This is a genomic window from Maribacter polysiphoniae, from assembly GCF_003148665.1.
Lineage (GTDB): Bacteria > Bacteroidota > Bacteroidia > Flavobacteriales > Flavobacteriaceae > Maribacter_A > Maribacter_A polysiphoniae.
Window position 1 is genome coordinate 57,672 of record NZ_QGGQ01000005.1, and the last position, 57,671, is coordinate 115,342.

At 41.4% G+C, this 57,671-nt stretch carries 60 protein-coding genes (1 of these 60 only partly in view); 37 read left to right on the plus strand and 23 right to left on the minus strand.

The annotated features are described in order from the left end of the window. The 6 genes from LX92_RS12030 to LX92_RS12055 form a co-directional block, all read right to left on the minus strand. On the minus strand, positions 1-636 hold the 5' portion of the coding sequence (locus LX92_RS12030) for an exodeoxyribonuclease III (protein ID WP_109650897.1). The gene continues 129 nt to the left of window position 1, outside the view; the window shows 636 of its 765 coding nt (coding positions 1-636); it begins with the start codon at positions 634-636; its stop codon lies beyond the left edge, outside the window. A 31-nt stretch (positions 637-667) separates the two neighbouring features. Continuing rightward, entirely contained in the window at positions 668-3,178 is a 2,511-nt protein-coding gene (locus tag LX92_RS12035; protein WP_109650899.1) for a cation-translocating P-type ATPase, read from the minus strand. 82 nt (positions 3,179-3,260) lie between these two features. After that, positions 3,261-4,943 carry an ABC1 kinase family protein gene (locus LX92_RS12040; RefSeq protein WP_109650901.1) on the minus strand — a complete coding sequence of 561 codons (1,683 nt, stop codon included), beginning with the start codon at positions 4,941-4,943 and terminating at the stop codon, positions 3,261-3,263. A gap of 2 nt (positions 4,944-4,945) precedes the next feature. Next, complete coding sequence (locus tag LX92_RS12045; protein ID WP_109650903.1) at positions 4,946-5,338, minus strand: hypothetical protein; 393 nt, start codon at positions 5,336-5,338, stop codon at positions 4,946-4,948. A 22-nt stretch (positions 5,339-5,360) separates the two neighbouring features. Beyond that, positions 5,361-7,331 (minus strand): ATP-dependent zinc metalloprotease FtsH, encoded by a 1,971-nt coding sequence (ftsH, locus tag LX92_RS12050; RefSeq protein ID WP_109650905.1) that lies wholly within the window; start codon positions 7,329-7,331, stop codon positions 5,361-5,363. After that, entirely contained in the window at positions 7,315-7,680 is a 366-nt protein-coding gene (locus LX92_RS12055) for a carboxymuconolactone decarboxylase family protein (RefSeq protein WP_211315873.1), read from the minus strand. Before LX92_RS12055 ends, ftsH begins: the two co-directional genes overlap by 17 nt. A gap of 300 nt (positions 7,681-7,980) precedes the next feature. On the opposite strand from LX92_RS12055, the gene LX92_RS12060 reads away from it, so the two are divergent. Beyond that, positions 7,981-8,913 (plus strand): hypothetical protein, encoded by a 933-nt coding sequence (locus tag LX92_RS12060; RefSeq protein ID WP_146197826.1) that lies wholly within the window; start codon positions 7,981-7,983, stop codon positions 8,911-8,913. A gap of 101 nt (positions 8,914-9,014) precedes the next feature. After that, on the plus strand, positions 9,015-9,788 hold the full coding sequence (locus LX92_RS12065) for a hypothetical protein (protein WP_109650909.1): 774 nt from the start codon (positions 9,015-9,017) through the stop codon (positions 9,786-9,788). Between the two features lie 124 nt (positions 9,789-9,912). Here LX92_RS12065 and LX92_RS12070 read toward each other — a convergent pair whose 3' ends face one another. The 8 genes from LX92_RS12070 to LX92_RS12105 all read right to left on the minus strand — a co-directional run bounded on the left by LX92_RS12070 (position 9,913) and on the right by LX92_RS12105 (position 17,396). Then, positions 9,913-10,158 (minus strand): biotin/lipoyl-containing protein, encoded by a 246-nt coding sequence (locus LX92_RS12070; protein WP_211315874.1) that lies wholly within the window; start codon positions 10,156-10,158, stop codon positions 9,913-9,915. 3 nt (positions 10,159-10,161) lie between these two features. Further along, positions 10,162-11,196, minus strand: coding sequence for an alpha-ketoacid dehydrogenase subunit beta (locus tag LX92_RS12075; RefSeq protein WP_109650911.1), 1,035 nt, complete (start codon positions 11,194-11,196; stop codon positions 10,162-10,164). A 38-nt stretch (positions 11,197-11,234) separates the two neighbouring features. Beyond that, the gene (locus tag LX92_RS12080) at positions 11,235-12,224 is read right to left on the minus strand and encodes a thiamine pyrophosphate-dependent dehydrogenase E1 component subunit alpha (RefSeq protein WP_109650913.1); all 990 of its coding nucleotides are present in this window, start codon (positions 12,222-12,224) and stop codon (positions 11,235-11,237) included. A gap of 98 nt (positions 12,225-12,322) precedes the next feature. Continuing rightward, positions 12,323-13,477, minus strand: a complete 1,155-nt coding sequence (locus tag LX92_RS12085) for a hypothetical protein (RefSeq protein WP_109650915.1) — start codon at positions 13,475-13,477, stop codon at positions 12,323-12,325. 5 nt (positions 13,478-13,482) lie between these two features. Then, on the minus strand, positions 13,483-14,181 hold the full coding sequence (locus tag LX92_RS12090; protein WP_109650917.1) for an ABC transporter ATP-binding protein: 699 nt from the start codon (positions 14,179-14,181) through the stop codon (positions 13,483-13,485). A 4-nt stretch (positions 14,182-14,185) separates the two neighbouring features. Continuing rightward, positions 14,186-15,403 carry an ABC transporter permease gene (locus LX92_RS12095; RefSeq protein WP_109650919.1) on the minus strand — a complete coding sequence of 406 codons (1,218 nt, stop codon included), beginning with the start codon at positions 15,401-15,403 and terminating at the stop codon, positions 14,186-14,188. Positions 15,404-15,405: 2 nt separating this feature from the next. Then, positions 15,406-16,629, minus strand: coding sequence for an ABC transporter permease (locus LX92_RS12100; protein ID WP_109650921.1), 1,224 nt, complete (start codon positions 16,627-16,629; stop codon positions 15,406-15,408). Then, positions 16,626-17,396 carry an outer membrane lipoprotein-sorting protein gene (locus LX92_RS12105; protein WP_109650924.1) on the minus strand — a complete coding sequence of 257 codons (771 nt, stop codon included), beginning with the start codon at positions 17,394-17,396 and terminating at the stop codon, positions 16,626-16,628. The genes LX92_RS12100 and LX92_RS12105 overlap by 4 nt, the downstream gene beginning before the upstream one ends. A 219-nt stretch (positions 17,397-17,615) precedes the next feature. On the opposite strand from LX92_RS12105, the gene LX92_RS12110 reads away from it, so the two are divergent. The 3 genes from LX92_RS12110 to LX92_RS12120 all read left to right on the plus strand — a co-directional run bounded on the left by LX92_RS12110 (position 17,616) and on the right by LX92_RS12120 (position 19,204). Next, entirely contained in the window at positions 17,616-18,491 is an 876-nt protein-coding gene (locus LX92_RS12110; RefSeq protein WP_109650926.1) for a universal stress protein, read from the plus strand. 11 nt (positions 18,492-18,502) lie between these two features. Beyond that, entirely contained in the window at positions 18,503-18,796 is a 294-nt protein-coding gene (locus LX92_RS12115; RefSeq protein ID WP_109650928.1) for a hypothetical protein, read from the plus strand. Between the two features lie 132 nt (positions 18,797-18,928). Beyond that, positions 18,929-19,204 (plus strand): hypothetical protein, encoded by a 276-nt coding sequence (locus LX92_RS12120; protein WP_109650930.1) that lies wholly within the window; start codon positions 18,929-18,931, stop codon positions 19,202-19,204. Here LX92_RS12120 and LX92_RS12125 read toward each other — a convergent pair. Next, the gene (locus LX92_RS12125; RefSeq protein ID WP_170117842.1) at positions 19,201-20,010 is read right to left on the minus strand and encodes a universal stress protein; all 810 of its coding nucleotides are present in this window, start codon (positions 20,008-20,010) and stop codon (positions 19,201-19,203) included. The genes LX92_RS12120 and LX92_RS12125 overlap by 4 nt on opposite strands. Positions 20,011-20,540: 530 nt before the next feature. On the opposite strand from LX92_RS12125, the gene LX92_RS22635 reads away from it, so the two are divergent. Further along, positions 20,541-20,807, plus strand: a complete 267-nt coding sequence (locus LX92_RS22635) for a hypothetical protein (protein ID WP_109650935.1) — start codon at positions 20,541-20,543, stop codon at positions 20,805-20,807. A 282-nt stretch (positions 20,808-21,089) separates the two neighbouring features. Here the strand turns inward: LX92_RS22635 and LX92_RS12140 are convergent, their stop codons facing one another. Beyond that, positions 21,090-22,058, minus strand: a complete 969-nt coding sequence (locus tag LX92_RS12140) for a 1-phosphofructokinase family hexose kinase (RefSeq protein ID WP_109650937.1) — start codon at positions 22,056-22,058, stop codon at positions 21,090-21,092. Between the two features lie 416 nt (positions 22,059-22,474). Between LX92_RS12140 and LX92_RS12145 the strand changes: the two genes are divergently transcribed. Further along, complete coding sequence (locus LX92_RS12145; RefSeq protein ID WP_109650939.1) at positions 22,475-23,566, plus strand: site-2 protease family protein; 1,092 nt, start codon at positions 22,475-22,477, stop codon at positions 23,564-23,566. A 136-nt stretch (positions 23,567-23,702) separates the two neighbouring features. Next, positions 23,703-23,909, plus strand: coding sequence for a dodecin family protein (locus LX92_RS12150; protein WP_109650941.1), 207 nt, complete (start codon positions 23,703-23,705; stop codon positions 23,907-23,909). 46 nt (positions 23,910-23,955) lie between these two features. On the opposite strand, the gene LX92_RS12155 is transcribed toward LX92_RS12150, so the two are convergent. From LX92_RS12155 to LX92_RS12165, 3 genes are all read right to left on the minus strand, one after another. Then, the gene (locus LX92_RS12155) at positions 23,956-24,615 is read right to left on the minus strand and encodes a phosphoribosyltransferase (RefSeq protein ID WP_109650943.1); all 660 of its coding nucleotides are present in this window, start codon (positions 24,613-24,615) and stop codon (positions 23,956-23,958) included. Next, entirely contained in the window at positions 24,608-25,279 is a 672-nt protein-coding gene (locus LX92_RS12160) for a dienelactone hydrolase family protein (RefSeq protein ID WP_109650945.1), read from the minus strand. The genes LX92_RS12155 and LX92_RS12160 overlap by 8 nt, the downstream gene beginning before the upstream one ends. Positions 25,280-25,377: 98 nt before the next feature. Beyond that, positions 25,378-26,229, minus strand: a complete 852-nt coding sequence (locus tag LX92_RS12165; protein ID WP_109650947.1) for a universal stress protein — start codon at positions 26,227-26,229, stop codon at positions 25,378-25,380. Positions 26,230-26,399: 170 nt separating this feature from the next. On the opposite strand from LX92_RS12165, the gene LX92_RS12170 reads away from it, so the two are divergent. The 7 genes from LX92_RS12170 (at position 26,400) to LX92_RS12200 (ending at position 33,364) form a co-directional block, all read left to right on the plus strand. After that, complete coding sequence (locus LX92_RS12170) at positions 26,400-26,624, plus strand: hypothetical protein (RefSeq protein WP_109650949.1); 225 nt, start codon at positions 26,400-26,402, stop codon at positions 26,622-26,624. Positions 26,625-26,627: 3 nt separating this feature from the next. After that, positions 26,628-26,993 (plus strand): arsenate reductase family protein, encoded by a 366-nt coding sequence (locus LX92_RS12175; RefSeq protein ID WP_109650951.1) that lies wholly within the window; start codon positions 26,628-26,630, stop codon positions 26,991-26,993. A gap of 142 nt (positions 26,994-27,135) precedes the next feature. Then, a complete protein-coding gene (locus LX92_RS12180; protein ID WP_109650953.1) occupies positions 27,136-27,534 on the plus strand; it encodes a tellurite resistance TerB family protein in 399 nt (132 codons plus the stop codon). A gap of 506 nt (positions 27,535-28,040) precedes the next feature. After that, positions 28,041-29,525, plus strand: coding sequence for a xylulokinase (locus LX92_RS12185; protein WP_109650955.1), 1,485 nt, complete (start codon positions 28,041-28,043; stop codon positions 29,523-29,525). A gap of 8 nt (positions 29,526-29,533) precedes the next feature. Next, positions 29,534-30,859: a xylose isomerase gene (xylA, locus tag LX92_RS12190; protein WP_109650957.1), complete on the plus strand. Its 1,326-nt coding sequence runs from the start codon at positions 29,534-29,536 to the stop codon at positions 30,857-30,859. A gap of 18 nt (positions 30,860-30,877) precedes the next feature. Beyond that, complete coding sequence (gene xylE / locus LX92_RS12195; RefSeq protein WP_109650959.1) at positions 30,878-32,296, plus strand: D-xylose transporter XylE; 1,419 nt, start codon at positions 30,878-30,880, stop codon at positions 32,294-32,296. A 36-nt stretch (positions 32,297-32,332) separates the two neighbouring features. Then, on the plus strand, positions 32,333-33,364 hold the full coding sequence (locus tag LX92_RS12200; RefSeq protein WP_109650961.1) for a LacI family DNA-binding transcriptional regulator: 1,032 nt from the start codon (positions 32,333-32,335) through the stop codon (positions 33,362-33,364). A 223-nt stretch (positions 33,365-33,587) separates the two neighbouring features. Here the strand turns inward: LX92_RS12200 and LX92_RS12205 are convergent, their stop codons facing one another. Then, complete coding sequence (locus LX92_RS12205) at positions 33,588-34,469, minus strand: nucleotidyltransferase family protein (protein WP_223308278.1); 882 nt, start codon at positions 34,467-34,469, stop codon at positions 33,588-33,590. Positions 34,470-34,746: 277 nt separating this feature from the next. On the opposite strand from LX92_RS12205, the gene hemN reads away from it, so the two are divergent. From hemN to LX92_RS12230, 5 genes are all read left to right on the plus strand, one after another. Continuing rightward, positions 34,747-36,108 (plus strand): oxygen-independent coproporphyrinogen III oxidase, encoded by a 1,362-nt coding sequence (hemN, locus tag LX92_RS12210; protein WP_109650965.1) that lies wholly within the window; start codon positions 34,747-34,749, stop codon positions 36,106-36,108. 30 nt (positions 36,109-36,138) lie between these two features. Next, positions 36,139-36,960, plus strand: coding sequence for a universal stress protein (locus LX92_RS12215; protein WP_109650967.1), 822 nt, complete (start codon positions 36,139-36,141; stop codon positions 36,958-36,960). A 225-nt stretch (positions 36,961-37,185) separates the two neighbouring features. Continuing rightward, positions 37,186-37,563, plus strand: a complete 378-nt coding sequence (locus LX92_RS12220; RefSeq protein WP_146197827.1) for a hypothetical protein — start codon at positions 37,186-37,188, stop codon at positions 37,561-37,563. Positions 37,564-37,648: 85 nt separating this feature from the next. Further along, the gene (locus tag LX92_RS12225; protein ID WP_109650971.1) at positions 37,649-39,718 is read left to right on the plus strand and encodes a TonB-copper family protein; all 2,070 of its coding nucleotides are present in this window, start codon (positions 37,649-37,651) and stop codon (positions 39,716-39,718) included. A 49-nt stretch (positions 39,719-39,767) separates the two neighbouring features. Next, positions 39,768-40,625, plus strand: coding sequence for a hypothetical protein (locus tag LX92_RS12230; RefSeq protein ID WP_109650973.1), 858 nt, complete (start codon positions 39,768-39,770; stop codon positions 40,623-40,625). Positions 40,626-40,895: 270 nt separating this feature from the next. Here the strand turns inward: LX92_RS12230 and LX92_RS12235 are convergent, their stop codons facing one another. After that, the gene (locus LX92_RS12235; protein WP_109650975.1) at positions 40,896-41,327 is read right to left on the minus strand and encodes an RrF2 family transcriptional regulator; all 432 of its coding nucleotides are present in this window, start codon (positions 41,325-41,327) and stop codon (positions 40,896-40,898) included. A 125-nt stretch (positions 41,328-41,452) separates the two neighbouring features. Between LX92_RS12235 and LX92_RS12240 the strand changes: the two genes are divergently transcribed. The 17 genes from LX92_RS12240 to LX92_RS12320 all read left to right on the plus strand — a co-directional run bounded on the left by LX92_RS12240 (position 41,453) and on the right by LX92_RS12320 (position 56,148). Next, positions 41,453-41,959 carry a c-type cytochrome gene (locus LX92_RS12240; RefSeq protein ID WP_109650977.1) on the plus strand — a complete coding sequence of 169 codons (507 nt, stop codon included), beginning with the start codon at positions 41,453-41,455 and terminating at the stop codon, positions 41,957-41,959. A gap of 11 nt (positions 41,960-41,970) precedes the next feature. After that, the gene (locus LX92_RS12245; RefSeq protein ID WP_109650979.1) at positions 41,971-42,555 is read left to right on the plus strand and encodes a fasciclin domain-containing protein; all 585 of its coding nucleotides are present in this window, start codon (positions 41,971-41,973) and stop codon (positions 42,553-42,555) included. Positions 42,556-42,585: 30 nt separating this feature from the next. Beyond that, positions 42,586-44,541: a Sec-dependent nitrous-oxide reductase gene (gene nosZ, locus LX92_RS12250; RefSeq protein WP_109650981.1), complete on the plus strand. Its 1,956-nt coding sequence runs from the start codon at positions 42,586-42,588 to the stop codon at positions 44,539-44,541. Positions 44,542-44,675: 134 nt separating this feature from the next. Next, entirely contained in the window at positions 44,676-45,296 is a 621-nt protein-coding gene (locus LX92_RS12255; protein ID WP_109650983.1) for a hypothetical protein, read from the plus strand. A gap of 31 nt (positions 45,297-45,327) precedes the next feature. Next, positions 45,328-45,765 (plus strand): nitrous oxide reductase accessory protein NosL, encoded by a 438-nt coding sequence (locus tag LX92_RS12260; RefSeq protein ID WP_109650985.1) that lies wholly within the window; start codon positions 45,328-45,330, stop codon positions 45,763-45,765. Between the two features lie 84 nt (positions 45,766-45,849). Next, positions 45,850-46,143, plus strand: a complete 294-nt coding sequence (locus LX92_RS12265; protein ID WP_109650987.1) for a cupin domain-containing protein — start codon at positions 45,850-45,852, stop codon at positions 46,141-46,143. Beyond that, complete coding sequence (locus tag LX92_RS12270; protein WP_109650989.1) at positions 46,143-47,381, plus strand: nitrous oxide reductase family maturation protein NosD; 1,239 nt, start codon at positions 46,143-46,145, stop codon at positions 47,379-47,381. Before LX92_RS12265 ends, LX92_RS12270 begins: the two co-directional genes overlap by 1 nt. Continuing rightward, positions 47,378-48,088 carry an ABC transporter ATP-binding protein gene (locus LX92_RS12275; protein WP_109650991.1) on the plus strand — a complete coding sequence of 237 codons (711 nt, stop codon included), beginning with the start codon at positions 47,378-47,380 and terminating at the stop codon, positions 48,086-48,088. Before LX92_RS12270 ends, LX92_RS12275 begins: the two co-directional genes overlap by 4 nt. After that, positions 48,081-48,863 (plus strand): ABC transporter permease, encoded by a 783-nt coding sequence (locus tag LX92_RS12280; RefSeq protein ID WP_109650993.1) that lies wholly within the window; start codon positions 48,081-48,083, stop codon positions 48,861-48,863. The genes LX92_RS12275 and LX92_RS12280 overlap by 8 nt, the downstream gene beginning before the upstream one ends. Positions 48,864-48,895: 32 nt before the next feature. Then, entirely contained in the window at positions 48,896-50,101 is a 1,206-nt protein-coding gene (locus LX92_RS12285) for a hypothetical protein (RefSeq protein WP_109650995.1), read from the plus strand. Between the two features lie 50 nt (positions 50,102-50,151). Beyond that, positions 50,152-51,240 carry a sensor histidine kinase gene (locus tag LX92_RS12290; protein WP_109650997.1) on the plus strand — a complete coding sequence of 363 codons (1,089 nt, stop codon included), beginning with the start codon at positions 50,152-50,154 and terminating at the stop codon, positions 51,238-51,240. A 2-nt stretch (positions 51,241-51,242) separates the two neighbouring features. Next, complete coding sequence (locus LX92_RS12295; protein ID WP_109650999.1) at positions 51,243-52,565, plus strand: sigma-54-dependent transcriptional regulator; 1,323 nt, start codon at positions 51,243-51,245, stop codon at positions 52,563-52,565. A 149-nt stretch (positions 52,566-52,714) separates the two neighbouring features. Beyond that, positions 52,715-52,873, plus strand: a complete 159-nt coding sequence (locus tag LX92_RS22440; RefSeq protein WP_170117843.1) for a hypothetical protein — start codon at positions 52,715-52,717, stop codon at positions 52,871-52,873. Further along, positions 52,858-53,337 carry a GreA/GreB family elongation factor gene (locus tag LX92_RS12300; RefSeq protein ID WP_109651001.1) on the plus strand — a complete coding sequence of 160 codons (480 nt, stop codon included), beginning with the start codon at positions 52,858-52,860 and terminating at the stop codon, positions 53,335-53,337. The genes LX92_RS22440 and LX92_RS12300 overlap by 16 nt, the downstream gene beginning before the upstream one ends. A 509-nt stretch (positions 53,338-53,846) precedes the next feature. Further along, the gene (locus LX92_RS12310) at positions 53,847-55,139 is read left to right on the plus strand and encodes a Glu/Leu/Phe/Val family dehydrogenase (protein WP_109651005.1); all 1,293 of its coding nucleotides are present in this window, start codon (positions 53,847-53,849) and stop codon (positions 55,137-55,139) included. A 203-nt stretch (positions 55,140-55,342) separates the two neighbouring features. Continuing rightward, positions 55,343-55,762: a GreA/GreB family elongation factor gene (locus LX92_RS12315; protein WP_109651007.1), complete on the plus strand. Its 420-nt coding sequence runs from the start codon at positions 55,343-55,345 to the stop codon at positions 55,760-55,762. Further along, the gene (locus tag LX92_RS12320) at positions 55,759-56,148 is read left to right on the plus strand and encodes a hypothetical protein (RefSeq protein ID WP_146197828.1); all 390 of its coding nucleotides are present in this window, start codon (positions 55,759-55,761) and stop codon (positions 56,146-56,148) included. The genes LX92_RS12315 and LX92_RS12320 overlap by 4 nt, the downstream gene beginning before the upstream one ends. Before the next feature lie 89 nt (positions 56,149-56,237). Here the strand turns inward: LX92_RS12320 and LX92_RS12325 are convergent, their stop codons facing one another. Both LX92_RS12325 and ric read right to left on the minus strand, forming a co-directional pair. Further along, on the minus strand, positions 56,238-56,699 hold the full coding sequence (locus LX92_RS12325; RefSeq protein WP_109651011.1) for a hemerythrin domain-containing protein: 462 nt from the start codon (positions 56,697-56,699) through the stop codon (positions 56,238-56,240). Positions 56,700-56,714: 15 nt separating this feature from the next. Continuing rightward, positions 56,715-57,446, minus strand: a complete 732-nt coding sequence (gene ric, locus LX92_RS12330) for an iron-sulfur cluster repair di-iron protein (protein WP_109651013.1) — start codon at positions 57,444-57,446, stop codon at positions 56,715-56,717. Positions 57,447-57,671 lie beyond the last annotated feature (225 nt).

Consider the following 57,671-nt stretch of genomic DNA (forward strand, 5'->3'; position numbering starts at 1 on the left):
GCGTTCCCTGGCCTTAAAGCGGTAACTCCAATACGTATAGGCAATTTCATCAGGGTGCAATTGCCTAAAGGCATCTACAAAACCGGCATTGATAAAATTATCCATACCGTCAATTTCAATCTGCGTATAACCCGCGGTTTTGTTGTAATTCGATTTGTCGTTCTTCAAATCCATGGCCTTATGGGCAACATTGAAGTCCCCACAGGCAATGACGGGTTTTTTCTTTTCCAGATTTTTAAGATAGGCGAGAAAATCAGCATCCCATTTTTTGCGGTAATCCAAGCGGTCCAATTTTTGTCCTGAATTGGGCACATACACATTCACTAAATAAAAGTCCTCATATTCCGCACATTGTATTCTGCCTTCGGCATCGTGTTCGGCAATTCCCATATCAAGGAAAACAGCAATGGGTTCACGTTTGCTTAATATTGCAGTGCCCGAGTATCCCTTTTTTTCAGCGGAATTGTATGTTCCATGATACCCTTCCATAGATAGCAGGGCTTTTTTTGTTTCGTCGTCTTGGGCCTTTGTTTCCTGAAGACAGAGAATGTCAGGATTGATTTTTTCAATGGATTCAAAGAAATCCTTTTTGACTACGGCGCGTACTCCGTTCACGTTCCATGAGATGATGTTCATTGTCTTGGGTTTGTTGTATCAAATATAAGATTTATATATCGTGGGCACCAGTACTTCGCTTATACAGTTTAATAAACTCGTACCAGATTACCGATAAAAACCCTACACCCGAACTTAAAAATATTTGGTTTGCATTCAAGGAGGAAAATTCAAAAAACCGGGTTAGGGGAGGTATGAAAAGGAGCATGACAGTTACGGCAATCGTGACCATGATGATCATAGGAACCAGTGGGTTCCTGTATTTTAGGGTTGTAAGGATGGAATAGTAAAATGATCGATTGACAAGGGTCAATACAATATTGGCCGAGATCAAGGAGACGAATACCATGGTCCTGGTTGTGGCTTCGTCAAAACCGGAATGTATGGCAAGCTGATAGGTAGCCAATGCACCTACGGTAATCATTAAACCTTGCAGAACGCTTGTGGCCAGTTCTACCGAATTAAAAAAAGTAGCCGTAAACGGCCGGGGTTTTTCAATCATGGTGTTTTTTTCCATGGGTTCATTTTCATAAATGATACTACAGGTAGGGCCCATGATCAATTCTAGGAAAATGATATGTACGGGGGTGAATATGTTGGGGAAGGTCCAGCCTAAAACCAAAGGAAAGAACACTGTCAATATTATCGGGATATGAATGGAGATAATGTACTGAATGGCTTTTTTTAGGTTGGTATAAATACGTCTGCCCATGGCTATGGCATCCAACATTCGGGATAGGTCGTCCTCGAGCAGGATCACCGAAGCTGCTTCTTTGGCGGTTTCCGTACCTTTTTTACCCATGGCTACCCCGATATGTGCGGCTTTTAGCGCTGGGGCATCGTTAACGCCATCCCCTGTCATGGCCACAATTTCCCCATTGGCTTTAAGGGCATTGATGATTTTCAACTTGGCTTCAGGGAACATCCGTGTAAATATGTGGTTGGTGTCTACCTGCGCTCGAAGTTGGGTGTCGCTCAAGTGCATTAGGTCCATACCCGAAATACTTTTTCCAGATTCCTTAAACCCGATTTCCTTGGCTATGGCAGCCGTGGTAAGCGCATTGTCCCCTGTTACGATCTTGACTTTTATTCCGGCGGAATCGAAACCTTGTAGCACTGATTCAATATTTTTTTTGGGAGGATCGTAAAAGGCAACGATTCCCTTGAATTCAAAATGAAGATCTTGTTGTTTTCTAGGAAAGGAATTACCAACGAATTTCGATGTGCCCACACCCAAGATTCGAAATCCTTCCTTGGCAAGTTCGTTAATGGCGGCATTGATATGTTGTATCTGGTTCTCGGAAAGTTTGGAAACCGCGATCAAAGCCTCGGCGGCACCTTTGGCCGCAATGATCCGGTCACCATCCTTATTTTCGAAAACATGTGTCATCATAGGTGGTTTGCCACCCAAGGGGTATTCGTGGACCATGCTATATCCTGGGCGATCATCTTTCGCAGCGATTTTTTTGTACTCTTCATGAAGGGCAATCTCCATGGCATCGAAGGGTATGGGCTCACTCGCCCACATGGCTGTTGTTACAAGGTCCCTCTCGGCCGAATCCAAAGGCCCTTTGATATCGGTTATCGACTTTGAGGATAATGTCCATAGTTTGGTCAAAGCCATTTTATTCTCGGTAAGGGTTCCCGTTTTGTCGGAACAGATAACGGTAGCACTCCCTAAAGTCTCGACAGTTTTCATTTGCTTTACGATAACGCCCAATTTCATTAACCGATATGAACCCAAGGCCATAAATGTGGTAAAGGCTACAGGGATCTCTTCAGGTAAGATCGACATGGCCAAAGTGAGTGCCTTCAGCAAGCTGTCCAATATATCCCGGGAATTGTAAAAATTGATACCCCATACGATGACAAAAACAAGGGCACCGACAATGACCATTTTTTTGACAAAGTTGTTGATTTGGCGTTCAAGGGGGGTCTTTTCTTCCTGTATGCTTTCTAAACTTTTACCTATTTTCCCCAATTCGGTTTTATTGCCAATTGCCGTAACCGTGGCAATAGCAAGTCCGCTTGCAACCGTAGTGCCCTTGTAAATAGCGTTGTTGTTTTTTTCGGAATCCTTATAGATCGATAGGGACTCCCCGGTAAGCAGTGATTCATTGACCGAAAAATCATTGGAATGAACTATGGTGGCATCAGCGGTAATGGTGGTTCCCTCTTCGACCATCAGGCTATCGCCGACAACAACATCCTCACTTTTGATCTCAATCACCTTCCCATTGCGAATGACCTTGCACTTGGGTTGGGCATATGATTTTAATTTCTCTAGGGCATTGCGACTTCGCCCATCCTGGTATAAGGAAATTGCCGATACCAAGACAATGGCAGAGGCAAGGAAAATACCGTCCCCGAAATCCCCCGATACAAAATAGATTACGGATGCCACCAATAACAAGAGGACCATAGGTTCTTTGGCCAAACTCTGTAAGGCTTTTAGAACACCAACCTCTTTCTTTCCTTCCAAGGTATTTTTTCCATAAGTGGTCCTCGCCCGGAGTACTTCCTCGGTAGTCAATCCTTTAATATCGAAATGATCTATTGACATATGGACTTTTTGATTTGGTTGGTTATTGGTTAAACAAAGTACGATTAGTAGCTATGATTTTATAAAAAAAGAGGCCTCATTATTAGAACTGTTTATTTTTAAAAATGGATAGGATTACGACAAAACCTAGAATTGCCGATAGTGTAAAGCCTATGGCGCCCAATAAGGGAATGCCTTTGATCAAAGGGGGCATTTGGGCCAAAACCAAAATGGAACTACCAATGGATAGGGCTGCGATGATCACGGCAATCACCAATCGGTTGATGGCCTTGTTCGATGCTGCCTGGAATTCCTTAAGCCCCTTGTGCTCATGAATTACCACGAGTTTGCCCTCCTTTATTTTTTTAAGGATACTGTTAAGATCTTCAGGAAAGTTATCGAGAAGGGTATTGTAGTCCTTTAATCGGGACATGTTTTTTTGAAACAAACGTTTTAAACTATACCTTTTGCGGGTCAATTTGGCCATATAGGGTTTCAAATTATCCGTTATATTGAATTCGGGATCGAGTTTGAGTCCAACCCCTTCCATAATGATCAGTGCACGGATCAATAGGTACAGCTCGTGTGGGAGGATGATGTTGTTTTGGTATAGGATGGCTTTGAATTGGGTGAGCGTAGTACCCAATTTGATATTCCGTATGGAAGTATCGCTAATGCCTTGAACCAAGGCGTGTAAGTCTTGTTCCAATTTTTGATAATCGGGAATCTCGGATTTTACGGCTATGTTTTCCAAAACAGGAATCAATTTTTTGATATCCTTTTTTGTAAAGGCGAACAAAAGGTCCCCCAATTGTTCTTTTTGGTTAGGTATAAGGTTGCCCATCATCCCGAAATCGAGAAAGCATATACGATCTTGCTCCGGTAGTATGAATATGTTTCCAGGATGTGGGTCGGCATGAAAGAAACCGTGATCCAGGACCTGTTCCAAATAAAGGTCGACGCCCACTTGGCCCACAGCCTTGCAATCGATGCCCAATGCCGTCAATGATTCTATTTCGGAAATTTTGATGCCATCGATAAACTCCATACAGATGAGGCTGTCCGTTGAATATTTACGGTATACTTTGGGAACATACATGACTTCGTTGTCGGTAAAATTCTTGGCAAAGCGTTCCATGTTGTCCATTTCACGTAAAAAATGAAGCTCCTCATGAATGCTTTTTTCAAAGGCCGCTACAATTTGCATGGGTTGAAAGGCTTTTGCCTGGGCACTATGTTTCTCGAGACTTTTTGCCACCTGCTTCATTACATCGATATCCGCATTGATGGTTTCCATGATATTCGGGCGTTGGATCTTAAGGGCCACCCATGCGCCGTTTAACAATTGGGCCTTGTGTACTTGTGCCAAAGAGGCGGCCGCAATGGGTTCTGTATCGATGAAAAGAAAACAGTCGTTCGCTTTGATGTTGAGTTCCTGTTCTATGGTATTGACAACATCAAAATTCTTTAACTTGGGAACATGGTCCTGTAATTTTTCAAGTTCCTTGATTAACGCAGGGGGTAGCATATCTTCCCGATTGCTGAAAATTTGGCCAAGTTTAATGTAGGTGGGTCCCAATTCCTCCAAAACCATACGTATTCGCTCATAGGTGGAAAAGGCTATGGCTTTGTCATGATCGGAGTGTTTCCTTACATCCCAGGTTGGAATCAGGTTTTTGATTCTACTTTGGGCCATAACGTGGTCAAAGCCATATTTGGCCAAGGTGTTAAGAAGCTTCTTATACCTTTTAAGTTTACGGGTTCTAGAGGGGATTGCATCGGGCATTATTACATGTACTTGGATAAAAACCGGAAGAAATCTTTTTTCAAATCGGCATATATCTGTCTTTGTTTTTCCATTTTCAACCTGAATTCGTCATGTTTTTTGGCCAAGACGACATCCAGGGATTCTTTTCCTGGTAGGCTATGGCCGGCAATGCTCGCTTCGTGTTCCTCAATAGCCTCCTCAAGGTCATCGATGACCGCACCGTGCAATACGAATTCATTTTGAAAATGATCCAATTCCTTAAGTACCTCATCGGTTGTCCAACGGGTTACCAATTCACTTAGTCTGTTGGTGAAGGATTTTAATTCATCTTCCCAAAAAGCCAATTCCGATTTCCAATTTTCATGTTCAAAGTGTAGATTCTCATTGTACACTATTTCTTTGATCTTTTCCATTAGGATTATTTTTATGATTTATTCAATTAATTATGATAGGTGCCGTTTTGGGAAGTGGGTCCGGTTTTTGCACCTTTCTTTTCCCTAATATTTTCTCAAGGTCTTCGAAGTCGGCAACTTCCTGTTTGAGGAGCAATTGTGCCAGTTTTAGCAATTCGTCTTTGTGTTCGATCAGAATATTTTTGGTTCTTTCATAGGCGGAATACACTAATTCCTGAACTTCCTTATCAATCAATTCTGCCATATGCTCACTATAGGGTTTACCCAGCATATGTTCGTTCTGTCCTGAAGAATCATAAAAACTGAGCGGACCTATCTCCTTATCCAACCCGTAATAGGAAACCATGGTGTATGCCTGTTTGGTAACCTTTTCAAGGTCATCCAAAGCGCCGGACGAAATCTCATTGAATATGACCTCCTCTGCGGCGCGCCCTCCCAATGAGGCACACATTTGATCTATAAATTGCGACTTGGTCACAATCTGTCGTTCTTCGGGAAGGTACCAGGCAGCACCCAACGATTTCCCCCTTGGGATAATAGAGACCTTTACTAAGGAGGCTACATTTTTTAGGTACCAACTTACCACGGCATGTCCAGCCTCATGGTGGGCTACAATCTCTTTTTCCTCGGGGGAAATAATCTTACTCTTTCGTTCCATTCCTCCAATGACACGGTCGCGTGCTTCCATAAAATCTTCCTGTCCAACCACGGTTTTTTTATTACGTGCGGCGATGAGCGCGGCTTCATTACAGATATTGGCAATATCGGCACCGGAAAATCCGGGACTTAATTTGGCCAACTCATCCACATTGATATTCGGGGAGAGTTTTAGGGGGCGCAGGTGAACCCCGAATATTTCTTTCCGTTCTTCTTTGCTGGGTAGTTCCAAATAAATATGGCGGTCAAACCTTCCGGGACGTAAAAGGGCTTTGTCAAGGACATCCGGGCGGTTGGTGGCCGCCAATACGATTACCCCAGTGTTGGGGCCAAAGCCATCCAATTCGGTTAACAATTGGTTTAACGTGCTTTCCCTTTCATCATTGGCCTGAAATGCGTTGACCTTCCCACGTGAACGGCCTACAGCATCTATCTCATCGATGAAGATGATACTGGGTGATTTTTCCTTGGCACGTTTAAACAGGTCACGAACCCGTGATGCACCTACACCTACGAACATTTCCACGAACTCTGAACCGGACATGGAGAAAAAGGGTACTTGGGCCTCACCGGCTACGGCTTTGGCCATAAGTGTCTTACCCGTTCCTGGGGGACCGATAAGCATAACCCCCTTAGGGATTTTGGCGCCCAATTTCGTATATCTTTCCGGGTTCTTCAGAAAATCGACAACCTCCATTACCTCGGCCTTTGCTTCTTTGAGTCCGGCAATATCCTTGAAGCTGACAGGACTTTTGGAATCCTTCTCAGCGAGGATGGCCGTGGACTTGCCAAAATTGAAAAGGGGATTGTGCCCTTTTCCGCCGCCACCCAATTTACCTAGGATGAATAACCAGAATATAATAATGAGTCCAAAAGGTAATAGCCATGAAAGAATACTGGCCCAACTCGTACGGTTTTGGTATTGTATATCGATTTTATTGGTTGGTGAGACCGCGTCCTGTGCGACTTGCAACTTAGCCTCAAAGCTATCGACCGACCCAATGGTCATACGGTATAGTGGGATGTCTGCCGTTTGGAGCCACTTTTCCTTTGCATCCTTGTTTTTCGTGTTGTTTATGGGCTCTTTTTTGACATAGAACTCTGCAAATTCCTTGTTGACAACGACGATTTTTTGAATTTTATTTTGGGCAATAAGGGAATCTTGAACAAAGGACCAACTTATTTCCTTGGTGCTGTTCACTGGATTCGAAAAAAAGGAGAATATCAATAAAAAGGCAAACAAGAGTAGATAGAACCAATTGAAACCTGTGCCCGGAAGGGGTGGCTTTTGATCCGCGCTACTCTTTTGCGTTTTTTGGTCAGTGGACTGCTTCATTTTGTTCAAAAATTCCGAATTGGTTCAGGGCTTCCATGGCTTCGCAACCATAGACCACGGATGGTCCGCCACCCATGAGAATGGCCACACCTATAGTTTCCTTTATTTCCTCAGTATTTGCACCGGCTTCTAAAGAATCGTGTACATGGCAGGCAATACAGCCTTCACATCGAATGGTTATCGCAATACCCAATGCAATCAATTCCTTGGTCTTTGTAGAAAGGGCACCTTCTGAAATACTGGCTTTATGCAGTTCGGAGAATCCTTTCATGGTTTCGGGTATTTCAACGCCCAATTCGTTCATTTTTCGACTTAAATCATTGAATTTTTTAGAATAGTCATGTAACATTTTCTACAGCTTTTAAGATTGTTTTTTTTATTAAACCCCTTTGGTTTTAACTATATCAAAGCTAGTGGACTAGGATGGGAAATCGAATGATTTACATCATGTTGGTACATGGTTTGTTTTGGTTTATTAGGGTAGAATATAAATTTTGCGATCTATGCCCGTAACTTTGTGGTGATGATGGGTTATTGGGGTAAACCGGATGTATGACATAAGGTTGCCAATCGGTTATTGTTTGATAAAATACCACGGTAATGCAAATTTGACTACTATTGGAAAGGAGAATACAAAATGAACGCTTTAATGGCTCAAATTTTTAGTGGATCTTGGTTGACCCTATTTGGAAGATTGTTTTTATATGGCTTTTTGGTCCCTTTTATTTTGGGGATTGAAACAGGGTGTAGTTCCTCAAAAGCGCTAAAGAATGGGCCTTATGTAACTGGTGACGACCAAATATACGGGCCGACGGTGGAAGAAACAAGGACAGATAGCTTGGGGCTCGATGACCATTTATCGATTTTAAGCAAGGGGCCTACGGAAATCACCACTATTGACAAAGAGGCTGATTCGTTGTTAAAGATCGTGCCCATCGATGATGGGCAAGAAGTTTGGTCGCCTGAGGTGTTGACCGATACATCCGAATTGCCCGATGGTTTGGGAACTAAAAGTCCGGTTGCCGATAAGATTGTTGAAAACTATAGGAATGCTAAAAACAAGGAACCCGGAGGTCATTGTTTGGCAGTAAGTAAAAGGCGCTTTATGAATGCCTATAAGGCGGTTTATGGCCATTCGGTATATAATGACCTACCTGATAATATGGCGACAAAATATTATTCAGCACGTGAGGTTTTCGATAACCTTTATGTCTCGGCCTCTGGCGTACATAGAGGATGGCGAAGCTTGCCGAGGAAATATAGGGGCAAGGGTAATGCGGGTGCAATCGCATATGCGGGGATGGGAACCTTGGTCGGTAGGGATGGAATTTGGGGAGGGGAACTCAGACCAGGAGCACCCGTACAGGTTTGGAGGTTCAAGGAGGACTATAAGGATGTTGTAAAAGGGGTGGATAAAAAGGATTTTGATCCCTATGGACATTCATTTATTTTTATGGGGTATGTACGTAATGAAAAGAATGAGATTGTTGGCATTCGCATAGCCGACCAAGGTTTTCAAAGCTATAGGCCCCTTATACCACGTGATTATGAGGTTTGGTGGGCTGTTAACCTCACTATTTGACTTTGTGTATTGCAAAAGATCCACAAAAGTTTAACATTCTACATAAAATGCAATTCAAATCTATTCGTTACATTCTTAATACATTGATTTAAAAGAACATAATGATATTTTTTCCCCTGTTAATGCTTTTTACACTTCATAATGACCTGTTTTTAAAAGTTGAGCCCTTACGCGAGGATGTTTTTACAAACAAGATATGGCTTGATCCAATAGGAACCCAAGGGGAGAACGAGGGAGCCATACATGATTGGGCTGTTAACCCGGATACCCTTTCCTATGACGATGCCAAAACCAACATTGGGGAGCTACGAAAAAACTTGGGAGAACGTTTTCGACAGGGACAAATTTCGATGGAAGGGATAAAGAACGAATTCACTACGCACTTGGTTGATGGTTTAATTCCACATTGGTACGGTACCCCATGGAGTTTTGGGGGGCATACGGCCATACCCAATCAAGGGAAAATAGCTTGCGGTTATTTTATTTCTACCACATTGCGCGATATGGGACTAAAGCTGAATCGTTATAAATTGGCCCAAAAATCACCTTTGGACGAGGCAATGGCCCTAAGTTGTGGGTCGGAAATCTACAGTGTGGAACAAGAGGACCATGATATGGCTTTCGAGGAAATTGACAGCCTTACCCAAGAGGGACTTTATTTTATTGGTTTCGATACAGGGCATGTAGGGTACCTACTAAAAAGGAAAGGTGAATTGTTCCTGATCCATTCCAATTACCTCATCCCGATATCGGTTTGTATTGAAAGTCTTAAAGATGCACGGGTTTTTAAAAAATTCACCAAATTCCATTTGGTCGATATTTCTCATAATGAAATCCTTATACAACGATGGTTGAATAACACCCAGGTCCTATAAACCTATTGACTGGTTTAATAAGCGATATCATACCATCTTAGCATACAATAAACAAACCTAAAAGCGAAACCCACAACCAATGGTATGGGCCCCGCCTTGTTTTAAAGAAATAAAAAACGATATTTTAAGCTACTTGGGCCAAGGCGATAACGTCGCCTGTTTTGGCCGTTTCCCCACGATGTACTTTTATTTCCTTGAGAATTCCCGAGAAAGGTGCAGGTACCTCAAAGGTTACCTTTTCGGTCTGCACCTCCAAGAGGGTCTCGTCCTTTTCGAAAGCGTCACCAATTTCCTTATACCAAAGTACAACGGAGCTTTCCGCGTCTTCCCCCAATTCTTTTGGGAGTACGATTTCATTCATTTTTTCCATAATTCAAACTGTAATCATGTTTTCCACCGCGTTAATGATATCCTGTGCATCAGGTATTACATATTTTTCCAATACCCTGCTATAGGGAATAGGAACATCCGGGATGGCCAAACGGACTATAGGGGACTTCAGATGATGGAAGCCTTCAGAGGCCATGATTGCACTTATTTCGGCGGTAATTCCATACGATAGGTAATCCTCGTCGACGACGACCAAACGATTGGTTTTGGCAACGGATTTCAATAGGGTTTCCTTATCGATGGGTTTTATGGATCGTAAGTCGATAACCTCTGCATCAATACCTCTTTCTGCCAACTTTCCTGCGGCATTAAGAGCCTCAATGGTCATCATCTGCACTCCAACAATGGTGACATCCTTACCTTCACGTACCACTTTGGCCTTATTTAAGGGAATGGTATAGGCATCTTCAGGAACGGGTCCTAACGAGGCCTGCAATTGATCCATCCAACCTAAACCTTGAAGTGTTTTATGAAACATGAACACAACGGGATTGTCATCACGTATGGCTGCAATCAACATTCCTTTGATATCTTCAGGGAAGGTAGGTGCCACAACTTTCATGCCTGGCAAATGCCCAAAACTGGCATATAAGGTCTGGGAGTGTTGTGCGGCATCACTATAGCCACCACCAACACCGGTCAATAGTACAATGGGTAACTTTACGTTGCCCCCACTCATATAATGTATTTTGGCCATGTGGTTATAGATTTGATCCATGACCACACCATGAAAATCGACGAACATCAATTCTACCACAGGTCGTAATCCTGCAGCGGCAGCACCAATGGCGGCACCGATGAACCCTGTTTCGGAAATAGGGGTGTCCATGATACGTTCTGGCCCAAACTTGTCGTATAAACCGGTGGTGGAACCGAATATTCCCCCATATTTTCCGACATCCTCACCCATGACAATGATATTTTTGTCCCTCACCAATTCTTGTTCCAAAGCCTGTACCATGGCTTTGCTACCGGTCAATTTTCTTATTTTATCCTTTTTTGCTTTTATAGTTTCCATTTTTCAATCTTTTGTGGTTTTGGCTTTAGCCTTGAATGTTAACAGAAAACATCTTCCAATGCTTCATTAGGTTCAGGGTATTCGCTGTGTATGGCGAATTCATATGCATCATCCACGACTTCATAAACTTTATTTTCCAAAGCGCTGATTTCTGCCGGGGTAGCCAAATTTTCTTTCAATAAATGGTTTTTTAATCGCTCTATAGGGTCTTTGCCCCGTAGGGTTGGGACTTCCTCCTTATTTCGATATAATTCGGGATCCCCTTGGAAATGGCCTAAAAAGCGGTAGGTCTCAATCTCAATGATAGAGGGCCCCCCTCCATTTCGAGCCCTATCAACAGCTTCCTTACTTACCTTGTACATTTCCACAGGGTCATTGTCCTTTACCAAGTATCCTTTTATACCATAGGCTTTCGCCCTTATGTCATTTGAAGGTACACTGGTCGAATTTTTCTTCGCGACCGAGATACCCCATGAATTATCTTCGACGACCAAAATAAAAGGTAGGTTCCAAAGGGCTGCTAGGTTCAGTGATTCGTGGAAAGCCCCGGAATTGGCAGCTCCCTCACCAATGAATGCGACTGCCACCCAATCTTCCCCTTTTTTCTTGTTGGCCAAAGCAGCACCCACGGCATGCGGAATTCCTGCCCCAACAATACCCCCACAGGAAAATTTCACGGTAGGGTCGAATAAATGCATATGTCCGCCCTTTCCTTTTCCCAATCCGGTTTTCTTGCCGAAAATTTCAGCAGTCATTTTTTTAAGGTCCACACCTTTGGCAATTGCCTGATGGTGTGGTCGGTGGGTAGCCGTAACCGTATCATCCTTTGTTAAATGCACGATCATTGCCGCTGCAGCAGGCTCTTGTCCGTTTGAAAGGTGCATTTCCCCGGGCACAGGGCCTGCACCAATATTGAAGATGGGTTGCTTGCCTTCCAAATAGGCCTTTTCCATACGTTCTTCAAAATATCGGGAAGTCTTCATAGTCCGATATATCTGAAGAAGGTCGTTCTTGTTATTATTTTTCATGACTATAAAATTTTAAAAATAAATGTAGATTCCTTTTGGATAAATTGGAATGATCTAGGTCATGCAATATGGTTGTAAGGAGTACCCTAAGGAATGGCCTAAAAACTCCAGCGTAATCGCACAAAAAGATTGTTTCCAAGAATTCGGGGGTCCTCCAATTCAAAAAAGGATTGTCCGGTGAAGTTAAGCTCCCAATTGGTAGCCAAGGAGTACGTTAAGCTGGGCATTGTGATGAGCGAATGTTGGGTGGGGGAATAGATTGTACTTAAGGCTCCGGAAAAAATGGGTGAAAACTCCTTGGATAGCTGAAGGAAACCGGAATATTCAAAAGGCATTAAATTTTTTGCGGAGATGCTGGTGAAAATTAAATTTTCCAAGCCTCCCGGCACATCATTGGTGGCACTGTTGTATAACAAGGAGCCATTGATGTAGACACCTTTTTTAAAACCGTAATCTACCGAGAGGGACGCACTGACCACGTTTTCGGAGCCGATAAAGTCTTTATAAGGTAGGAAATAGGAAACTTCCCCTTTGAACCCGACATTCTTGATATTACCGGCCCATCCCGTGCCAATGACCCAATCATTGTGATATATGCCGGAAAGCAATTGAATGTCATAGGACCACTTATTAAAATTATACATAACGGCGATTATATGGTCGTCCGCTTGATAACCCTTCTTGGCTGCCAATTCAATTTTACTGAAACCGTCCAGGAAATATTGAATGCGGATGGCATCGCTTCCTGGACGCTCCTCGTAGTCAAAATCGAGGAAATTATAGGTGTTGAAAATATCGTTTGGGTTCCATGCTAAATTTATTCCCCAATTAACACGTTGCCTTCCTAGGGTGATGTCCCAATCCCCCTTACTATAATTGATCAACGCCCGATCTATGGTGGTGTTGAAAACAACGGTACTGTTGTCCAATACATTCCAGGAAAGATCGACCCATCCATTGTCCTGTAAGATCACTTTTGAGAATCCGGGATTGTTTTTAATCCGATCTCCGTAATAAATGCGGTTTCTAAATTCCAATCTGGCGGTTATGGTTTTTGAGGGGATGTACTTGAAATTGAGTCTGTTGTGTAGAAAGGTGGTCCATTGTACTTCCCCGATATTGTCGATAAAGCCAAATTCATGCAGATTCTTGACATAGCCTGCCAAGAAGAGTTTTTGCTCTTTTTCCTGCCCTACCAAGACTATGGCACTTAGTAGGTGTATGATTAGCAGTATCTTTGAAAATAAGCGCATTATGTTTATTTGGGGGTCTGTTGTACATCAGATTCCACTTTGCCATCGACAAGTGTAATTACCCTTCGGGCTTTTTGGATTACCCGTATATCGTGGGTGGAGAACAAAAAGGTGGTTTTCTCCTCTTTGTTGAGTTTGGCCATTATATCCAACAGATTTGCAGTTGATTTTGAATCCAAATTGGCTGTTGGTTCGTCGGCGAGTACGATCTTTGGTTTGGAGGCCAAAGCCCTGGCAACGGCAACCCGCTGTTGTTGTCCACCGGAAAGTTCACCTGGCCTACTATTGAGTTTGTCCTCAAGACCCACTTGATGCAGCAGGTTTAAAACGCGTTTCTCCCTTTCTTCTTTCGGTATTTTTTGGAGTTGAAGTACAAAACCGACATTTTCTTTTGCTGTCAGAACAGGGATTAGGTTATAGGATTGAAAAACAAATCCGATGTTGTGCAGCCTAAAATCTATCAATTTGTTTTCAGGTAGTTTTGTGATTTCAACTTGGTCGAGGACTACGGATCCCGATGTTGGTTCATCCAAACCGCCAATCATATTGAGTAGGGTCGATTTACCCGAACCCGAAGGACCGACCAAGGCAACAAATTCACCTTCCTCTATGTGGATATGAACATCCTGTACCGCTTTTACCGGTACGGTATCGGCGTTGTAGGTCTTACTCAGGTTATGTGCGTCAATAATTGTTTTTGCCATAATATTATATTTTTCTGATGGCCTCCGAAGGATTTAAACGCAATGCTTTCAATGCAGGGTATATGGCCGATAACAGTGAAGTGATAAGGCACATAAATGCAATGATGAAATAATTTTGGTTATCCAGGGCGGGATAGATCATTGAACTGAATCCATACGATGACAATCCTTCCGAAAACATTGATATGTCTATTCCGATGTTCCCAAATACGGAAACCGTAACCCATCCCAACAATAAACCCAAGGGAGAACCGACCAATGTCAAATAAAAAGTCTCAAGCATAATCATTATAAATATTTTACGCTTATTGAGTCCGATTGCCATTAGCATTCCAAGTTCGCGAATACGTTCCAATACCGACATGAGCATGGTGTTTATGATACCAAATGTCAAAGCCAAGAGGATAATGCCGGTCAATATATAGGTGTATAGATTAAAAGATTCTATGATCATTCCCAATTCGGGGGATAGTTCTTTCCAATCCTCAACCTTCCCATCGGGAACCAAATCGGCACTGTATTTCTTTACGGCATCCAATTGTGATTCATCTTTTAATAAAATGGCGATTTCATTACTTTCGGTCGGTTTTAATTCCAACAACTTCCTGAGTTGGGTTTTTAGGACATATACATTCACTTCGTCCAATGAAATATTTTTCGACCTATAAACCCCAGCCACCCGAAAGGCACCCGAAACTATTTCCGACTTGACATTCGTAAAGGTCAGTACCACCTTGCTTTTGGGTTTTATCTTTAGTTTTTTGGCAAGTTTTTCCCCGATAAGTATTGCATTTTCCTTTCCTGCAGATAGATACGCCCCTTTTTTTACATTGTTGTCCAATCCAATCTGTTTTACTTCCGCTAGGGGGTCGATCCCATATATTTTCACCCCACTTGCCGTTGTAGGGGAGCTTATCATTCCGTTCGAAATAATACGATTGCTCACAGAGGCGATTCTATCATCGGCTTGAAGCTGGGTCATGATGGTATCGGTAGGCGATAGGGTGTATTTAGAGTCATTTTCCACATTGAATTTGGGATTGTGGATTTGGATATGCGACAACTGTTTAAATATGGTTTCGTTGATGTTATTCTGATAGAGGCCCCATGAAAATGACAAAATGAAAATACCGGCCCAAACCCCAATGACGATAGAGCTGATCACCACTAAACTGCGTGATTTATTCCGCCAAATATTCCGCCAAGCTATTTGAAACATCATAACTAACTATTTATAGCGTCAATAGGTTTTAATTTCATCACCGTATAACCGGGGTAAAAGGCCAATACGATGGCCAAGATCAAAACGATTAGGGTTTGAACAACAAATATGTTCGCACTGTTCGAAAAATACATAATCGATTCTATACCATAATTTTCATAGATTTCTTTTAATTCACCCGTAAAATGAATAGGGTTTTTGTTGAACCATGTTACGACCAGCATTCCGCCCAAAACCCCTGTAAGACAGCCAATGAGTGCAATCATGATAGATTCCAACATTAGGATGAGGGCCAATAAATGCTTTTTCATTCCAATGGCGATCAAAATCCCCAATTCGTGTTTTCTTTCGAAAATCATCATGAGTAAGGTTCCAAACAGGCCAAATGAGATAAGAAAATAGAGTACACCGATGATGATATATTGCCCAGTACTATCAGCTTCTATGAATTGGTCCATTTCCGGGATCATTTCCTTCCAGGTCATTACCTCATATCTATCCGAATCCAGTAATCCCTGTAGGGATACCTTCAATTTTTCAAGGTTGGTGTTCTTGTCGGTCAAGATGGAGATCGCAGTCAATCGATTTTCTGCCCCGTACATATATTGGGCCTGTCTTAAAGGGATATAGACAATATTGTTGTTTAAGTCGGGGGAACCTAATTTTATGATTCCTTTTACCTTGAATTTGGCGGCAGCACTGCTTGCATGATATCCTTGGCCCAAGAGAACCAAGGAGTCGTTTACGCTTAATTTTAATTGTGCCGCCAGTCCTTCCCCTAGGACTATGGCATTTTCATTTTCCGATTCCAGATATGTGCCCTTACTGATTTTTTGGTCTAGGTTATTGACTTCTTTTTCTTTGATCGGATCAATGCCCAAAACAAGGACACCTTTGGTTTTTTCCGAATAAGAAGCCAAGGCAAATGTGTTCAACCGGGGCATTATGTTTTTGACCTTCGGATTCTTAAGGAGCTTTTGATTGAGTTCCCCATTCTCTTCAAAAGTGTTGTCGATGGACTGTTCGTCCCAGTAGCCATATTGGTGGATTTGCAAGTAACCAGAGGAATAACCCACAATGTTATGAATCATGTTTTCATACACACCGTCGGTCATAGAACGCGTTGTGACAGCCAACAAAACGGCAAAAAAAACCGATGTTGTCGTAATGATCGTTCTACGTTTATTGCGCCATATATTCAGCCAAGCCAATTTTAAGAGCATCATTCCAATTGTTTCATATTTCTGGTGGTGAAGAAATCATCACTTATCGCTTTATCAAATTCAATGTCATTGTAAATGATGACCGTACTGTTTCCTTCCTTGTCGATCGGTATCATTTCAATCTTTGAGGTAATCTTTCTGCCGCCCAATACTTTAATCTCCGAGGCCTTCATGATGTTCATCATTTCCCCGTCTTCGTCGTAGAACTCTGCCTTCAATTGGAGGAAATCCTGTTTGTCGATCCACACAATCACTTTTTCCCAGACAATGGCGGCCGAAGGTTTGGGTATCATTTCAATCTTATAACAATCTTTTCCATCAATGGTTTCGGAACCTAGGTGCTTGTGGTCGTAGTCCGCTACGGAAGATGCCTCTTTCACAAGGTCGTCATTGGTGAAATCCGTTCCCATCCAGCTTTGAGACATCATTGAGGGAGGAAGTTTGATCGTTCGTTCTATAGCGGGTATCCAATTCCAGACTTCTTTCATTCGCTTTAAAAAAGCAATGCCTTTCTCCTTGGCCGGTGAGGTGAGTAAAATCATGGAATATTCATCGCCTTTAGTCCATGTTTTCATGTTCATCTCCCTGTGCCATGTGGGTCTTATGATTTGTATACTGATATCTGTTATGGAGGTCCTTCCTCGCATGTTTTCATCGGCTTTTTGAACAATCGCTTTTGCGGATAGGTCTAGGTTTTGTGCCATGCCTTCGTGAATTGTCAATAGCATTAAGATCAGGATAGAATGAAATGCGATTTTGGTGATTTTCATAGCGTCCTAGGTTTGATCATACACAGTAAGGGTTGTGTAAAAGGAATTGGATGATGTATCCTCTTTGTTTAGAGGGTGTTATAAAGGTATAAATTTATGAAGTTCCCTTTACGTTTTAAATGACCTTAGTCATGTTCCAAAGATTGAGGTAATGATTTTAGTCATTGACCAAAAGGGAGTATTGCTGTAGCTTTAGGTTGAACCAAAACATCGTTTACTTTGAAAACAATCCTATATGTTACCGATTATTCGTTGAATTCTGTGGCCGCATTGAAATATGCACACAAGATGGCGACCCATATGGGAACCCGCTTAGTGGTAACCCATGTATTTGATTATCCTACAGTTTTGGGTACAGCGGGTTTGGATGAGCCTTTTCCCCATTTAGAGGATAATGCCTTTAGGATACACCGGGCCAAATTGGAAAAATTCTGTGGGGAACATTTAGGGAGCGGTTATGAAAACCCAAACCTTCAGATAGAGCCGGCAGAAAATACATCGGTCGTTAAGGGAATTATCGCTGTTGCCACCGAATGGCATGCCTATTTGATTGTTACAGGTATGAAGGGGGGCAGTGCATTTCGTGAAATACTTATGGGGAGTACCACAAAACTTCTTATAGAGAAAGGACCTTGTCCCATTCTGTCCATTCCGGCAGGTACAAGTTATAGGTTGCCCAAAACCATTGTTTACGCCACTGATTTTGAGGAGGAAGATGTATTCGCCATTCGCAAGCTAGCAGAGATGGCCGAACAATTCGAGGCTGAAATCAAGGTTGTACATATTTCATCCAAGGAGGAATATAAGGGTGAAATGCAAATGCAATGGTTCAAAGAGATGCTTTTGCAGAAGGTAATCTATGAACATATCGACTTTGAATTGCTTTTTTCAAAGGATGTCTTTGAAACACTTCGATTATATATTGGCAAGTCGAATGCAGATCTAATCGTGATGTTGGAAAGGGAAAAGGCAGGTTTCATCAATAAATGGTTCCATCAGGATTTGGTTAAAAAAATGGAATCATATGGTAAAGTCCCCCTCTTAAGTATGAGGGGAAGCCACCATCAGCTCTTTTATTTTAAAAAAGCACTTTAAATCCTATTGATATGGCGAAGAAAATTTATAGCATATTGTTACTGGTTTCATTTGGATTAGGATACTACCTGTATAGTGTAAGGGAATCACATTCCAATGTTTTTTTGATTGTCACCTCTGGGGTGGTATTTACCTTGTTAAGTATGGGTATTCATGGTTTGGTGGCGCATTCGCTTAACCCAAATGTAAAGGGGGGTATTATTCTGTATCCGATTCTAATGGGTGTACTTTGGGCATTCCTCTTCTTTTTATTTGTTTTTTTCGTACTTCCGCTCTTTTGTCCCGATTTCATGTTGAAACTGTAAGGGTTCAAACAGGTTGTTTTTTTGTCCTCTTTTTATTTGAATGTGGAATGGAATATGCCCTAAACTGACCTACATCATTTTCAGGCAGACCTTCTTACCTTATTTTGAGGAATAACCTAAAAAAGTCAAAAAATGAAAGCTGTGGTAAATATTAAAAACCTTCACTGCGATGAAGGTAAAAGGGTGATCTTAAGAAACCTTAGTAGGATAATGGATGTTCGTGTCATCGATATTGATGTGGCAAATGGTATCTTACATTTCTTATACATCAATCCGGTTGCCTTAATAAAAGTAAAACAGGAGTTGTCCCGATTAGGGTATCCCATACAAAAGCGTAGCATAGAAACGTATCCTCCCAACATGTTTGGTTCGGAAGGGATTTCCTCCTTAACCCTACAAGAGGCTTAGGTTAGTTGTGGAAGGACCAACAGGGGCAATTCGGTATTGAAAGCCATTTTCCGAAGCACCGGTTCCCGTAGTAGGGCATCAAAGAAATCGTGTTTGGACTTTAAGAGTACCGCCATGCCGATTTGTGGATTCTCTTTTTTCAATGTGAACAGGGAAGAAGTGACCGATATGTCCATTTGAGCCTCCATAAAATTTGTTCTTATTCCCTTTAAATGCAATCTCAGTTCCTCTTTATTCTGCTTTTGGTCTTTACTCAAGGTTTTTTTTGAAAAGACATGGGTGACCAAGACTTTAGAATCCCATAATTTGGCCAACCGGATCAGTGGTGATAGTTCATCGTTACTGAACCGGTGTTTGTAGTTATTGGCCAGGACAATTTCTTTTGGCGCAGTAAAAACATAATCTGAAGGGATTGCGACAATAGGGCAGGTATTCAGATGTCGTATTACCCTTACGGTATTGCTGCCCATAAAAACATTGAACATTGAGGAAGCCCCTTTGGTACCCATGAAAATATAGTCGATTGCGTTGTCTGTCATGGCAATGTTCAGGGCGTTCACTATGGAATCTATTACAAAAACAGGCTTAAAATGATGTTTGGGGTTTTGCTCTTTTTGAAGTATGGATTCGGTCAAATTTTTTAGTTCGATTTCCAAATCGGCCTTGCTTTTAGATCCGGAGGGGGCATCATGGTAGGCATGGAGAATATAGAACGTACATTCTTCCTTTTCAAATAGTCTTATGGCGTAGTCAATGGCCCTTTGGGCATTGTTCGAGAAATCGGTGGGTAATAGAATTGCAAACATTTTTGTGCCTTTTAGTACCTCAAATGTACTCCGCATACCATCGAATAAGTATGATGAATGTCAGTTTAAAAAAGGGATTGTTTTGAAGGATCGGCCATGCTGGTTGAAAACCGACGGTAGTTTTTGTTTTTGGTGGGTTTGGTTGAATCTTTTCGGAAGGGGTTCATTACTGTTGGACGTAAAAAAGGACTGACATATGTAAAATACACCAGTCCTTTTTCGGGTATCACGCTAATTTTGGCCTATCGCCAAACTGAAACATAGAACATTCCCCAAGGAGTCATAACCTTGGGACTTGATGTGATACCATGTATGACCGCTAAGGCATTACTGCTTAGAAGTCCATGCATTATTTTCAAAGAAAAAAAAACAGGAAACCTGGGTTTCCTGTTTTCCATAAACACAGGGATTTCATCAATCTTGTTTCTCAATCTGTTGAATCATAGTATCGCTAATACGATTCAAGCAACCGATCAACATCTTAACTTCATCCTGGTCCTTATTATGATCATCACTGCATTGTTGCTATCATGACAATCAATTTTATTAAAGAATCCGGAATACCCAAATATCCCGGATTCTTTGAAGATGTTCTCGCTACCAATTTTCGACTCTGCCGTGCCTTGTCCAAATCCATTATCGATTTTTTCAAGGTTAAAAAGTCAGATCGGTATTCTAAAACTTCTTCTTTTTCTACGGATTTCGGTATCCCCACGACCCAAAACCCAAGAATTCATTTTTTCAAGGAACTTGATTATAGTTTCAAAGATAAAGTACATTCCAAGGGGTTGCAATGACCTGTATCAGTTTCGTCAATTTTAATAGGAAAAGAAACCGGAACATCGGAATGTCCCGGTTTCCAAGAAGTGGATTTCCAATCTGATGTACGCTTACACTGACCTTAATTCAAATTTATCACTAAACCCCTACTAAGATTCAAATGGCCTAACAGATTTGTACACCTCTTCTTTTTCATAGGGTCCTGCTTTTTTCCCCTAAAAGACCCATTTCCTTTTCAAAGAACTTACTATTTTAATCTTGGGGCTAAAGTAGTCTGACTATTCGGGCTTTAAAATGACCTAGATCAGTTTGGGGGTTTTTTTCCTTTCTTTTCTGGTGTTTCCCAAAACCCATTCGTATAGTTTGTCAGCATCCTCCTTATTACAAAGTTGTGTTCCTGTGTGTAGGGTTGCCGCTGTACCACAGGCGACACCATATTTTATGGCCTCGCCTAACGATTTTTCATTTGACAGGCTGTGGACAATACCTGCGACCATACTGTCCCCAGCACCAATGGCACTTTCTTGGTGCACCGTTGGGGCAGGTATATGCTCCAATTTGTTGCCGTGGGCCCAAAGCGCTCCTTTCGCGCCCAATGAGATGACCAATACCTTGCATTTGTATGTTTCCAAAAACTTTTTGGCTAAGGTGTCGAGTTGAAGTACCGAGATGGAAGGAACCCCCATTATGGTGCTGAACTCGCCTAAATTGGGTTTCATAAGGTATATATTCGCTTTCATGCTGGGTAGTAAGGCTACACCTGATGTGTCCAATATGAATTTTGCATTTTTTTTATCCGCGATTTTGGATATTTCCACATAGAAATCCACGGGGACATCCTGAGGTAGTTTTCCGCTAACAACCATAAAGTCATCGAATTGTAAATTTTCTTCCAAGAAGGTCAATATGGCTAATAGTTCTTCATTCTTAACCTTGGGCCCGGGTACCCCAAATCGATATTGAAGTTGGGTATTCGTATCGGTAACCGATAGGTTTTCACGGGTCCAACCTTCGATGGAAATGACTTCCTGCTCTATTCCTTCCTCGGCAACCAAGTGTTGTAAATGGGCTCCGGTAGGTCCTCCTGCCAGATACATACACAGTGAGTCGCCCCCTAGTTTTTTTAGGGCACGCGACACATTAATGCCGCCACCCCCTGCAAAATAGGCGGGAGTCGCACATCTCAATTTTTTATTGGGGACTATTCCTGCCACAGAAGTGTCCTTGTCTACAACAGGATTCATGGTAAGTGTGATTATCTTTTTCATTTGATATATATTAGGAACTCCTTTTCAATGTGGTTACTAGATAGCCATGAATGGCATGGGTATCCTAGTACGCGATGATTTCTGTTTTATTAATGGCCAAAGTTCTTCGTCTTTCACTGGTTTAACAATGATACAGATCAGTTAGGCGCCACTACCCAAACAAAGGTTTCAAATGATTTGTATTTGGGTTATGGCACCTCCTGATTCATATCATTTCAAAATTTTAGTGATCATAATACCTTAACCCGAAACAAATCATTGACATAGGTAAGTGGCTTTCACAAATGCACTTGGTGGCCACATTGATTCCATAAAGGATGGCAGATGTTTTTTTAAAGGGGGATATCGGTTGGGAGAAGTGCATTACGTATGATTTTGAGGTATTGGCAAACGGGATTCGATAAATAAGTAGAACGATGAAAGGATCATTACAGATAGGGAAGGTATCCGGTATAAGGATTATGGTACACTGGACATTTTTGTTCATCTTGGTTTGGGTGGTGTTTTTGGAATTGGAAAGAGGGGGTACTCTGGAAACGGTCTTGTTTAATCTGGCCTTTATTTTGGTGATTTTTTTCTGTGTGGTACTACACGAATTGGGTCACGGTTTGATGGCAAAGCGTTTTGGTATAAGGACAAAGAAGATAACCCTGTTGCCCATTGGGGGTATTGCCAGTTTGGAAGAGGTGCCCGAAAACCCGAAACAGGAACTTATGGTTTCCCTTGCCGGTCCCTTGGTGAATTTACTGATAGCGGTGGTTTTGTATTTTGCCATTCCCGTACAAGGTTTTTTGGAATTGCATATAGCGGAGTTGCTCGACGCATTGAGCAAACTAACGTTGAGTAATTTTCTCTTTTATACCTTTTTAGCGAATTTGAGTCTTTTGGTCTTTAACCTTATTCCAGCCTTTCCCATGGATGGGGGCCGTGTGCTACGGGCATTGCTGGCCATGAGGACCGATAGGGTAAGGGCAACCCAGATTGCAGCGAATATAGGTCAGGCCATAGCCGTTGTTTTTCTATTGCTGGGTATGTTGTTCAATCCGTTTTTGATAATTATAGCCCTATTCATTTTTTTAGGGGCATATGGTGAGAATAAGATGGTGCAGCAATTGACACTATTGAAAGGACATACCGTAAAAGAGGCGATGTTGACCCAGATAACCTTGTTAAAGCCTGATGATACCATGGAGAAGGTCGTAGATCTTATTCTTTCCGGGACAGAAAGGGATTTTATCGTAGAGGAGCATAATATACCCGTGGGAATATTGACAAATGCCGATATTATCAAAAATTCCAAAAACAGAAAAGAGCAGGTTGGGGCGATCATGAATACTTCCTTTAAGACCATCAAATGGGATGCACAGCTTAAGGATGTATTGCGTACGGTTGAACTAAAGAAAGCCTATTTTTTCCCCGTATTGAATAATGAGGGGCAACTCGTTGGTGCCATTGATATGGTGAACATCAATGAATTTATCCTTTTACAATCTAAATTGGATTATTGATGAGGTAAAACGAATCGTTGGGTTTTTTAAAGAATCCGTTTCTTGCCACAATGGCCCAATAGTGATACAGATCATTTCATGGGATATCTTTCCGAGGTACATTGCTTCCTGTATTAATCATAAAACATAATGTATCATGGCAGTATTAAAAGTTATCGAAATCCTGGGAAATTCAACAGTCAGTTTTGAAGATGCTGTACGCAATGTTGTCGAAGAGGCTTCAACTACGGTTAAGGACATTAGATCGGTCTATATCCAAGATATGCAAGTTACCGTCAAGGACAATCAGATTGCGGAATACAGGGTAAACACCAAAGTCAGTTTTGGTATTATGCAGGATTGAGGTCGCACCTAGAAATCGCGGTATTTTCAAAGGCATGTTTCAAATTTTAAATGTGCCTTTTTGTATTGGGTTTGATTTCTCTTGAAGTATTGGCTTGCTCCAGCCATTGTATGGCCTCTTCATCCGATACTTGTGGGAAATCCTCATAAAACTGGCCTACAGCCCTGAAATTTATTGGTGTTAGCAAGCAAATGACCTTATCGATATTAGGGTTGGTTTTTAACAGCTGTATTCCCGAACTGGGTGCTACGGGTATGGCGACGATGATTTTGGCCGGACATTGTTTTTTTACCATGGCTATGGTCGCTAAAAGGGTGTTGCCTGTGGCTATGCCATCATCTACAATGATAACGGTCTTGTTCTTTAGATTCCCAGGGGGTCTATGTTTGTGGTATCGTTCGTGTCTTGCCTTAAGGATTTTTCGAATTCGGGTCGTTTCCGCATCGATGTATTCCTGGGGTATGGTAACGGTATCTAAGAAAAAGGTGTCATCAAGACCCACGGCACCTATGGCATATTCCTTTTGAAACGGATGGCCTATTTTTTTGGTCAATACGATGTCTAGAGGTGCATTTAAGGTGTTTGCCACAATAGCTGCTACAGGAAGCCCGCCACGGGGAATGGCCAATACGACCAATGACTTATGCTTATACGGCAATAATTCCTTGGCCAATTGGCTCCCTGCTTCCATTCTATTTTTAAACATGGCCTCCAATTTTTTCCGGCACTAGATTTTCTTTGAACCAATTAGAGGTTATATGGGCGACTTCCTGCAATTTGCCAGCTTCCTCAAATAAATGGGAGGCATTCGGGATTATTTTAAGGTTTCGCGTACAGTTCAATTTTTGATAGGCCCTTTCGTTTTGTTTGATTACCTCAACATCTAAACCTCCAACAATCAATAAGGTGGGTGCGTTTACCATCGTTAAATCCTGTAAAGCCATATCGGGTCTTCCGCCCCGTGATACCACGGCTTTTATTTGGTCACCTAGAATTGCGGCAGAACGTAAGGCTGATGCAGCTCCAGTACTGGCTCCAAAATATCCAATGGGTAAGTGTTTGGTTTCCTCCTGTTGTTGTATCCATTTGGTAACATTGATAAGGCGCGTGGTAAGAAGGTCAATGTTTAAACGGTTTTCGGCATTGTTGGCTTCTTCCTCGGTCAATTGATCAAAGAGTAAGGTTGCCAAACCTTTTTGCTGCAGTAATACGGCAACGAAATTGTTTCGGGGACTATGGTGGCTACTTCCGCTACCGTGTGAGAAAATTACGAGGCCAATTGCTTTTTCGGGAACGACCAGTTTCCCCTCCAATTCAACATCTGCCAACTTAATGGTGATTGATTTGTTGATTCTTGATGATTCTGACATTATTTAAAAATTTATTGCCTTGCCCATATCGGATTTATGTGAATCGATGTTAAAAGAGGTACCGGTCAGAAAATCTTTTGGTGCAAAGTTTTATAAGGTTAGTTTTTGATATTTTTTTTATGGTAACTGAGAAGGGGGATATGGCTTTCAGACTTCATCCGTTTAACCAGATCCCTATGTTTAAGATCCTTGATAAGGCTATGGCCTTCACGTTCAAGCATGGCCACCATATCCGGGGCTACTTCGTCAATGTACGACTGTAAGGTTTCAAATACATCCTTACCATATCTAAGGTCAAAGTGAATGTTCTCATAAATGACCTTATGGTGTAACATGTCTTTAAACCATTTTAATTGGTCCTCGCTGGTTGTCCTGTCCTTGGATGAAATATGTACTAAGTGCAATTCAATATCCAAGGGTTCGGCCAATTGGATCATTTTTTCAACGGTGAAAATATCCGCACCTTCAAAATCGGTGGCATACACCATTTTTTTTATGCCTTGGAAATCCACATCATTGGGGACTGCCAATATAGGGCAAGGGGCATTATCGATTAATGCTGCGGTAGTACTGCCTAGAAATGCCTCCTTTAAACGACTCCCCCCTTTGGCGCCAACAACAATAAGGTCGGCTTTGACTTCCAAAGCATTTTTAATGATGATTTCACCTATGGGTTTTCCTTCGTCTATTTGGTACGTAATGTCAAGGTCCTCGGGAGGTTCCTTTAAATGTTCAGCACAGAAAGCCAATAACTTTTCACGATGTTCGGCAAAAGCCCTTACTTCCATACGGGAATAAGTGTTTGAAACCGTGCTGGCGAACGTCATCGGTAATTCAAAGACGTGAAGAACAACAAGTTTGGCATGCAGTTCCTGGCTAAGGGCATGGGCAAAAAGTAAAGCGGCCACTGAGTTTTGAGAGAAATCAGTAGCGTATAAAAAAGTCTTCATCTTTTGGTTTTTTAATGCTCTAAAGGTAATGTTGGCCGAAGGCCCATGAAATGATGTGCGTCAGTCAATAAATAGGTAAGGGATGATGTAGGTCATTTTGATTATGACGGGTGCTGGTTATTTTTGTTTGTTAGAGGGATGGATGCCTAAGAAGGAATAAAGACAGAAACATGAACAATACAAATGACATACTTACGAAAATTGTACAATTGACTACAGAGATTGAAACTGATTATCCTGAGTTGTATCGTCTTTTGGAAGAGAATCCAATGACTTTGCCATCAGAGCCTCATCCTGAAGTAGACAAAAATGAGCTTGAGGACTATTTACAAAGTTTACAGCAATTACTTGGCAATCATTTGAGGACACACAGGAAGGTTCACGGAATACTATAGAAAATGGGAGAAATCGCTACATCGGAAAGACAGATTACCCTATACTGCAATTCCAATTCCAGCAGGGCAAGGCAGACCTTGGCCTTTGCCAAAGCAGAAGGGGTACCCGTATTGGTGGTTGATATGCTTAAAACCAAGATAACTGGAACACAAATCGTTGAATTGGCCGACAGGTTAGGCGTAGATATCAAGGATTTGGTCAACCAAGACCATCCTTCGTATACTATAAAATTCGAACATCACGATTTATCATCCGAGGACTGGATAAAAATGATTCAGAACAACCCCGGGATTATGAAACAGCCGATTGCATTACGGGGTGACATTACGATTTTGGTGGAGACCCCATCCGATATCATTAAAATTTAACTTGTCCGGTTAATGGGGGCAAAGACCCTTATGGGCTATGACTTTTTATTTCAGAATACTTCACCACTGATTTAAGTCATTGTTGGAATAAATATTTACACCTAGTTTACCCAATAATACCCATACTATAAAATCGCATGGAATGTCTATTTTAGAAGCCTATGAATCCGGGGAACATATAAGTAATGTCGCGCACTTTGCGACCATGGTGAAGTTGGCCAATATAGATGGACCCATCAATTCGGATGAGGAAATTGTTTTAAAGCGTTTGGCCTTTAAACTTGATGTTTCAGAAGAGGAGGTTAAGGCTGTCCTAAAATATCCGGGAAATTATCCATTGATTCCACCTTACACACTTGAAGACCGCATTGAACGGTTGAATGATCTCTTTGAAATCATTAATGCAGACCACATTATTGATGTACAAGAGCGTAAAATGATTTATAAATATGCCATTGGCTTAGGCTTTTCTTCGGAGCATGCCAATAGGGAAATTGAAAATTATATCCTATGTTTTGGTGGGGGAGGTAAGGGCTATTAAAACGAAAACATTCCAAAGCCTAAAAAGTAAGATGCGATTACCCCATTTTATATAGCCATATTATCTTATGTTCTTGAGTAATGGAGGCAATTTACCCAGTACAATGGGGAGTCTTGTAAAGAAGGATGCTAAGGGTACTTTAGTATAGTTGAATCAATTCAGATACTAAAATTTTCGTATAGGACTTTACGTAATTCAAATATTTTGCAATCAATAAGGGGTATAATCGTAATTATTGGCCTTTCTTTTTTGAAAAACCTCACAATCAGTATTAAAATTGAATTATTTACGAAATCGCTTTCGAAAATTTTAGTAAATATGGATTGTTCTTGAAACCACCATAAAACCGTGCTTTTTCGTGTCGTTTGATCACTAGGTGTGAATTTAGGTAAATGGTGCTTTTGCCGACCTACGCCCGTAGGTTTCGTTTCAAAGGAACTTTATAATACATTTGAGTATGGTGTAACCCTTTTGGCACCCTTCTAAACATAAAACTCAAGAAAACTATGTATTATTTAGGATTGGATATTGGTAGTTCTTCAATAAAGGCAGCGTTGGTTGACATGGCCACAGGAAAGAGTGTCGGGGTAGTGCAAGAGCCTGAAACGGAAATGGGGATGTTGGCCGTTAAAAATGGATGGGCCGAGCAACACCCTGATGATTGGTGGAAACATGTTTGTGCTGCCATTTCAAAACTCGAAACCAATTATAATATTCCGAAATCAGAAATAAAGGGTATTGGTATTTCATACCAGATGCACGGACTTGTTTTGGTCGATAAGGACGGTAATGCTTTAAGACCATCGATTATTTGGTGCGATAGCAGGGCCGTTGAAATCGGGAATAGTGCATTCGAGGAAATAGGGGAGGAAAAATGCAATGGGCATCTATTGAACTCTCCATCCAATTTTACAGCTTCAAAATTAAAATGGGTCAAGGATAATGAGCCCGAAATCTATAAGAAGGTATATAAGTTCATGCTTCCTGGTGATTATATTGCCTACAGGTTATCCAATGAAATGACTACGACCATCTCCGGTCTGTCAGAAGGTATTTTCTGGGATTTCAAGAATGACGAGATCGCCGATTTTCTTCTGGATCATTACGGTATTGAAAAATCAATGGTCCCCGATATTGTCGAGACTTTTGGTTTACAATGTAGTGTAAGCGCTGAAGGGGGGAAGGAAAGTGGGATAGCTGCAGGTACACCCATCTATTATAGGGCAGGGGACCAGCCCAACAATGCCCTTTCGCTAAACGTGTTCAATCCTGGGGAAGTTGCCGGTACAGGGGGTACATCGGGGGTTTTCTACGCGGTGACCGATAGCCTCTCTGTGAAGGAAAGTTCCCGTGTGAATAATTTTGCCCATGTAAATTATAAAAAAGGGGCACCACCACGTATAGGAAAGTTATTGTGTATTAACGGTGCTGGAATACAGTATCGTTGGATTTTGAATAATCTGGATGTTGAAAGTTATGCCGAAATGAACGATTTGGCCTCGGAAATCCCTGTGGGGTCCGATGGGGTTTGTATGATTCCTTTTGGAAATGGGGCCGAGCGCATGTTGAATAACAAGGAAGTCGGATCAAGGCTCGTGAATATAAATCTTAACAATCATGGTAAGGGCCATATTTGTAGGGCGGCACTTGAAGGAATCGCTTTTTCATTCGTTTACGGCATGGAAATTCTAAAATCGGATGGAATCAAGATCAATGTATTGCGGGTTGGTAATGATAATTTATTCCGTTCGGAAATATTTTCGAATACCATAGCCACTTTACTTGAACAGGATATCGAGATTTACAATACCACTGGAGCAATAGGAGCTGCAAGGGCGGCCGGTTTGCACGATAGTGATTTCGAAAAATTCGGGTCGTATATCATGGAAAATGATTATGTAAAGACCTTTAAGCCCGATAAGGACAAATCGTCCTATGTCGAGGCATATCAAAATTGGAAAGAAGAACTGGAATTAATAATACATAAATAAAAGATATCATGGCATTGATAGGAAACAAGGAATACTTTAAAGGAATCGGGGAAATCAAATTCGAAGGAAAGGAATCTGATAATCCCTTGGCATTTAAATACTATAACCCTGAACAGGTAGTTGCAGGTAAGACCATGCGCGAACATTTTAAATTTGCGATTGCTTATTGGCATACCTTCTGTGGGCAAGGTTCGGATCCTTTTGGTCCTGGAACGCAGAATTTTGAATGGGACAAAGCTTCAGACCCATTACAGGCAGCAAGGGATAAGGCGGATGCAGCCTTCGAATTCATTACTAAAATGGGTTTTGATTACTTCTGTTTCCACGATTATGATTTGGTGCAGGAGGGGGCAACTTTTGCCGAGTCAGAAAAGCGATTGGCCACAATAACGGAATATCTTAAGGAAAAGAAAGCCGCTTCAGGGGTGAAATTGCTATGGGGAACAGCCAACTGTTTTTCCAATCCAAGGTACATGAACGGTGCCGCTACCAATCCGGATTTCGATGTGGTCTCAAGAGCTGGGGGACAAATTAAACTAGCCTTGGATGCTACCATGGCCTTAGACGGTGAAAATTATGTTTTTTGGGGAGGTCGAGAAGGCTATATGTCATTGTTGAATACCGATATGGGTCGCGAATTGGATCATATGGGACAATTCTTGGCCATGGCAAGGGATTATGCCCGTAGCCAAGGTTTTAAAGGGAATTTCTTTATTGAGCCTAAACCTATGGAGCCTATGAAACATCAATATGATTTCGATTCGGCTACCGCTATAGGCTTCCTTAAGCAATATGGATTGGATAAGGATTTCAAAATCAACATCGAAGTGAACCATGCGACATTGGCTCAGCACACTTTCCAACATGAGATTGCAGTTGCTGCAAAAGCAGGAATGTTAGGTAGTTTGGATGCCAACCGTGGCGATTATCAAAACGGATGGGATACAGACCAATTCCCCAATAATATCCTTGAAACAACAGAAGCCATGTTGGTTTTCTTGGAAGCCGGTGGTCTACAGGGTGGAGGTGTTAACTTCGATGCCAAGATAAGAAGGAATTCTACCGATTTGGATGATGTGTTCCATGCACACATCGGTGGTGCTGATACCTTCGCAAGGGCACTTTTGACCGCGGATAAGATTATTACCTCTTCCGATTATAAAAAATTACGTAAGGAAAGATATGGTTCTTTTGATGCCGGAAAGGGTAAGGATTTTGAAAATGGGAAGTTGAGTTTGACAGATCTTTATGAATTGGCGAAGAACAATGGCGAGCTTCAGCTTAAAAGTGGTAAGCAGGAATTGTTCGAGAACATCATCAATCAGTATATATAATTTATAAAAGGAAATCCAATGAAGGAATCAATAAATACCCTGTATCTATTAAGGTTAACAGTGGTAGCAACACTGGGAGGTTTGTTATTCGGTTATGATACCGCTGTAATTTCAGGAACGGTGAGTTCATTGGATAGCTTTTTTGTAATGCCTTTTGGGTTGGATGAAATGAACGCAAATGCCCGATTGGGACTTGTGGTCTCCAGTGCCCTTATAGGTTGTGTGATCGGAGGTGTCTTTGGGGGCGTGGTTAGTAAACGACTGGGACGCAGGAACGGACTCGTTTTGGCGGCGTTTTTGTTTTTGTTGTCAGCCTTGGGGTCGGCAATGCCCGAATTGTTTTTAAAACCCATCGGGGAAGCGGACCATACCTTCATTTATATCTTTATTCTTTATAGGATTATAGGAGGCATTGGGGTAGGATTGGCCTCAATGCTCTCTCCTTTATATATTGCGGAAATAGCACCCGCCAAAAGTAGGGGCAAGTTGGTTTCGATGAACCAATTTGCCATTATTTTTGGTATGTTGGTTGTTTATTTCGTGAATTATTATATCTCCCTCCAAGGCGATGACACTTGGTTGAATACCGTAGGTTGGCGTTGGATGTTCGCTTCGGAAGTGATCCCGGCCTCCTTGTTTTTCATCATGTTGTTTTTTGTGCCCGATACTCCCAGGTCCTTGGTTTTGAAGTCGAAGCCTGAGAAGGCACTTGCCGTATTGACCAAAGTGAACAATGAGGAAAATGCCAAAAAGATCCTGCATGAGATCCAGAATACGGTAACAAGTCATTCGGGAAATCTTTTTTCGTTTGGCATAACCGTTGTGGTCATCGGGGTGTTGCTTTCGGTGTTCCAACAATTCGTGGGCATTAATGTGGTATTGTATTATGCTCCTGAAATATTTAAGAGTATGGGGTCGGGAACGGATGTGGCCCTTTTGCAAACCATTATTGTAGGAGCGGTAAACCTGATTTTTACGGTCTTGGCCATTTTGACGGTTGATAAGTTTGGAAGAAAGCCTTTGATGATCATCGGGGCTTTGGGTATGGCTTTGTCAATGTTTGCCTTGGGAACCACTTTCTTTATGGAATCTGTGGGTATAGGCGCACTTGTCTTCATGCTGTGCTATGTCGCCAGTTTCGCAATGAGTTGGGGTCCTGTTACATGGGTGTTGTTATCGGAGATATTTCCAAATAAAATCCGGGGAAAGGCCATGGCATTTGCAGTAGCGGCCCAGTGGATATCAAATTATCTGGTTTCATGGACTTTTCCAATGATGGACAAGAATAGCTATTTATTGGAAAAATTCAATCATGGTTTCTCTTATTGGGTATATGGTGCCATGGGATTATTGGCCATGTTCCTGGTATGGAAGTTTGTGCCGGAAACCAAAGGAAAGACCTTGGAAGAAATGGAGAAAATGTGGCATAAAGATTAAATTGTTTTATATTGACTGGTTCAAAGATCATGGTGTATGATAAAATTAACCCTAAAAGATATTGCCAACCATTTTTCGGTTTCAATTTCCACGGTCTCAAAAGCGCTGCACGACAGTCATGAAATTAGTGATAAGTTAAAAAACAGGATTCAGGAATTCGCCAAGGAGAACCATTATAGGCCAAATAAGGTAGCCTTGAATTTGGTGAATCGAAGTACGAAATCCATTGGGGTGGTAATCCCCGATATCCTTAATTATTTTTTCATCCAGGTGTTGTACGGTGTTGAAAAGGTGGCCAATGAAAGGGGATATAGCATTATTAGCTGTGTTACCGACCATTCCCTTAAAAAAGAGACCATGACCTTGGAGATGTTGAGTAGTGGTTCGGTCGACGGACTCATTATTTCATCGGTTGCTTCGGAAAGACAAACAAGCAAGCATATAGAGAATGTCAAGAGTATTGTCGATTATCAAATACCCTTGGTGATGTTCGATCGGGTTATAGACGCCATCGAATGTGATAAGGTGATTGTTGATGATTTTGAGGCAGGGTATAAGGCGACCAAGTACTTATTGGAAACGGGATGTAAGACCATTGCGATAATTACCCCAATCAACAAGACCAAAATAGGTAGGTTGCGAATAGGGGGCTATAAAAGGGCCTTAAAAGAAAGGGATATTCCCTTTGATGATAAATTGATAACCCCAATTGGAGCCAAGGATGATCTTGACTTTATTTTGTCATTTATATTGAACGATAAAAATATTGATGGTATTCTGGTTTTGGATGAGATTACCACGGTAAAGACCATGGCTATAATAAAAGCCCGGGGATACCATGTGCCCAATGATATTGCCATTATAGGATTTACAAACGGTCAGCTATCAAAATATGTTACCCCTGCATTGACTATGGTGAGCCAGCATGGTACATATATCGGTGAAACCTGCGCCCATCGATTGATCGATCGGATAGAAGGACTGAGTTCACCGGGGGGGTTCGAGACCAAGGTGGTAAAAACAAGTTTGATAGTGCGGGAATCCACACGAAAAATTCCTTTGGGTTAAATCAATTTTCCATTCACGGTTCGCTGCATAAAATCCATTTACGTTCTTAAAAACTTGATGGTTAATGCGTTGAAATATGAATTGCGGTTCGATGTGGCTCAGCACCATATACGTGTCATTGATAAAGCCAATACGCAAAGGGGAAATCTGGAATGTTCTATCAGGGATAAAACATTCCAGAATGTGGTTTAAATAATCACTCGAGTATTCTCCTATAAATAATTTAGTTCCATAGGGGAGCTTTGTAGTCCCCCCGCTCACTCATTTCTTGAAGAAGGACCATCGCTTTTTCTTTGTCGCTGGCATAGGTAACGCCAAACCATTCACCTCCAGAGGGAATTACCTTGACGCCTATTTTCTTGTTTTCCAGCATTTCCTGGATAACAAAAGGTAAGTAAATTTCCCCATTTTTGATATTCGAATCGTTTTTAAGGAAGGTTTTGAAGTCATCCTCGATACTCTTGAAGATGGAAGGGTTACAAACCCAAAAGTTCATACTGGCAAGTTCGTTCCCTGTGAATTCCAATCCGGAATCAAGGTCTTTAATGGTTTTCGATTGTTGTTCGATCTTGGTGCGCTCATTTACAGATAACAGGTTGTTGGCGTCATCCGTGGTACAGACTCCTCGCGAAACCGAACCATGTTCCGATAGGGTATCCTTAAGGGTATAGCCTACAAGGGCATAGTCGGTAGTGTTGTTCTTTATGAAATCGGCAGATTTTTTGTATGCTGAATTACCGTAATAATCATCTGCGTTGATCACAACGAAAGGGTTGTCAATGACCTTACGGGCCGACCATACGGCATGGGCCGTTCCCCAAGGTTTTTCACGTTCCCCACTAAAGGAGCTGCCTTCGGGCAAATCGCTTAGTTCTTGGGCAACTACGTCCAATTTTATGTGCTTTGGCAATCTTGATGAAAGATGATCGGTCAAGAATTCGACATTGGTTTGTTGTGTAATGACCACAATATGGTCAAAGCCATTTTCGATAGCATCGTATATGCTAAATTCCATCAGGAACTCCCCGTTGGGTCCCAATGCATCGAATTGTTTTAATTTTCCGTATCTGCTTCCTCGGCCTGCGGCCATTAATAATAATGTCATGTGTTTGATTTTATTGGCGTAAAAATAAACCTTTTGATTACAAAGTTTGTCCAATTTTCGATATACACCCGATTAATTGGTTTTAGATCGACAAGGTTAAGTACCTCCGATACGTCTATTTTGGAATTATGTGGAGGGTAGGGAAAATGTATGAATAATGTTGCCATTGTAAAAAAAAGGATTGACTTGGTTGCGGATTCCTTGCTGTCCCAATCTGATAATTGTCATATTCTTTTACAGCTTTCCATTGTATATTTGTATAACGCAAAATATATCCATGAGCCAACTGATACAGAAATATAATATTCCAGGTCCACGCTATACAAGTTACCCAACAGTGCCATACTGGAATCAGGATACATTTTCTGGTGAAGAATGGAAAAGCACTTTAAAAAAGAGTTTTGACGAGAGCAATGAAAAGGAAGGGATTAGTCTCTATATACATCTGCCCTATTGTGAAAGTCTGTGCACATTTTGTGGTTGTCATAAACGCATCACCAAAAGGCACGATGTGGAATCACCTTATATAAATTCTGTTTTAAAGGAATGGAAGTTGTATTGTGATCTCCTTGGTTCAAAACCGATCGTCAAAGAGATGCATTTGGGTGGTGGTACCCCAACATTCTTCTCTCCAGAAAATTTACAACGGTTGATCAATGGTATTTTTAAACTTGCGCTAAAGGCACCAGATCATGAATTCAGCTTTGAAGGCCATCCGAACAATACCACCAAGGAACATTTACAGGCCTTGTACGATGTTGGTTTCCGTAGGGTGAGTTATGGGGTGCAGGATTACAATGAAAAGGTGCAACGGGCGATTCATCGGATCCAACCTTTCGAAAACGTTAAGCATGTTACCGAAGCCGCTCGGGAAATAGGGTATACATCGGTAAGTCATGATCTTATTTTCGGATTGCCGCATCAAACCCTGGAGCATGTTGAGGAGTCTATTTTAAAAACCAAGTCGTTACGACCCGATAGGTTGGCATTTTATAGTTATGCCCATGTGCCTTGGTTAAAGGGTAACGGGCAAAGAGGGTTTAAAGATGGGGACCTGCCCAGTGCAGAAGCCAAAAGGTCACAATATGAGGAAGGAAAAAAACTTTTGACCAAGGTCGGTTATGAAGAAATAGGAATGGATCACTTTGCTTTGAAAAGTGATAGTTTGCACCAGTCTATGGTGTCGGGTAAACTGCATCGGAATTTTATGGGGTACACCGCATCCAAAACACAGGTTATGATTGGGTTGGGAGCCTCTAGTATTAGCGATAGTTGGTATAGTTTTGCCCAAAATGTGAAAAGCCTGGAAGAATACAGGCATTTGGTCGACAATGATGTCATCCCAATTTACAGGGGACATATACTAACTGTGGAAGACATGATCATTAGAAAGCACATCTTGAATCTAATGTGCCGATTTAAAACTTCATGGGGGACAGATGAAACCTACTTTCCTGAGATTTCAATGGTTAAGGATAGACTTTTTGAAATGGAACAGGACGGTTTGGTGGCGTTTGGAATAGATGGATTGAGGGTTACAACGGAAGGCCAGCCTTTTATTCGTAATATTTGTATGGCCTTTGACGTTCTATTACATAGAAAAGAACCTGAGACCAGATTATTTTCTATGACAATCTAAATATTTGAACTTAGTTTTAATACCTACATTATGAAAAAAATAGTAGTACCCGTAGATTTTTCGGAACAGTCAGGATATGCTTTAAGAGTGGCCGCCTCCTTGGCAAAAAAGCATAAAGCTGAGATTTTGGCACTCCATATGTTGGAATTGAACCAAGCGATGGTTACTTCCTCAGAGGGTTTTAATCCCGAACAAACGGTGTTTCTCATAAAATTGGCCGAAAAACGGTTTAAGGAGTTTTTGGACAAGCCCTATCTTAGTGGTGTTGAGATAACACCCATTGTAAAACATTTTAAGGTTTTCAGTGAGGTCAATGATGTGGCTTCTAAAAATAACGCTGACTTGATTGTAATGGGTTCCCATGGTACTGACGGTTTAAAAGAGATTTTTGTGGGCTCCAACGCAGAACGCGTTGTCCGTAATTCCGATATCCCCGTACTTGTTATTAAAAAGGAACATATAAACTTTAAAGCGGAAAAATTCTTGTTCGCCAGTGGTTTCAAGGAAGAAAGCGTCGAGGCCTTTCAAAAGGCAAAACAATTTGCAGGCATGCTTTCTGCGGAGTTGAAATTGGTTTATATCAATACCCCAGGGGATGATTTTCTGAGTACGAATGATGCCCATGATAGGATTTCCCAGTTTTTAAGCAAGGCGGGTGTAGATACCAAAGTCGATATTTATAATGACTATAGTGTGGAAAATGGTATATTGAATTACGGTGATAAAATCGGTGCCGATATTATAGGTATTCCTACACATGGAAGAAAAGGACTTTCGCATTTCTTTATGGGAAGCATCGGTGAGGATCTTGCGAACCATTCCAATGTTCCCGTTGTAACATTTAAGATATAGTAGATAGTTTTATAGCGAATTTATATGCAAAGGGAAAACCTAAAAATGGGTTTTCCCTTTTTTTGTGCCCTATCCCCGCGCATCATCGAAGATGCACGGCCACTATGGGCCTAATCCATTCACTTAAAAATGCCTTAAACGTGAAATAAAATAAAAAGACATTAATATCCTTTATTATGACTTTTGTCATATATGAAAGTGGCAGACTTTTTTATATTTGCCCCAATGAAAGCCTATGTGATTCTTTTTGTCGCACTCTTAATGCTGGTCAAGCCGCTTTGGCCCGTTGCCGAGTATGTCATGAATTACAACTATATAGCGAATGTCCTTTGTGAAAACAAAGCAAGGCCCCAACTGCATTGCGATGGTAAATGCTACTTGGCCAAACAGTTGGCGAAAGAGATGGATCAGAACGAGGAGAATCCGTTCGGGGAAAAGAAATCGAATAACGAAGTGCTTTCGCCCCTATTTTTTCAATCGTTTTTAAAGGTTGATTTGGGGGTGGTTTTTACGACAGCAAAGCAGGATAATTTTAAAATAGGGCATACATTTTTGGCCCAATTGTATACTTCAGATATTTCCGAGCCCCCAGAGCAAGCTTAACGCCATTGACTGTGCCAGTGTTTTAGGAAGTTGTTTTCCTACGATAGGCACCCTTCAACCTATACGTTAAGTAAAAATATATCCAATGCAAATTGAAATTGGTGTCGTGCCGCAATATACTATTGGGGTTAGGCCCGAACGTTTTATATGCTTTTTGGGGATTCTATGCTGTTTGCTGTTTGTAGGCCAGACCCATGCCCAAGAAAAGAAAGTTGAACCGGGCATTGATAGTATTCTGCCCGTAAATTTGGAAGAAGTCATTATTGTGGCTTCTTATAACAGTACCTTGGAACATAGGTCGCAGCATAAACCGCTCTCAACCCTTGACGAGTATTTGGAGTCTTCGAGAAAGGTGAATATGATCAAGCGTGGGGCTTATGCCTGGGAACCCGTTTTGAACGATATGTCCTCAGAGCGACTTTCGGTGACCATCGATGGTATGCGGATTTTCGGGGCATGTACCGATAAGATGGATCCAGTGACTTCCTATGTTGATGTTTCCAATCTTAAGGAAGTCCATGTTTCAGGGGGTCAACAAGGTGCCGAACAAGGTTCTGTCATCGGGGGTTCGATTGATCTAAAGTTGGAAAAGAGCGATTTTGTTGAAAAAGGATGGTCTGGTTCTATAGAGACAGGAGGGGAGACATCCAATGCCGCGCGGATTTTTGGGGGCGAACTCAATTATTCGGATGCCAAATTCTATGTGGACACTGATGCCATTTACCGTAAAGCGGATAATTATTCGTCGGGTGGGGGTGATGAAGTTGCATTTTCACAATATGAAAAATACAACCTCTCGACCAATGCGGGATATCGGGTCAGTGAAGGAAAGAAGCTCTCGGCCTCATTTATTTTTGACGAAGCCCGTGATGTGGGCTATCCGGCCTTGCCTATGGATGTTTCATTGGCACGGGCGTATATTGCTTCGGTCAGTTGGTCGCAGAAATCATTCTTGAAGCATTTTACCGACTGGGAGACCAAATTGTACGCCAATAAGGTTACCCATGTCATGGATGATTCCAAAAGGCCGGATGTGCCTATCCGGATGGATATGCCGGGATGGAGTGATACCTATGGGCTTTATACCCAAGCGAATCTAAACCACGAATCCCATCGCCTCTTGCTGAAATGGGATGGGTATTACAACCGATCCTTGGCGGAAATGACGATGTACCCCCAAAACCCTGATGAGAATTCCATGTTCATGCTTACTTGGCCCGATGTACGCACATTCAATTCGGGTTTTTATGCCGAGGATATGATCCAATTTAAGACGGGTTATTTGAAACTTTCCACGCGCTTGGCAATAAATATGGGCAATGTAGCCGATGAATTCGGGTTGAACAGCCTAAGGATCTTCTATCCCGATATGCCACAACGTAAGAATCGTTTCTTGAAAAGTGTCTCTGCACAATACTATAAAGACCTGGATAAGTTTCATGTCAATACAGGGCTTTCTTATGGGGATAGGGCGCCATCGGTTTCTGAAGGTTATGGATTTTACCTCTTCAATAGTTTTGATAACCACGATTATATAGGTGACCCCGAACTGTCCAATGAGAAGGCCCTTGAAGCCAATGCCAAGGTTTCGTTTAAAGGGGATAGGTTGAGCACAAGTATCGAAGGCAACTATTTTTTCATGCAGGATTACATATTGGGGGAGGTAGACCCCACATTAAGTGTAATGACCATTGGTGCCGAGGGGGTAAAGATCTATAGGAATCTTGATCATGCCCATTTGTACAATATTTCATGGGAAAATGAATATGCTATCACGTCGGCATTAAAATGGACAGGAGTGTTGTCTTATCATAGGGGGATTGACAACGACAACCGTAATCTGCCGTTCATAAGTCCATTGGCCTACAATTCCGGACTCCAGTATGCACAACACGGGTATACGGGGTCAATAACGATGAAAGGGGCCGCGAGTCAGGAGAATTTTAATCCCGATTTTGGGGAGGATAAGACCGATGCATATATGGTTTTTTCCCTTTCCATGGGAAAAAAATTTACGATCGATTCCAATGCACTGTATGTAAAATTGGGCGTGGAGAATATTTTTGATGAATATTATTCAACGTATACCGACTGGAAGAATATCCCCCGTATGGGACGTAATTTTTTTATGACCGTATCCTATGCGATCAACTAATGCGATTATAATCAATAACACATTTATTACAAAAACCAAATAAAGAAAAATGAAGACAATTAAATTATTATTTGCCGCACTTATATGTACCGCAGGTTTTGTTTCCTGTAGTGATAACAATAACGATGATGACGTCATCATAGAGGAAAACCCATTGGAAGGGTACAATATGTTGGCCAAGTTGACGGCCAACACCCATTCCATTGAAATCTATTCGGAGCAGGATCAATTCACCATTGGGTACAACGAGTTGTTTTTTAGGATTAAGGATGATGGGGCAGACACGTATGTTTCGAATGCGGAAGTTTCATGGATGCCCGTTATGCATATGACTGAAATGCAGCATTCCTGCCCTAAATCCAGTGTCGGTGTTACTGATGATGCATCGGTGTATTCGGGTTATGTTATATTCCAAATGCCGGGTAATGATACTGAGTATTGGGAAATGACCTTCGATTACAACATTGATGGTACATCGTACAGCGTTACTGAGAAAATCAATGTACTTGCACCTGCCGATGATAAAAGACGCGTAACGGTCTTTACAGGAAGTGACGATGTTCGTTATGTTTTGGCCATGATGCCTTTGGATCCCCAGGTAGCCGTCAATGATTTTTCGGCCATGTTGTTCAAGATGGAAAGTATGATGAGTTTCCCCAATGTTGGGGATTATTCCATAACGATCGATCCTAGAATGCCAAGTATGGGCAACCATAGTTCGCCCAACAATGTCGATCTATCGTATGATGCCTCATCTAAAATGTATAACGGGAAATTGTCGTTGACCATGACGGGTTATTGGAAAATCAATTTAAAGGTGATGGATGGGAACGATACGTTGCTTAAAGGTGAGGATATTACCGATGAAAATGAGGCCAGTAGTTTGTTTTTTGAAATTGAATTTTAATATATAACAATCCAAATAGGGGTTGTTTTAGGAGGGGAGTCGATCGGACTTCCCTCTTTTTTTGTCCCCAAAAAGAGCCTTATAGTTCCATGACGTATTTTATTGTGGTTTATTTGAAACTAAAATCACCCATAGACCATGGTACCTGTGCATAGGGTTCCCTCAAGAAATGGCTTACCGGTTTGCTTTTCCGAAAGGTTGGTCAAACGAATTGAATAGCAGAAAGTTATGTCTTTTTTTTATTGGAAAATGAATGATAATAATGTATCTTCATAAGGGTAAAAATGATTTTTCGGCTTTTATGTCATTCGCTAAATCGATTATGGTCTTATGTTCTAGATTGTCCATAAGGTTTTTTCGGTAAGATGCGGCAAAATCATGTAGGGGGCAAGGTCGGTCGCTGTGGCAATTTTCAATACTCAATAAGCATGAATTGAGTCTATTGTCACCATCGATGACGGTTATGATGTTGATCAGGGGGGTTTTTAAATTCTGGTCGTTCAGATAAAAACCACCATTGGGCCCACGGGTAGAGGAAACGATATTGTGCCGGGATAGGTCTTGGAGCAATTTGGAAATATAAGCTTGGGGTACATTAATGGGTTCACTAATGTTCTTGGCCATTATTTTGTTTGATTCGCTGGCGTTTACCGCCAAATAGAGTACTGCTTTTATAGCGTACTTGGAAGAATTGGATAACATAGAACGTATGGTATTTAGGACAACAAAAATAAAAAGATATTTTTATCCGAAATATGACTAATGTCATTTTTTGGGTAAACCAATAAGAATAATTTTACCACATAATTGTAACTAATACAAAAACTATGAGAGTACCAATTAAAAGCGCAATCTTTCTGATGTCATTACTAATGCTTAGCTGTGGTGGCAAAGAAGAAAAGAAAAAAGACGGTTTTAGTGTAAGACCACAAAAGTCAACTACGGAAAAGACAGTTGAAACCCCAGCGGCCCCTAGCGACAAAGCATCTGAACGCGTAGATATGACTACGAAGGGTGTTGGTCCTATTAAATCGGTAACCTTGAATGAAACCATTGATGATGCAATGGCGGCGAAAGGCAAGGAAGTGTATGAGCAAATGTGCTTGGCCTGCCATAGGATCGGAAAAAAATTCATTGGCCCACCACCCAACGGTGTATTGGAAAGAAGAACTCCGGAATGGGTAATGAATATGATACTCAATCCACAGGAAATGGTCAAGGAAGACCCTTTGGCTAAGGACTTGTTGACCGAATTCAATGGGTCACCTATGTCCAATCAAGGGCTTACGGAAGAACAGGCTCGGGCTATTCTCGAGTACTTCAGAACACTATAAACCAAACCAATATGCAAACAACAACCAAATTTAGATTATTGATCGGTTCTTTTTTAATGCTGATGCTTTTTGTCGGATGTAAAAATGAAGCGAAAACGGAGGCTGCCCAGGCTTCTTCTACAGATACTTCTGAAGAAGTAGTGAAACAAGGACAGGCCTTTATTGAAGACGATGGGTCAACACCCAATGTATTGCAGATTGCTATCGGATCGCCAGATCATACCACATTGGTAGCTGCGGTACAAGCGGCCGGACTAGAGAACGCTTTGGTAAATGCAGGGCCATTAATGGTTTTCGCTCCTACCAATGCTGCTTTTGATGCCTTGCCAGAAGGCACGGTTGAAAACTTGTTGAAACCGGAAAACAAGGATGCCTTGGCAAATATCCTGAAGCATCATGTTACTGCGGGCAACTACTCCAAGGATTTTTTAAAGAAGTTTAAGAAATTGGGGCAAGCCAATGACCAGAATACAACTATTGAGGTAAAGGGTGATGATGTTTATGTAGGTGGAGCCAAAATCATTGCAAGTATAAAAGCGGGTAATGGTATCGTACATGTAGTCGATAAGGTCATATTGCCTCCAACCCAAGAATAATCAACTCTAATCAACACTAATACAATTACAATGAAAAAAATCAAATATTCAATGCTGGCCTTTTTAGGTCTGGTGATGGTCTTTACCAGTTGCAATGATTCAGGTAAGAAATCCAGTGGGGCACTTGCCTCCAACAATGCCGAAAAGGTATATGTGGCACCTGGGGAGCAAGATGAGTTTTATGCATTTATGTCTGGTGGTTATAGCGGTAACCTTACGGTTTACGGACTTCCTTCCGGAAGGATGTTTAAGGAGATTCCTGTTTTTTCACAATTCCCTACCTCTGGGTATGGTTATTCCGAAGAAACAAAACCGATGTTGAATACTTCTTTTGGTTTTGTACCATGGGATGATTCCCACCACCCTGATATTTCACAAACCAATGGTGAATTGGATGGTAGATGGATATTCATCAACGGTAACAACACCCCAAGGATAGCGCGTATAAGTTTGACAACTTTCGAGACAGAGGAAATTATTGAGGTGCCCAACAGTGCCGGTAACCATAGTTCTTCTTTCATTACCGAAAATACCGAGTATGTTGTGGCAGGAACCCGTTTTTCTGTTCCGGTTCCCCAAAGGGATATGCCTATCAATGAATACAAAGGTAATTTTAAAGGGGCCCTTTCTTTTATAAGTGTGGATCCTGAAGATGGTAGAATGGATCTTAAGTTTCAAATCATGATGCCTGGGTTCAATTATGATCTTTCACATCCAGGAAGGGGTAAATCACACGGTTGGTTCTTCTTTACTACGTATAATACTGAGGAAGCGAATTCATTGTTGGAGGTGAACGCCTCACAGAATGATAAGGATTTTATCGCTGCGATCAATTGGAAGAAAATCGAGGAATATGTCAACAATGGTGGTGGTACTATAATGCCTGCCAATTATGCACATAATGTTTATAGGGATGAGAATCATACAGCCACTTCAACCATGAAGAAAGAGGTGTTGACCGTGGATCCTACCAAAGTTCCCGGAGCTGTTTATTTCTTGCCTACCCCAAAATCCCCTCACGGTTGTGATGTTGATCCAACCGGGAATTATATTATCGGTAACGGAAAGCTTTCCGCTGACCTTACAGTACACTCTTTTGATAAGATGTTGGCTGCTATTGAAGGCAAAAAATTTGATGGTGAGGCCTATGGCATTCCAATCCTTAAATTTGAGGATGTATTGGCCGGTACGGTGAAAAGTGGAGGCCTCGGCCCCCTACATACCGAATTTGACGGTGAGGGCAATGCCTATACTACCTTCTTTATTTCTTCGGAAGTGGTGATGTGGAAATTGGGTACTTGGGAAGTAATCGATAGAAAACCAACTTATTACTCTGTAGGTCACTTAATGATTCCAGGTGGTAACTCCAGAAAGCCTTTTGGTAAGTATGTGGTGGCTATGAACAAGATCACCAAGGATAGATACCTTCCAACAGGTCCGGAACTGGAGCACTCTGCACAGTTATATGATATTTCCGGCGATAAAATGGAGCTTATCTATGATTTTCCAACTCACGGTGAACCCCATTACGCTGCGGGTATTCCTGCGGAACTCATAGCGCCTAAATCCCAAAAAATCTACAAATTGGCAGAAAATGAACATCCATATGCGGTAACTACCCCTGATGGTGCCAAAGTTGTGCGTGAAGGTAAGGAAGTGCATGTGTATATGAGTATGATTCGAAGCCACTTTACCCCAGATAATATCGAAGGTATCAAGGTAGGTGATAAGGTCTATTTCCATATTACGAACCATGAGCAAGATTTTGATGTACCACATGGTTTTGCGATGATCGGAGCCAACAATTCCGAGCTGTTGATCATGCCGGGACAGACCAAGTCATTGGTCTGGGAGCCTAAGCAAGAAGGGGTATGGCCATTCTATTGCACCGATTTCTGTTCGGCCTTGCACCAAGAAATGCAAGGGTATGTTCGGGTGTCGCCTGCAAATTCAAATATTGACCTTTCATGGTCTTTAGGGGAGTAATTTATTTCTGAACATTTATTTATTTTAATTCAATAAAAAAAGCGGGCTGTGTCTCTGACCTGCCCGCTTTTTTCAATTCATCAGCAACCTTTCAAAGCCAAACGCAATTCGTAAACCATCAAAAAGTATAAGTGATGAAAAAAGCAAGTGTTTTAATGATTATTGGCCCATTATTACTTTTGGGATTGTATTTTTTCCCATTATGGAATATTATGTTAGGTGCGCCCCAATATCCAGATCCTTTGGGAATGAATATACATATTACCGGAATAAAGGGAGTGTCTGAATTCGATCTTCAGAATATCGACGGACTCAACCACTATATCGGTATGAAAGTCATTCCAAAGCCGGAAGATATGTGGGAGTTCACCGTTTTTCCCTACGTAATTGGCGGGATGGTCTTATTAGGCGTTATTATTGGCCTATTAGGCTATATGAACAAAGTAAGCTATAAATGGTTTTTAGGCTGGTTTGTACTTATGAGTATTTTGGGCGTTTTGGGAATGTACGATTTTAATGCCTGGCTGCTTGATTATGGGTCAAATCTAGATCCACATGCCATTATTAAAGTGGTCAACCCCGATGGAACACCCATGACATATAAGCCACCATTGTTGGGGTATCAAAAAATGTTGAATTTTGACGTTACCTCGCTACCGCATGTAGGGGCTTATATGATGTTCGTGGGTATGATGTTGACGGTTGTGGCATTCTTTGTCGGCAAGAAGGAAGCGGGTAAGATTAAGAACACCTAAGAAACCATAAATCCTATAAAAGTTAATACCGATGATAAGTAGATACATTTTGTTGACGGTGGTACTATTGACCATGGTATCCTGTGAGGTTAGTCCAAAACCAATTAATTATGGTTCAGATGGTTGTCATTTCTGTTCAATGACGATTGTCGATAAGCAGCATGCGGCTGAAATAGTGACGAAGAAAGGCAAGGCCTTTAAGTTCGATGCGGTAGAGTGCATGATGAATCATTTGAAAGATGTCGATATAACGACCATTGAACTATTTTTGGTCAATGATTTTCATGCTCCTGGTACGTTGATCGACGCTAAGGATGCAACCTTTTTGATTAGCAAGAGCATCCCTAGCCCCATGGGCGAATACCTATCCGCTTTTTATTCCAAAGAGCAGGCAGAACTGGTCGAGGCTGAAAATGAAGGGGAATTGTATACCTGGGATGGGTTGAAATCAAGGTTTAAAGTAAATTAAGATACCCAAATACATGGGGGATAAAAGGGCGTATGATGTCGCTTGATTTTTATTTCCCATTATTCAATAAAAAGATGATATACCATGTATGAAGTAAGTAACCAAGTAGTAGAACAGGGTTTTGATAAGTTCCAATTGCAAAAGTTGGTAAAGACCCCTAATTACGAAATACTCAATATCAGTTTGGAAAAAGGAGAGGTTTTCCCGGAACATACTTCACCCAAACACGCTCATTTAGTGGTGTTGGAAGGAGAGGTGATCTTTCATATCAATGGGGAGAACCACAATTTAAGGGAACAACAGTATTTTAATTTTCCAAAAGAAGAGAAACATTGGGTGGAAGCGGTTGTAAATTCTAAATTTTTGGTGGTTCGATAATGGGAAATAGCGCGAGACATTTATTTATCCTACTATTTCTAATCGGGAATTCCCTTTGGGCCAAAACCATACCCGTTTGTTCCGATTGTGAAGTGAAATCGATAAAGGAGGGGATAACGAAAGCCGCCGATTTTGATACCCTTCTAATCAAAAAGGGTACGTACAGGGAATTTAATATCCTTGTCGACAAACCCCTGACCTTATTGGGTGAGAACTTTCCTGTAATCGATGGGGAAGACCAGGGCGAGATCATACGGGTCGTTTCCGATAATGTTACCATTGACGGACTTTTCATTATCAATGTCGGTACGAGTTACACAAGTGATTATGCTGCCATACGGGTTGTTAAAAGCGAAAACTTCCTTATACAGAACGTGGTGTTGGAGAAACTTTTTTTTGGCATCTATCTTGAAAAATCAAATAACGGTAAAGTGTATCATAATAAGATTATCGGGGATGCCGTAGATGAGTATAATTCCGGCAACGGTATTCAATTGTGGTATTCACACCATGTTGAGGTTGATCGTAATATTGTGCAAGGGGTAAGGGATGGTATTTATTTGGAGTTTTCAGACCACATTACCATCAATGACAATGAGAGTACCAATAACCTTAGGTATGGCCTGCATTTTATGTTTTCAGATGATGATGTTTATACGAATAATACTTTCGAAAAAAATGGCGCGGGTGTAGCGGTCATGTTTTCCAAGCGCATTCGAATGGAAGACAACATCTTTCGACAAAATTGGGGTACTGCGGCCTTTGGTATGTTACTCAAGGAAATAAACGATGCAGAGATTATCGGAAACACTTTTGAAGAGAACACAATAGGGATCAATATTGAAGGTTCAAACCGTATTGTCTATAAGAATAACGATTTCATCAATAACGGCTGGGCCGTAAAGGTTCTTGGGGCTTGTTATACCAATTCTTTCGAGCATAATAATTTCCTTTACAATTCCTTTGATATCTCCTATAACAGTAAATTAAACGACAATAAGTTCGAGAATAATTATTGGAGTAATTATACGGGATATGATCTGGATAAAGACGGAATAGGGGATGTGCCCTACCGTCCCGTGAAATTGTTTTCATACATTGTGAATCGAACACCGGAAACAATTGTGTTATTGCGCAGTCTGTTTATGGATATCATCGATTTTTCAGAAAAAGTATCCCCGGTATTTACACCCGATAATCTTTTGGATGCCCTACCATTAATGAAAAAAGCAGAATGATACAGATAGAGAATCTACATAAGAAATTTGGAAAGAACCAAGTGCTTTCCCATTTGGACTTGCATATTGATGAAGGGGGTATTTTTGCCGTGTTGGGTCCAAATGGCTCTGGTAAAACTACCTTGATCAAGAGTATTCTGGGAATGGTTGTTCCTAATAAGGGCAGTCTTTCGGTCTTGGGGTCATCCGTCAGGAAAAACTGGAAATACCGTCAGGAAATCGATTATTTACCACAAATCGCCAATTTTCCGGGTAACCTTAAGGTGAAGGAGTTGATTCGTATGATCAAAGATCTACGTCAAAAGCCAAGTAAGGAACAAGAGCTGATAACCCTTTTTGGCCTTGAACCCTTTTTGGACAAGAAATTGGCAACGCTTTCGGGAGGTACCAAACAAAAAGTCAATATCGTATTGACCTTTATGTTCGATAGTCCCTTGATCATCCTTGATGAACCGACCACAGGATTGGATCCCGCATCTTTGATCAAGTTAAAGGAATTGATCTTGCAGGAAAAGAACAAAGGGAAAACCATCTTGATCACAACCCATATTATGCAATTTGTCGAAGAAATGGCAGACAAGATCGTCTACCTCTTAGAGGGTAATATCTACTTTAAAGGAACTATTGATGATTTGATGGCCAAGACTGAACAAAATGATTTTGAACATGCCATAGCGGCAATATCAACCCATACTACAAATGCTTAAGATACTTAAATATAGTTTTTACGATTTAATGCGAAGTCGATGGAGTTATGTGTACTTCCTTTTTTACTTGGCATTGGGTTTTGTTCTCCTTTTTTTGAACCAGGATCTTTCGAAGGCGGTCATCACCCTAATGAATGTGATTATTGTTCTTGTACCCTTGATCAGTACGATTTTCGGGGTTATGTATTTTTATAACTCCAAGGAATTTACAGAACTGCTGTTGGCACAACCCTTAAAACGAACCTCCATATTCTTGGGGCAGTATTTAGGTGTTGCGGGTTCCTTGACACTGAGTCTTGTTTTGGGACTGGGAGTTCCTTTTGTGCTCTACGGATTGTTCCGTAGCGATGCCATTTGGGACTTTTCATTACTCTTGATAACTGGGGCATTCTTGACCATGATATTTACGGCATTGGCATTTAATATAGCCCTGTCCAATGAAAATAAAATCAAGGGTTTCGGTTATGCCGTTCTCATGTGGTTGTTCTTGGCCGTTATCTATGATGGGTTGTTTTTGTTATCATTGATAATCTTTGAGGAATACCCGTTGGATTCCTTTTCTTTGGTGGCTACCACCTTCAACCCGATCGATTTATCACGGACCCTGATTTTGTTGAAATTGGATATTTCGGCATTGTTGGGGTATACGGGAGCCGTGTTCAAATCCTATTTCGGTACCAATTTAGGGTTATTCGTTTCCTTGGGTATGCTGGTGTTATGGACAATTCTTCCCGTTTGGCGATTGGCTTATAAATCGAAGAGAAAGGATTTTTAAACTACATTCGCTTCAAAGAAGTTGTTTGCAAAATGAATCTTAAGAGGCATATAAACGTAGCGCTGGGTTATTTTATAATAGCAGCTTTTTTTGGGGTGGTATTACGGTCTTTCCACTCTTTTGAAATTCCCATCAATTATAAGTTCGTTGTGCACGGACATTCGCATATTGCCCTGATGGGCTGGGTCTATATGGGTTTGACGACCCTGATTTATAAGTTGTTCTTGGCCAATAAGGCCCTTGAAGTAAAATATCGGCGTATCTTTTGGTTTACCCAATTGACCTTGGTAGGTATGTTGGTGACATTCCCTTTTCAGGGATATGCCCTTTTCTCCATTGTTTTTTCAACCTTGTTCCTATTGGCCTCGTATTGGTTTGTATGGTTTTTTTTAAAACATATCCCTGCGGAATACATACATACAAATTCATATCAGTGTATAAAGCTTGCCCTATGGTACATGGTATTGTCCAGTATAGGACCTTGGTGTTTGGGTATAATAATGAATACCTTGGGTGCAGGGTCTATTTGGTATCGATTGTCGATATATTTTTACCTGCATTTTCAATATAATGGTTGGATGGTTCTTGCCCTTTTGGGATTGTTCATTTATGTGATCGAAGGAAAAGGGATAAAGGTGCCCCGGAAAACCTTTAGACAGTTTTTTTGGATGATCAACTTGGGTATCCTGGCCTCGTTCTTTCTCTCCACCTTGTGGACGAAGCCCAGCATGTTCCTATACGTTCTGGGAGGTATGGGTGCCGTGCTTCAAATTGGGGCTTTGGCCGTTCTTTTTGTATTTAGTAGGAAGGTTATGGGAGCTCTGACAAAAATCTTCAATCCATTGCAAAATAAAGTATTGATTACCATTGGAGTGCTTTTGGCCCTCAAAATGTTCCTGCAATGGGTATCGGCATTTCCATATTTTGCACGTTTGGCGGCATCGATTACCGATTTTACCATAGGGTATCTGCATTTGACATTTTTAGGTGTGGTGTCGATGGGCTTATTCCTGTTCCTTGATTATTTTAGGTTGTTGAAATTATCGGTAGGCGCTTTTGTCCTGTTTTTTATTGGATTTGTTCTTACTGAAGGGTTGATTTTCTATAAGGGTATCGCCTCTTGGTTGGGTTTTGGTATTTTTAAGGGGTATTATGGAAGTTTGGCCCTTGCGAGTTTACTGGTTTTTGTAAGTTTGGTTACCTTGCTTGTACGAAAAGGGCAAGGGGAATTGGAATGATCTATTGAAGTTTCCAAACCCCATCATTACTAACGATTATTTTAGTACGGATGAATTCAACCGAGGCTATATTAAAAGAACGGATCAAGGAGCTTACATGTCTTCATGAAGTAACCTCGATCATTGTTAATTCGGATTACGATCAACTCCATATCTCACTCGAGGCCATTGCTTACTGCCTAAAAAAAGCCTGGCAATTCGATAAGGATGCGGAAGTCGAGATAAAGAGTGGTATATACCGGGTAAAGACAAAGGGATTCAGCCCCTTAATGGCTACCATAAAATCTGAAATCAAGGTCTTTAATAAGGTTGATGGCCATATTCTAGTTGGATATCCGGAGTATAAATATTCAAAATCCGATTTTCTGGAGGAGGAAGAGGTACTGTTGGATAATATTAGTCTGGCAGTGTCTAACCTATTGGAGCGAAAACAGATAAAGGATAGTGAGGAGAAGGTAAAGCGGCAGATGGAACGGACCGATAGGTTGCACATTTTGGGTGAGATTACCGCCGGTATTGCCCATGAGCTCAACACACCCTTGGCCAATATCTTGGGGTTCACCGAATTGCTAAAGGAAAGGATATCGGACAAGGAAGCCTCTCGGGACTTGCAGAAGATTGTTGACAATACCATCTTTAGTCGCGAGATCGTAAAGAAATTGATGTTCTTCGCCTGCGAGATGCCACAAGAAATGGATGTAATTCAGCTAAACCCGATTATTGATAACGTTTTACAGCTATTACGGCCTTCCTTAAAAGCAAAGAAAATACAATTGGTAAAGTCTTTAGATACTGCGGATATTCAACTAAGGGCCGATACGGTACAATTGACCCAAGTACTTTTTAACCTTATTATGAATGCGGTATATTACTCTCCGGAGGGAGGGAAAATTACCGTTGAGGTGGAAGGAAACACAAAAAACAACAAAATCCATATTAAGGACGAAGGTCCAGGTATTGATCCTGGGATAGGGGATAAGATCTTTGAACCTTTTTTCACCACGAAACCGATTGGTGATGGTTCTGGTTTGGGGCTAAGTGTGGTACATGGTATTATCAGTAGTCACAAGGGAAGTATCACCCATAGGCAAAATCAACCCAAGGGTACTATATTCACCGTCAACTTTCCTAAATTGTAACTATGCTACACAAGGAGAATATTTTATTGGTCGATGATGATATCGATATTTTGGAGCTATTACAGCGCCATCTACAATCCATGGATTATCATACCTATAAGGCTGTATCTGTAAAGGAGGCTTTGTATATTTTGAAAGATTCCTATATTGATTTGTTGATTACCGATATTCAGATGCCTGGGGTTGATGGCTTGGAGTTGTTGAAATTTGCCGATGAACATTATCCGGAAATGCCGAAATTGGTCATTACGGGGTATCCTTCCGTTTCTGGTGCTTTGGAGGTCATTAAAGCAGGCGCTACCGATTATTTGACCAAACCCTTTACCAAGGAGGAGCTCCGAAAAGCGGTGTTAAAGGCTTTTGAACAAGGCTCTAGGCGAAAAGATTCCAAGAAGACCATCAGTGCCAACCAAGATGGCTTGTACCCCGATATGGTGGGCAAATCCGAAACATACGGGAAAGTTACGGATATTATAGAAAGGGTAAAGGACAATAAGGCTACGGTTCTGATCAAAGGGGAGAGTGGAACAGGAAAGGAATTGGTGGCAAGGGCTATCCATTATTCGGGTAAGTTCTCCCGGGCTCCTTTTATAGCGGTCAATTGTGGTGCGATTCCGGAAAATTTGCAGGAGTCGGAATTCTTCGGCTATGTTAAGGGGGCCTTCACAGGGGCCAATGAAAACCGGGACGGATTCTTTCAGGCAGCCCAAGGGGGTACCTTGTTTTTGGACGAAATCGGAACGGCATCACTAGCGGTTCAAAGTAAATTATTACGGGCATTACAGGAAAAGGAAGTTTCTAAAGTAGGCGCCAGGAAAACAGAAAAGGTAGATATCCGTGTGATAGCCGCTACCAACTCCAATCTGCAGGAAGAAATTGAAAACAAGAGGTTCCGGGAAGATCTGTACTATCGATTGACCGTGGTTGAGATTGATGTGCCGCCATTGCGGAAAAGAAAATCGGACATACCGCTTTTGGTCGGGAAATTTATAAGAAAATATGGCATCGAATACAAAGACCGGTTGTTGCGGATTTCACCAGATGCCCTTCAAATATTGAAAAGATACCCTTGGCCAGGCAATGTACGTGAACTTGAGAATGTCATTCAACGGGCCATCATTATGAGCGATGGTACTATAGATGTCGGTGACTTGCCAGATAAGTTGAAATTTCAAATTGACTTTCCCGATTCCAATTTCCGTTCCCTTCATGAGATGGAGAAAGAGTATGTTCAAAAAGTGCTCAACCATACCCAGGGAAACAAGACTAAGGCGGCCGAAATTCTTCAGATCGATCGCAAGACCTTGCGTGAGAAATTGAAATAACGTACTGGGTAAAAATTCCCCATCAGGGGTAAAACTCCCCGATTGTTTTTTGGGACCCTATTTTATTTGTCTTTATAAGTCACATATATTCAGCAGGTTATGCTTAAGTCGGTCATCTGTTCATTCCTTGGGCATACCTTTTGCCCAATATGGGAAAACGGAAATCGATGATGACCCAATTCTTTGTACAGGCTATTCGAAGGACAAGGGCCCATCTATTACAAAAGGGGAAATGGAAAGCCGTAAATGGTACTTCGGTCAGTATGGACCGTGGGAACAATAAAGGGGGAATATGGAAGAAAAAATGAAATATGGAAGTCTGGTTTTTGAGAAGAAGGATTTTGTGATGATAAAGCGCTATGTGCAGTTGAATCACTATATCGAGGATTATGCCCATAAAGATGCATTGGAGGCTTTAGAGGAGAATATGTCAGACGCCCGGATATATGATTTGGAAGATATTCCGGAAGATGTTGTCAGGCTGTATTCGATTGTTACCGTGCGCAGCGAATTGGGGTGGTGTAAAACCTTCCAGTTGGTACTGCCCTCCGAAAAGGATATTGAAAAGGATAAATTATCCGTACAAAGTACGTTGGGTGCCTCTGTAATAGGTTTGTCAGAAGGAGATTGTATCAATTATGGTCTGCCTTCCAATATTATCAAACTTAAAATAAAGAGGGTACAACAAAGCCCTAAACATTTTAAAGTGAATATTTCGGAAGAAGTATTCATGAACGTACTGCCTAAATATCCAAAGAATCAGTTCATATAGATTGGTATGGTAGTTCAAATTGCGAAAAATGTCTTGCTGGTAACAAAATAGTCGTTACTGGGGTAAAAAATTAAATAGGGTACAATGCAGTTCAGGGTCAAACATAATGAAGGTCGCCAATTCTTAGGTAACCACAGGTTTATATCCAAGGACTTGGAAATTAATGCACAGTCATGTTGACGATGTTCAAAATAGTTAGTTTGGTGGTGTTATCTATCCGGCTTTCCCGAAAGTGAATTTGTTTGGTTTTTATAGGGAGAGTCGGTTAGGTATTTCTGATATTAATAGGAGTTATAAATAGAATATAGATGCGACAAAAATATAATAGAAGTATTTGCTCTACATGTCGGTTTATATCCTTTTGTGAATTGACAACGGACAAAAGTAATATTACCTCGTGTAGTGATTATGAGCATTATTTGGATGAAGGAATAGCTTATGGTAAGCATAATAATGTTAATTTTAAAAGGAGTAAAAACCAAAGACAATTAGTTTTAAATAATAAGTAGATGATAACAAAAACGCCAAAGAATAAAAGGCAACAAAAACAGGGTATGTTGGACAACGTTATGCGACAGTTCAACCATGCCGCCGATATTATCGGCCTAAACGCCAATATCCGTAAAATATTGGAAGTGACCAATAACGAATTGGTCGTGCATTTTCCGGTCCGAATGGATAATGGGGAAGTAGAGGTTTTCACTGGGTATAGGGTGCAGCATAATAACGCGTTGGGTCCCTACAAAGGAGGATTGAGATATCACCCTACGGTTGATATTGATGCCGCCAGGGCTTTGGCCATGTGGATGACCTGGAAAACTTCTTTGGCAGGTCTGCCTTACGGTGGGGCCAAAGGGGGAATTCAATTGCTTCCTTCTAAATATAGCCAATCAGAACTGGAACGGATTACCCGTAGGTTTACTTATGCCTTGGGTGATAATATTGGGCCGGAGTTGGATATTCCTGCACCCGATGTAAATACGAATCCACAGGTAATGGCTTGGATATTGGATACGTATATGTCTACCAAATCGCCCAACGAGCGATCTAAGAACATGCATGTCGTTACCGGAAAACCTTTAGGTGTTGGAGGTTCAGAGGGAAGGGATAGGGCCACAGGATATGGTGTTTTCCTAAGTATCAGGTTTTGGGCCGAAAACAAGAAAGTCGACCTTAAAGGCAAGAAATTCATCGTACAGGGTTTTGGTAACGTAGGGTATTGGACTGCTTATTTTCTTGAAAAGGAAGGAGCGATATTGACCGCTGTCCAAGATGCTTTTGGTAGTATCTACAATGAGGATGGTATTTCGGTCGAAAAGCTATTGGAGTATTCCCAAGCCAATAAGGGTAGCATATTAGGCTTCGCGGATGCCCAAGCAATAGAGAACAAGGATTTCTTTGGCTTGGATTGTGATATCTGCGTACCAGCCGCCTTGGGTAACCAAATAACTGCGGAAAATGCATCAAGTATAAAGGCGTACTTGATTGCTGAGGGGGCCAACGGGCCAACTGATGTAGAGGCAGAGAAGATCTTGTTGAAAAAAGGCATTGATATCATTCCCGATATATTATGTAATTCCGGGGGTGTTATCGGTAGTTATTATGAATGGCTCCAAAACAGGAACGGGGAGATCTGGCATCTGGAAGAGGTAATGGAAAAGCTGGAAAAGAAACTCCGGGGGTCGTTTAGCAAGGTGCTCAAAACATCCAAGGAAAGGGGTGTTGATATGAGGTCTGCTGCTTTTATCATTGCAATAGAAAGGTTGGAACAAGCGTATGAGCAACGCGGAATTTTCCCATGATACATCAACGGGAAAAAGAGTGTAAATAGATAGTCAATATCTTATTGTTTCCCCATGTGGGGAGTAGGCTCAGGGCGTTGACCATATTCCGAATAAGGATGATGGTTCAATCCTTGGGCCTTCTAACCCTATGTCTATTGGTAAATAATTGGGTTGCTCCCATTTTATCAATGGAGGTAGTCTAAAACTTAAATAAGGAAAAAATGAAATACGGAAATTTAGTCATAGAAAAGAAGGAATATGTTCTGCTGAAAAAGCTAATGAATCTCTCGAGGTATTACAAGGATGTTACCTTGGGAAAATCCATTAAAAAGTTGAATAGTGAGATGGAATCCGCAAAAATCTGCGACGAAAAGGATATGCCCAAGGATGTGATTCGCTTTAATAGTACTATAACTATAGTTTCTGAAAAAGGATGGAATAAGGAATTCACTTTGGTCACACCCGCGGAAAGTGATGTTAAGCACGGAAGGATTTCGTTGTTGACACCTATGGGTTCTGCGGTTATTGGTTATGCGGAGGGTGATACCATAGTTTGGGAGTTTCCTTCGGGGGAACAGAACTTAACGATTGAGAAAGTGGAGCAGGGAAATCAAAAATTAAATGCTAGCATGGTATTATGAGCACGCGACTATTTTACGAACATGAGTCCGACAGCAGGATCATGTTCAAGAAGGATAAAAAGGAACTGGAGGGCTGGACAGAAAGTTTGGAGTATATCAACCAGGAATTGGATTTTCTCATAGATATTGAAAACCTCATGTTGAACGATGCCAATCTCTATACCCAACTACTGGCCATGCGTCGTGAGAATACGTTGAAATCAGGCGCAATGTACCGTTATGAGACCGCGATGCGGAATGCGAAGGAATGCGATGACATGGCTTGTGATGCCTTCTATCTGAATAATCATGAGAAGCATCGAAACCTATATCTTGAGCATCTTAGGAATTACAGGGCATTGAAAGGGAAGGTGCTTTCCAAAATACTTTTAAACGCCAAAAGATAACTTTGGTATTGAGGGGTTACTATTATCTATTTCGTTGTCAATAGGATGAATTGACCTGCGCTTTAGTAAACAATAAGTTTATCCGTCTTTTATTCCCAAAAGGGATCGTCTTGATTGTCTACGAAATCCTCATCTTTGTGAAATTCAGCAACCAAAGCTAGTTGGGCTTGGGTGGCGACCTTTTCAATGGCATTGAACAATTCACGTTCTTCAAAACGTATGTGTTGTTTTAAGGTTTCTTCGATGTGATGCAACGATAGTTCAATGTCATGGGAGCTTTCAAAAAGACCAACCAAGGCGCAGTGTTCGGCAATTGCCCTTTTTACCAGTTCATTTTGGTTGCCTAAAATGGGGAAAATGTATTTTTCCTCCACCTCAAAATGGGGTATGAGGTGTGTTTTAAAGAACCAATCGGTGTACCGTTTCATTCTTTCAGGGGCGATGTCCTTGCTAAAGCCAGTCCGTAATTTATAACAAAGGAGTAAGCCGTGATGATGGTCACGACTTACCGGCATTAATGCCTTACTCCTTTTTATGGGTGATGTTTTCATTCTTTCGTATGGCCTTTATCGTGGATCGCCCAATTGTTTTTCCAATTCCTCAGCTTTTGGGAATAGGATGTTGTTTTCCAAATGAATATGGTTGTGTAGGTCATTTTCAAAATCTTTGAGCAACGAAAAAGCTACCTTGTATGTGGTGCAACCATCTGCCGGAGGGGTGTAGTTGTTGCTTAAGGCGTCTATTTGCCTAAATCGTTCACCTTCATTATCGTGTTCCTGCATCATCACCTGGATTGGATTTTGAATGGTTCCAAAATGAAAGTTGTCCAAAACACTGGCATTTTGTGTGGCTTTTACCATTTTGCGTATGGCAGGAAAAACCACTAACTCTTCTTTTTTCATGTGCTTGGTCAATTCATCAGCGGACTTTGTGAAATGATCGGTAATTTCAAATAGTTCTGGATGGCGTTCCCCATGAACCTGACATAGTTTTGCCAAGAATTGTTTTAATACGGGAATTTGTTTTTCTACATAGCGGTGATGCTTTTTCTCGATGTAGTCGGCAAGTAGGTCCAAGGGCCATGATTTAAAATCAATAGTATCGGTATGGGTTTGATTCAATACCTCTTCAATCTCCCTTAAAAGTTGATCCGCATCCAATTTGTTTTTTTCGGCCACTTCCTGAATACTCCTGTTGCCCCTGCAACAGAAGTCTATATTGTGCGCTTTAAAGACTTGTGCGGTGCGATAATCCTCGGCCACTATTTCGCCAATGTTTGTTTTAAGTGTATTTTCCATGATAGCTTTGATTTTGTTTTTGACTGTTTTAGGATTGAATAGGATAAAATTGTCCTATTTAAGCTTAAGATGATTTTGTTTTTTATAAATTCAGCCCTCCCTCGGGGTTCGTGTGTTGATCTATTACCCAGCATCGTGGGTCAGTACGTGCCCCGGTTTGTTGGCATTGCACTTCCTTAATCCAACCCATACAAAGATAGTATTATTTTTAAATAGGACAAATAT

Coding starts and splice junctions, on each gene's coding strand:
- LX92_RS12320 (WP_146197828.1), top strand. CDS start 55,759: ATGAGCACGCGACTATTTTACGAACATGAGTCCGACAGCAGGATCATG.
- ftsH (WP_109650905.1), bottom strand. CDS start 7,331: ATGAAGCAGTCCACTGACCAAAAAACGCAAAAGAGTAGCGCGGATCAA.
- LX92_RS12035 (WP_109650899.1), bottom strand. CDS start 3,178: ATGTCAATAGATCATTTCGATATTAAAGGATTGACTACCGAGGAAGTA.
- LX92_RS12115 (WP_109650928.1), top strand. CDS start 18,503: ATGGCGAAGAAAATTTATAGCATATTGTTACTGGTTTCATTTGGATTA.
- xylE (WP_109650959.1), top strand. CDS start 30,878: ATGAAGGAATCAATAAATACCCTGTATCTATTAAGGTTAACAGTGGTA.
- LX92_RS12185 (WP_109650955.1), top strand. CDS start 28,041: ATGTATTATTTAGGATTGGATATTGGTAGTTCTTCAATAAAGGCAGCG.
- LX92_RS12045 (WP_109650903.1), bottom strand. CDS start 5,338: ATGGAAAAGATCAAAGAAATAGTGTACAATGAGAATCTACACTTTGAA.
- LX92_RS12095 (WP_109650919.1), bottom strand. CDS start 15,403: ATGATGTTTCAAATAGCTTGGCGGAATATTTGGCGGAATAAATCACGC.
- LX92_RS12275 (WP_109650991.1), top strand. CDS start 47,378: ATGATACAGATAGAGAATCTACATAAGAAATTTGGAAAGAACCAAGTG.
- LX92_RS12280 (WP_109650993.1), top strand. CDS start 48,081: ATGCTTAAGATACTTAAATATAGTTTTTACGATTTAATGCGAAGTCGA.
- LX92_RS12220 (WP_146197827.1), top strand. CDS start 37,186: ATGAAAGCCTATGTGATTCTTTTTGTCGCACTCTTAATGCTGGTCAAG.
- LX92_RS12290 (WP_109650997.1), top strand. CDS start 50,152: ATGAATTCAACCGAGGCTATATTAAAAGAACGGATCAAGGAGCTTACA.
- LX92_RS12075 (WP_109650911.1), bottom strand. CDS start 11,196: ATGGAAACTATAAAAGCAAAAAAGGATAAAATAAGAAAATTGACCGGT.
- LX92_RS12105 (WP_109650924.1), bottom strand. CDS start 17,396: ATGAAAATCACCAAAATCGCATTTCATTCTATCCTGATCTTAATGCTA.
- LX92_RS12175 (WP_109650951.1), top strand. CDS start 26,628: ATGGGAGAAATCGCTACATCGGAAAGACAGATTACCCTATACTGCAAT.
- LX92_RS12085 (WP_109650915.1), bottom strand. CDS start 13,477: ATGCGCTTATTTTCAAAGATACTGCTAATCATACACCTACTAAGTGCC.
- LX92_RS12060 (WP_146197826.1), top strand. CDS start 7,981: ATGGCTCAAATTTTTAGTGGATCTTGGTTGACCCTATTTGGAAGATTG.
- LX92_RS12070 (WP_211315874.1), bottom strand. CDS start 10,158: ATGGAAAAAATGAATGAAATCGTACTCCCAAAAGAATTGGGGGAAGAC.
- LX92_RS12255 (WP_109650983.1), top strand. CDS start 44,676: ATGAAAAAAGCAAGTGTTTTAATGATTATTGGCCCATTATTACTTTTG.
- LX92_RS12260 (WP_109650985.1), top strand. CDS start 45,328: ATGATAAGTAGATACATTTTGTTGACGGTGGTACTATTGACCATGGTA.
- LX92_RS12165 (WP_109650947.1), bottom strand. CDS start 26,229: ATGAAGACTTTTTTATACGCTACTGATTTCTCTCAAAACTCAGTGGCC.
- LX92_RS12170 (WP_109650949.1), top strand. CDS start 26,400: ATGAACAATACAAATGACATACTTACGAAAATTGTACAATTGACTACA.
- LX92_RS12285 (WP_109650995.1), top strand. CDS start 48,896: ATGAATCTTAAGAGGCATATAAACGTAGCGCTGGGTTATTTTATAATA.
- LX92_RS12235 (WP_109650975.1), bottom strand. CDS start 41,327: ATGTTATCCAATTCTTCCAAGTACGCTATAAAAGCAGTACTCTATTTG.
- ric (WP_109651013.1), bottom strand. CDS start 57,446: ATGGAAAATACACTTAAAACAAACATTGGCGAAATAGTGGCCGAGGAT.
- LX92_RS12120 (WP_109650930.1), top strand. CDS start 18,929: ATGAAAGCTGTGGTAAATATTAAAAACCTTCACTGCGATGAAGGTAAA.
- LX92_RS12080 (WP_109650913.1), bottom strand. CDS start 12,224: ATGAAAAATAATAACAAGAACGACCTTCTTCAGATATATCGGACTATG.
- LX92_RS12300 (WP_109651001.1), top strand. CDS start 52,858: ATGGAAGAAAAAATGAAATATGGAAGTCTGGTTTTTGAGAAGAAGGAT.
- LX92_RS12325 (WP_109651011.1), bottom strand. CDS start 56,699: ATGAAAACATCACCCATAAAAAGGAGTAAGGCATTAATGCCGGTAAGT.
- LX92_RS12160 (WP_109650945.1), bottom strand. CDS start 25,279: ATGTCAGAATCATCAAGAATCAACAAATCAATCACCATTAAGTTGGCA.
- LX92_RS12205 (WP_223308278.1), bottom strand. CDS start 34,469: ATGACATTATTATTAATGGCCGCAGGCCGAGGAAGCAGATACGGAAAA.
- hemN (WP_109650965.1), top strand. CDS start 34,747: ATGAGCCAACTGATACAGAAATATAATATTCCAGGTCCACGCTATACA.
- nosZ (WP_109650981.1), top strand. CDS start 42,586: ATGAAAAAAATCAAATATTCAATGCTGGCCTTTTTAGGTCTGGTGATG.
- LX92_RS12145 (WP_109650939.1), top strand. CDS start 22,475: ATGAAAGGATCATTACAGATAGGGAAGGTATCCGGTATAAGGATTATG.
- LX92_RS12065 (WP_109650909.1), top strand. CDS start 9,015: ATGATATTTTTTCCCCTGTTAATGCTTTTTACACTTCATAATGACCTG.
- LX92_RS22635 (WP_109650935.1), top strand. CDS start 20,541: ATGACAATCAATTTTATTAAAGAATCCGGAATACCCAAATATCCCGGA.
- LX92_RS12155 (WP_109650943.1), bottom strand. CDS start 24,615: ATGTTTAAAAATAGAATGGAAGCAGGGAGCCAATTGGCCAAGGAATTA.
- LX92_RS12180 (WP_109650953.1), top strand. CDS start 27,136: ATGTCTATTTTAGAAGCCTATGAATCCGGGGAACATATAAGTAATGTC.
- LX92_RS12230 (WP_109650973.1), top strand. CDS start 39,768: ATGAAGACAATTAAATTATTATTTGCCGCACTTATATGTACCGCAGGT.
- LX92_RS12315 (WP_109651007.1), top strand. CDS start 55,343: ATGAAATACGGAAATTTAGTCATAGAAAAGAAGGAATATGTTCTGCTG.
- LX92_RS12310 (WP_109651005.1), top strand. CDS start 53,847: ATGATAACAAAAACGCCAAAGAATAAAAGGCAACAAAAACAGGGTATG.
- LX92_RS12150 (WP_109650941.1), top strand. CDS start 23,703: ATGGCAGTATTAAAAGTTATCGAAATCCTGGGAAATTCAACAGTCAGT.
- LX92_RS12215 (WP_109650967.1), top strand. CDS start 36,139: ATGAAAAAAATAGTAGTACCCGTAGATTTTTCGGAACAGTCAGGATAT.
- LX92_RS12245 (WP_109650979.1), top strand. CDS start 41,971: ATGCAAACAACAACCAAATTTAGATTATTGATCGGTTCTTTTTTAATG.
- LX92_RS12055 (WP_211315873.1), bottom strand. CDS start 7,680: ATGTTACATGACTATTCTAAAAAATTCAATGATTTAAGTCGAAAAATG.
- LX92_RS12265 (WP_109650987.1), top strand. CDS start 45,850: ATGTATGAAGTAAGTAACCAAGTAGTAGAACAGGGTTTTGATAAGTTC.
- LX92_RS12040 (WP_109650901.1), bottom strand. CDS start 4,943: ATGCCCGATGCAATCCCCTCTAGAACCCGTAAACTTAAAAGGTATAAG.
- LX92_RS12125 (WP_170117842.1), bottom strand. CDS start 20,010: ATGTTTGCAATTCTATTACCCACCGATTTCTCGAACAATGCCCAAAGG.
- LX92_RS12140 (WP_109650937.1), bottom strand. CDS start 22,058: ATGAAAAAGATAATCACACTTACCATGAATCCTGTTGTAGACAAGGAC.
- LX92_RS12200 (WP_109650961.1), top strand. CDS start 32,333: ATGATAAAATTAACCCTAAAAGATATTGCCAACCATTTTTCGGTTTCA.
- LX92_RS12295 (WP_109650999.1), top strand. CDS start 51,243: ATGCTACACAAGGAGAATATTTTATTGGTCGATGATGATATCGATATT.
- LX92_RS12270 (WP_109650989.1), top strand. CDS start 46,143: ATGGGAAATAGCGCGAGACATTTATTTATCCTACTATTTCTAATCGGG.
- LX92_RS12090 (WP_109650917.1), bottom strand. CDS start 14,181: ATGGCAAAAACAATTATTGACGCACATAACCTGAGTAAGACCTACAAC.
- xylA (WP_109650957.1), top strand. CDS start 29,534: ATGGCATTGATAGGAAACAAGGAATACTTTAAAGGAATCGGGGAAATC.
- LX92_RS12100 (WP_109650921.1), bottom strand. CDS start 16,629: ATGATGCTCTTAAAATTGGCTTGGCTGAATATATGGCGCAATAAACGT.
- LX92_RS12225 (WP_109650971.1), top strand. CDS start 37,649: ATGCAAATTGAAATTGGTGTCGTGCCGCAATATACTATTGGGGTTAGG.
- LX92_RS22440 (WP_170117843.1), top strand. CDS start 52,715: ATGGGAAAACGGAAATCGATGATGACCCAATTCTTTGTACAGGCTATT.
- LX92_RS12240 (WP_109650977.1), top strand. CDS start 41,453: ATGAGAGTACCAATTAAAAGCGCAATCTTTCTGATGTCATTACTAATG.